Annotated in this window: 62 protein-coding genes (2 of these 62 cut by a window edge); 35 read left to right on the forward strand and 27 right to left on the reverse strand. The window is 58.8% G+C overall.

What is annotated here, in order from left to right; translation table 11 throughout:
- The 5 genes from pyrC to ACR0JE_RS12015 all read right to left on the reverse strand — a co-directional run.
- Positions 1–1,254: the 5' portion of a dihydroorotase gene (gene pyrC, locus ACR0JE_RS11995; RefSeq protein ID WP_480864320.1), read on the reverse strand. It extends 27 nt beyond the left edge of the window; the window shows 1,254 of its 1,281 coding nt (coding positions 1–1,254); its start codon is at positions 1,252–1,254; the stop codon falls past the left edge of the window.
- Positions 1,251–1,637: a hypothetical protein gene (locus ACR0JE_RS12000; protein WP_480827888.1), complete on the reverse strand. Its 387-nt coding sequence runs from the start codon at positions 1,635–1,637 to the stop codon at positions 1,251–1,253. The genes pyrC and ACR0JE_RS12000 overlap by 4 nt, the downstream gene beginning before the upstream one ends.
- Positions 1,622–2,140 carry a hypothetical protein gene (locus ACR0JE_RS12005; RefSeq protein WP_480827889.1) on the reverse strand — a complete coding sequence of 173 codons (519 nt, stop codon included), beginning with the start codon at positions 2,138–2,140 and terminating at the stop codon, positions 1,622–1,624. The genes ACR0JE_RS12000 and ACR0JE_RS12005 overlap by 16 nt, the downstream gene beginning before the upstream one ends.
- Positions 2,137–3,072, reverse strand: coding sequence for an aspartate carbamoyltransferase catalytic subunit (locus ACR0JE_RS12010; RefSeq protein ID WP_480827890.1), 936 nt, complete (start codon positions 3,070–3,072; stop codon positions 2,137–2,139). The genes ACR0JE_RS12005 and ACR0JE_RS12010 overlap by 4 nt, the downstream gene beginning before the upstream one ends.
- A 340-nt stretch (positions 3,073–3,412) precedes the next feature.
- Positions 3,413–3,589, reverse strand: a complete 177-nt coding sequence (locus ACR0JE_RS12015) for a hypothetical protein (RefSeq protein ID WP_480864321.1) — start codon at positions 3,587–3,589, stop codon at positions 3,413–3,415.
- A 241-nt stretch (positions 3,590–3,830) separates the two neighbouring features.
- Between ACR0JE_RS12015 and ACR0JE_RS12020 the strand changes: the two genes are divergently transcribed.
- The 5 genes from ACR0JE_RS12020 to ACR0JE_RS12040 all read left to right on the forward strand — a co-directional run bounded on the left by ACR0JE_RS12020 (position 3,831) and on the right by ACR0JE_RS12040 (position 10,689).
- Complete coding sequence (locus ACR0JE_RS12020; RefSeq protein WP_480864397.1) at positions 3,831–4,595, forward strand: uracil-DNA glycosylase; 765 nt, start codon at positions 3,831–3,833, stop codon at positions 4,593–4,595.
- Positions 4,595–5,191, forward strand: a complete 597-nt coding sequence (locus ACR0JE_RS12025; protein WP_480864322.1) for a metallophosphoesterase family protein — start codon at positions 4,595–4,597, stop codon at positions 5,189–5,191. Before ACR0JE_RS12020 ends, ACR0JE_RS12025 begins: the two co-directional genes overlap by 1 nt.
- Positions 5,192–5,728 carry a molybdenum cofactor biosynthesis protein B gene (moaB, locus tag ACR0JE_RS12030; RefSeq protein WP_480827892.1) on the forward strand — a complete coding sequence of 179 codons (537 nt, stop codon included), beginning with the start codon at positions 5,192–5,194 and terminating at the stop codon, positions 5,726–5,728.
- Positions 5,729–5,833: 105 nt separating this feature from the next.
- Positions 5,834–7,282, forward strand: coding sequence for an efflux RND transporter periplasmic adaptor subunit (locus ACR0JE_RS12035; protein ID WP_480864323.1), 1,449 nt, complete (start codon positions 5,834–5,836; stop codon positions 7,280–7,282).
- A 5-nt stretch (positions 7,283–7,287) separates the two neighbouring features.
- Positions 7,288–10,689, forward strand: coding sequence for an efflux RND transporter permease subunit (locus tag ACR0JE_RS12040; RefSeq protein ID WP_480864324.1), 3,402 nt, complete (start codon positions 7,288–7,290; stop codon positions 10,687–10,689).
- Here ACR0JE_RS12040 and ACR0JE_RS12045 read toward each other — a convergent pair.
- Both ACR0JE_RS12045 and ACR0JE_RS12050 read right to left on the reverse strand, forming a co-directional pair.
- The gene (locus ACR0JE_RS12045) at positions 10,686–11,105 is read right to left on the reverse strand and encodes an NUDIX hydrolase (RefSeq protein WP_480864325.1); all 420 of its coding nucleotides are present in this window, start codon (positions 11,103–11,105) and stop codon (positions 10,686–10,688) included. The genes ACR0JE_RS12040 and ACR0JE_RS12045 overlap by 4 nt on opposite strands.
- 4 nt (positions 11,106–11,109) lie before the next feature.
- Positions 11,110–11,922 (reverse strand): protein-disulfide reductase DsbD domain-containing protein, encoded by an 813-nt coding sequence (locus tag ACR0JE_RS12050; RefSeq protein ID WP_480864326.1) that lies wholly within the window; start codon positions 11,920–11,922, stop codon positions 11,110–11,112.
- 145 nt (positions 11,923–12,067) lie between these two features.
- Here ACR0JE_RS12050 and ACR0JE_RS12055 point away from each other — a divergent pair, with 145 nt between their 5' ends.
- A complete protein-coding gene (locus ACR0JE_RS12055) occupies positions 12,068–12,622 on the forward strand; it encodes a YqgE/AlgH family protein (protein ID WP_480864327.1) in 555 nt (184 codons plus the stop codon).
- Here ACR0JE_RS12055 and ACR0JE_RS12060 read toward each other — a convergent pair whose 3' ends face one another.
- A complete protein-coding gene (locus ACR0JE_RS12060) occupies positions 12,623–13,570 on the reverse strand; it encodes an L-threonylcarbamoyladenylate synthase (protein WP_480864328.1) in 948 nt (315 codons plus the stop codon). It abuts the gene before it with no gap.
- 139 nt (positions 13,571–13,709) lie between these two features.
- Here ACR0JE_RS12060 and ACR0JE_RS12065 point away from each other — a divergent pair, with 139 nt between their 5' ends.
- The 7 genes from ACR0JE_RS12065 (at position 13,710) to ACR0JE_RS12095 (ending at position 20,211) form a co-directional block, all read left to right on the forward strand.
- Positions 13,710–15,413, forward strand: coding sequence for an acyl-CoA dehydrogenase (locus ACR0JE_RS12065; RefSeq protein WP_480864329.1), 1,704 nt, complete (start codon positions 13,710–13,712; stop codon positions 15,411–15,413).
- Between the two features lie 19 nt (positions 15,414–15,432).
- Positions 15,433–16,458 (forward strand): MBL fold metallo-hydrolase, encoded by a 1,026-nt coding sequence (locus tag ACR0JE_RS12070; protein ID WP_480548480.1) that lies wholly within the window; start codon positions 15,433–15,435, stop codon positions 16,456–16,458.
- A 3-nt stretch (positions 16,459–16,461) separates the two neighbouring features.
- On the forward strand, positions 16,462–16,914 hold the full coding sequence (locus ACR0JE_RS12075) for a DUF6173 family protein (RefSeq protein WP_353013580.1): 453 nt from the start codon (positions 16,462–16,464) through the stop codon (positions 16,912–16,914).
- Between the two features lie 56 nt (positions 16,915–16,970).
- Positions 16,971–18,809, forward strand: a complete 1,839-nt coding sequence (locus ACR0JE_RS12080; RefSeq protein ID WP_480864330.1) for a glycerophosphodiester phosphodiesterase family protein — start codon at positions 16,971–16,973, stop codon at positions 18,807–18,809.
- Positions 18,796–19,356: a hypothetical protein gene (locus ACR0JE_RS12085; RefSeq protein ID WP_480864331.1), complete on the forward strand. Its 561-nt coding sequence runs from the start codon at positions 18,796–18,798 to the stop codon at positions 19,354–19,356. Before ACR0JE_RS12080 ends, ACR0JE_RS12085 begins: the two co-directional genes overlap by 14 nt.
- A gap of 67 nt (positions 19,357–19,423) precedes the next feature.
- Positions 19,424–19,558 carry an aa3-type cytochrome c oxidase subunit IV gene (locus ACR0JE_RS12090; RefSeq protein WP_170535738.1) on the forward strand — a complete coding sequence of 45 codons (135 nt, stop codon included), beginning with the start codon at positions 19,424–19,426 and terminating at the stop codon, positions 19,556–19,558.
- 20 nt (positions 19,559–19,578) lie between these two features.
- Positions 19,579–20,211 (forward strand): hypothetical protein, encoded by a 633-nt coding sequence (locus ACR0JE_RS12095; protein ID WP_170535739.1) that lies wholly within the window; start codon positions 19,579–19,581, stop codon positions 20,209–20,211.
- Here ACR0JE_RS12095 and ACR0JE_RS12100 read toward each other — a convergent pair.
- Entirely contained in the window at positions 20,200–20,532 is a 333-nt protein-coding gene (locus ACR0JE_RS12100) for an AzlD domain-containing protein (protein ID WP_480548486.1), read from the reverse strand. The genes ACR0JE_RS12095 and ACR0JE_RS12100 overlap by 12 nt on opposite strands.
- A complete protein-coding gene (locus ACR0JE_RS12105) occupies positions 20,529–21,239 on the reverse strand; it encodes an AzlC family ABC transporter permease (protein ID WP_480548488.1) in 711 nt (236 codons plus the stop codon). Before ACR0JE_RS12105 ends, ACR0JE_RS12100 begins: the two co-directional genes overlap by 4 nt.
- On the opposite strand from ACR0JE_RS12105, the gene ACR0JE_RS12110 reads away from it, so the two are divergent.
- Genes ACR0JE_RS12110 through ACR0JE_RS12130 form a run of 5 tightly spaced genes read left to right on the forward strand, consistent with a single transcriptional unit; the run spans position 21,238 to position 25,964 of the window.
- The gene (locus ACR0JE_RS12110) at positions 21,238–22,176 is read left to right on the forward strand and encodes a formate dehydrogenase accessory sulfurtransferase FdhD (RefSeq protein WP_480548489.1); all 939 of its coding nucleotides are present in this window, start codon (positions 21,238–21,240) and stop codon (positions 22,174–22,176) included. The two genes, ACR0JE_RS12105 and ACR0JE_RS12110, sit on opposite strands and share 2 nt — an antisense overlap.
- Entirely contained in the window at positions 22,173–22,820 is a 648-nt protein-coding gene (gene mobA / locus ACR0JE_RS12115) for a molybdenum cofactor guanylyltransferase MobA (RefSeq protein WP_480864332.1), read from the forward strand. Before ACR0JE_RS12110 ends, mobA begins: the two co-directional genes overlap by 4 nt.
- Complete coding sequence (mobB, locus tag ACR0JE_RS12120; protein ID WP_480864333.1) at positions 22,817–23,308, forward strand: molybdopterin-guanine dinucleotide biosynthesis protein B; 492 nt, start codon at positions 22,817–22,819, stop codon at positions 23,306–23,308. The genes mobA and mobB overlap by 4 nt, the downstream gene beginning before the upstream one ends.
- Before the next feature lie 20 nt (positions 23,309–23,328).
- Complete coding sequence (locus ACR0JE_RS12125) at positions 23,329–25,374, forward strand: molybdopterin-binding protein (RefSeq protein WP_480864398.1); 2,046 nt, start codon at positions 23,329–23,331, stop codon at positions 25,372–25,374.
- Positions 25,375–25,415: 41 nt separating this feature from the next.
- On the forward strand, positions 25,416–25,964 hold the full coding sequence (locus ACR0JE_RS12130; protein WP_480864334.1) for a GNAT family N-acetyltransferase: 549 nt from the start codon (positions 25,416–25,418) through the stop codon (positions 25,962–25,964).
- On the opposite strand, the gene ACR0JE_RS12135 is transcribed toward ACR0JE_RS12130, so the two are convergent.
- From ACR0JE_RS12135 to ACR0JE_RS12145, 3 genes are all read right to left on the reverse strand, one after another.
- Complete coding sequence (locus ACR0JE_RS12135; RefSeq protein ID WP_480548497.1) at positions 25,961–26,956, reverse strand: hypothetical protein; 996 nt, start codon at positions 26,954–26,956, stop codon at positions 25,961–25,963. The two genes, ACR0JE_RS12130 and ACR0JE_RS12135, sit on opposite strands and share 4 nt — an antisense overlap.
- Positions 26,957–26,970: 14 nt before the next feature.
- On the reverse strand, positions 26,971–27,441 hold the full coding sequence (gene greA, locus ACR0JE_RS12140; protein WP_480544391.1) for a transcription elongation factor GreA: 471 nt from the start codon (positions 27,439–27,441) through the stop codon (positions 26,971–26,973).
- Between the two features lie 235 nt (positions 27,442–27,676).
- Positions 27,677–28,057, reverse strand: a complete 381-nt coding sequence (locus ACR0JE_RS12145) for a VOC family protein (RefSeq protein ID WP_480544390.1) — start codon at positions 28,055–28,057, stop codon at positions 27,677–27,679.
- Positions 28,058–28,146: 89 nt separating this feature from the next.
- Between ACR0JE_RS12145 and soxR the strand changes: the two genes are divergently transcribed.
- The 4 genes from soxR (at position 28,147) to ACR0JE_RS12165 (ending at position 33,012) form a co-directional block, all read left to right on the forward strand.
- The gene (gene soxR, locus ACR0JE_RS12150) at positions 28,147–28,602 is read left to right on the forward strand and encodes a redox-sensitive transcriptional activator SoxR (RefSeq protein ID WP_353013598.1); all 456 of its coding nucleotides are present in this window, start codon (positions 28,147–28,149) and stop codon (positions 28,600–28,602) included.
- A 135-nt stretch (positions 28,603–28,737) separates the two neighbouring features.
- Positions 28,738–30,384: an electron transfer flavoprotein-ubiquinone oxidoreductase gene (locus tag ACR0JE_RS12155; RefSeq protein ID WP_480864335.1), complete on the forward strand. Its 1,647-nt coding sequence runs from the start codon at positions 28,738–28,740 to the stop codon at positions 30,382–30,384.
- Positions 30,385–30,500: 116 nt separating this feature from the next.
- Positions 30,501–32,201: a tetratricopeptide repeat protein gene (locus ACR0JE_RS12160; RefSeq protein WP_480864336.1), complete on the forward strand. Its 1,701-nt coding sequence runs from the start codon at positions 30,501–30,503 to the stop codon at positions 32,199–32,201.
- Entirely contained in the window at positions 32,191–33,012 is an 822-nt protein-coding gene (locus ACR0JE_RS12165; RefSeq protein ID WP_480864337.1) for a 4-(cytidine 5'-diphospho)-2-C-methyl-D-erythritol kinase, read from the forward strand. The genes ACR0JE_RS12160 and ACR0JE_RS12165 overlap by 11 nt, the downstream gene beginning before the upstream one ends.
- Here the strand turns inward: ACR0JE_RS12165 and ACR0JE_RS12170 are convergent.
- The gene (locus ACR0JE_RS12170) at positions 33,005–34,003 is read right to left on the reverse strand and encodes a polyprenyl synthetase family protein (protein ID WP_480544386.1); all 999 of its coding nucleotides are present in this window, start codon (positions 34,001–34,003) and stop codon (positions 33,005–33,007) included. The genes ACR0JE_RS12165 and ACR0JE_RS12170 overlap by 8 nt on opposite strands.
- Positions 34,004–34,059: 56 nt before the next feature.
- On the opposite strand from ACR0JE_RS12170, the gene ACR0JE_RS12175 reads away from it, so the two are divergent.
- From ACR0JE_RS12175 to ACR0JE_RS12185, 3 genes are all read left to right on the forward strand, one after another.
- The gene (locus tag ACR0JE_RS12175) at positions 34,060–34,275 is read left to right on the forward strand and encodes a putative signal transducing protein (RefSeq protein WP_037316655.1); all 216 of its coding nucleotides are present in this window, start codon (positions 34,060–34,062) and stop codon (positions 34,273–34,275) included.
- A complete protein-coding gene (locus ACR0JE_RS12180; RefSeq protein ID WP_480864338.1) occupies positions 34,272–35,051 on the forward strand; it encodes a tRNA1(Val) (adenine(37)-N6)-methyltransferase in 780 nt (259 codons plus the stop codon). The genes ACR0JE_RS12175 and ACR0JE_RS12180 overlap by 4 nt, the downstream gene beginning before the upstream one ends.
- Positions 35,052–35,167: 116 nt before the next feature.
- Positions 35,168–35,332: a YdcH family protein gene (locus tag ACR0JE_RS12185; protein WP_083445267.1), complete on the forward strand. Its 165-nt coding sequence runs from the start codon at positions 35,168–35,170 to the stop codon at positions 35,330–35,332.
- Here the strand turns inward: ACR0JE_RS12185 and yddG are convergent.
- The 10 genes from yddG to ACR0JE_RS12235 form a co-directional block, all read right to left on the reverse strand.
- Positions 35,329–36,195, reverse strand: a complete 867-nt coding sequence (gene yddG, locus ACR0JE_RS12190) for an aromatic amino acid exporter YddG (RefSeq protein ID WP_480544384.1) — start codon at positions 36,193–36,195, stop codon at positions 35,329–35,331. The genes ACR0JE_RS12185 and yddG overlap by 4 nt on opposite strands.
- Positions 36,192–37,139, reverse strand: a complete 948-nt coding sequence (locus ACR0JE_RS12195; RefSeq protein WP_480864339.1) for a transcriptional regulator GcvA — start codon at positions 37,137–37,139, stop codon at positions 36,192–36,194. The genes yddG and ACR0JE_RS12195 overlap by 4 nt, the downstream gene beginning before the upstream one ends.
- Before the next feature lie 301 nt (positions 37,140–37,440).
- Entirely contained in the window at positions 37,441–38,163 is a 723-nt protein-coding gene (gene phbB, locus ACR0JE_RS12200; RefSeq protein ID WP_170535772.1) for an acetoacetyl-CoA reductase, read from the reverse strand.
- A 187-nt stretch (positions 38,164–38,350) separates the two neighbouring features.
- Complete coding sequence (locus tag ACR0JE_RS12205) at positions 38,351–39,526, reverse strand: acetyl-CoA C-acetyltransferase (RefSeq protein WP_480544382.1); 1,176 nt, start codon at positions 39,524–39,526, stop codon at positions 38,351–38,353.
- A 193-nt stretch (positions 39,527–39,719) separates the two neighbouring features.
- Positions 39,720–40,553, reverse strand: a complete 834-nt coding sequence (locus ACR0JE_RS12210) for an EAL domain-containing protein (RefSeq protein WP_480864340.1) — start codon at positions 40,551–40,553, stop codon at positions 39,720–39,722.
- An 89-nt stretch (positions 40,554–40,642) separates the two neighbouring features.
- Positions 40,643–40,831 carry a hypothetical protein gene (locus ACR0JE_RS12215; RefSeq protein WP_353012063.1) on the reverse strand — a complete coding sequence of 63 codons (189 nt, stop codon included), beginning with the start codon at positions 40,829–40,831 and terminating at the stop codon, positions 40,643–40,645.
- A 96-nt stretch (positions 40,832–40,927) separates the two neighbouring features.
- Positions 40,928–41,899: a sterol desaturase family protein gene (locus ACR0JE_RS12220; RefSeq protein ID WP_353012061.1), complete on the reverse strand. Its 972-nt coding sequence runs from the start codon at positions 41,897–41,899 to the stop codon at positions 40,928–40,930.
- Positions 41,896–42,282, reverse strand: a complete 387-nt coding sequence (locus tag ACR0JE_RS12225; RefSeq protein WP_480864341.1) for a hypothetical protein — start codon at positions 42,280–42,282, stop codon at positions 41,896–41,898. Before ACR0JE_RS12225 ends, ACR0JE_RS12220 begins: the two co-directional genes overlap by 4 nt.
- 131 nt (positions 42,283–42,413) lie before the next feature.
- Positions 42,414–42,779, reverse strand: a complete 366-nt coding sequence (locus ACR0JE_RS12230; RefSeq protein WP_480864342.1) for a hypothetical protein — start codon at positions 42,777–42,779, stop codon at positions 42,414–42,416.
- Between the two features lie 64 nt (positions 42,780–42,843).
- Complete coding sequence (locus tag ACR0JE_RS12235; protein ID WP_480864343.1) at positions 42,844–43,410, reverse strand: TlpA disulfide reductase family protein; 567 nt, start codon at positions 43,408–43,410, stop codon at positions 42,844–42,846.
- Positions 43,411–43,431: 21 nt separating this feature from the next.
- Here ACR0JE_RS12235 and argH point away from each other — a divergent pair, with 21 nt between their 5' ends.
- From argH to ACR0JE_RS12260, 5 genes are all read left to right on the forward strand, one after another.
- Positions 43,432–44,820 (forward strand): argininosuccinate lyase, encoded by a 1,389-nt coding sequence (gene argH, locus ACR0JE_RS12240; protein WP_480864344.1) that lies wholly within the window; start codon positions 43,432–43,434, stop codon positions 44,818–44,820.
- Positions 44,817–45,002, forward strand: a complete 186-nt coding sequence (locus ACR0JE_RS12245) for an argininosuccinate lyase (protein ID WP_417750407.1) — start codon at positions 44,817–44,819, stop codon at positions 45,000–45,002. The genes argH and ACR0JE_RS12245 overlap by 4 nt, the downstream gene beginning before the upstream one ends.
- 45 nt (positions 45,003–45,047) lie before the next feature.
- The gene (locus ACR0JE_RS12250) at positions 45,048–45,197 is read left to right on the forward strand and encodes a hypothetical protein (RefSeq protein ID WP_170535788.1); all 150 of its coding nucleotides are present in this window, start codon (positions 45,048–45,050) and stop codon (positions 45,195–45,197) included.
- 71 nt (positions 45,198–45,268) lie between these two features.
- Positions 45,269–46,534 carry a diaminopimelate decarboxylase gene (lysA, locus tag ACR0JE_RS12255; protein ID WP_480544375.1) on the forward strand — a complete coding sequence of 422 codons (1,266 nt, stop codon included), beginning with the start codon at positions 45,269–45,271 and terminating at the stop codon, positions 46,532–46,534.
- 36 nt (positions 46,535–46,570) lie between these two features.
- Positions 46,571–49,114: a TIGR02302 family protein gene (locus ACR0JE_RS12260; protein WP_480864345.1), complete on the forward strand. Its 2,544-nt coding sequence runs from the start codon at positions 46,571–46,573 to the stop codon at positions 49,112–49,114.
- Positions 49,115–49,119: 5 nt separating this feature from the next.
- On the opposite strand, the gene ACR0JE_RS12265 is transcribed toward ACR0JE_RS12260, so the two are convergent.
- Positions 49,120–49,869: a zinc-ribbon domain-containing protein gene (locus ACR0JE_RS12265; protein ID WP_480864346.1), complete on the reverse strand. Its 750-nt coding sequence runs from the start codon at positions 49,867–49,869 to the stop codon at positions 49,120–49,122.
- 182 nt (positions 49,870–50,051) lie between these two features.
- On the opposite strand from ACR0JE_RS12265, the gene ACR0JE_RS12270 reads away from it, so the two are divergent.
- The 4 genes from ACR0JE_RS12270 to ACR0JE_RS12285 are packed head-to-tail and all read left to right on the forward strand — an operon-like array spanning position 50,052 to position 52,957.
- A complete protein-coding gene (locus tag ACR0JE_RS12270) occupies positions 50,052–50,729 on the forward strand; it encodes a cell division ATP-binding protein FtsE (RefSeq protein ID WP_170535793.1) in 678 nt (225 codons plus the stop codon).
- Positions 50,726–51,625, forward strand: coding sequence for a cell division protein FtsX (locus ACR0JE_RS12275; RefSeq protein WP_480864347.1), 900 nt, complete (start codon positions 50,726–50,728; stop codon positions 51,623–51,625). The genes ACR0JE_RS12270 and ACR0JE_RS12275 overlap by 4 nt, the downstream gene beginning before the upstream one ends.
- On the forward strand, positions 51,625–52,365 hold the full coding sequence (locus ACR0JE_RS12280; protein WP_480864348.1) for a lysophospholipid acyltransferase family protein: 741 nt from the start codon (positions 51,625–51,627) through the stop codon (positions 52,363–52,365). Before ACR0JE_RS12275 ends, ACR0JE_RS12280 begins: the two co-directional genes overlap by 1 nt.
- Entirely contained in the window at positions 52,352–52,957 is a 606-nt protein-coding gene (locus tag ACR0JE_RS12285; protein ID WP_480864349.1) for a pyridoxamine 5'-phosphate oxidase family protein, read from the forward strand. The genes ACR0JE_RS12280 and ACR0JE_RS12285 overlap by 14 nt, the downstream gene beginning before the upstream one ends.
- Before the next feature lie 9 nt (positions 52,958–52,966).
- Here ACR0JE_RS12285 and ACR0JE_RS12290 read toward each other — a convergent pair whose 3' ends face one another.
- Positions 52,967–53,560, reverse strand: coding sequence for an NAD(P)H-dependent oxidoreductase (locus ACR0JE_RS12290; protein WP_480864350.1), 594 nt, complete (start codon positions 53,558–53,560; stop codon positions 52,967–52,969).
- 103 nt (positions 53,561–53,663) lie between these two features.
- Between ACR0JE_RS12290 and ACR0JE_RS12295 the strand changes: the two genes are divergently transcribed.
- The gene (locus ACR0JE_RS12295; protein WP_480544367.1) at positions 53,664–54,242 is read left to right on the forward strand and encodes a TetR/AcrR family transcriptional regulator; all 579 of its coding nucleotides are present in this window, start codon (positions 53,664–53,666) and stop codon (positions 54,240–54,242) included.
- A gap of 21 nt (positions 54,243–54,263) precedes the next feature.
- On the opposite strand, the gene lpdA is transcribed toward ACR0JE_RS12295, so the two are convergent.
- Positions 54,264–54,601, reverse strand: partial view of a dihydrolipoyl dehydrogenase gene (lpdA, locus tag ACR0JE_RS12300; RefSeq protein ID WP_480864351.1) — the 3' end only. Its footprint extends 1,051 nt past the window's final position; only the last 338 of its 1,389 coding nucleotides appear in the window; its start codon lies beyond the right edge, outside the window; its stop codon occupies positions 54,264–54,266.

The raw sequence follows: 54,601 nt of genomic DNA on the forward strand, positions 1-54,601 counted from the left end.
GGCTACATAGGTCGCAATGACCTTACCCTGCATCCGCTGCCCGTCAAATGGCGTGTTTTGCGATTTGGATCTGAGTGTAAACCGGTCCAGCACAAACGGAATATCAGGATCAAATAAAACGAGGTCGGCTGGCGCATCTTTGGACAAACGACCACTGTTCAGACCCAGACGTTTGGCCGGGTTCAGGGTCATGGCACGGAACAGGGTTGGTAGGTCCAGTTGGCCTGAATGATACAGGCGCAGCGCTGCAGGCAGCAATGTCTCCAACGCAACCGCGCCCGAGGCAGCCTCTTCAAACGGCAGGCGTTTGCTTTCCTCGTCCTGTGGGGTGTGCATCGAACTGATCGTGTCGATCAGGCCGGTCCGCACCGCCTCAATCACCGCCTGCCGGTCATCCTCTGACCGCAGCGGCGGTTTGACTTTGAAGAAGGTGCGATAGTCGGCCACGTCCAACTCATTCAGCGTCAGGTGGTGAATCGAGGTTCCGGCGGTGATGTCCAAACCATTTCGCTTGGCGCGTTCCAATGCGGGCAAGGCGCGAGCCGTCGTGATCTGATCTGCGTGATAGGCCGCGCCAGTCATCTCCAGCAGGGCGATGTCGCGGTCCAGCCCCATCCGTTCCGCTCGGGCTGACACTGCGGGCAGGCCGCGCAACGCGGCGAATTTGCCGCTGGTCGCTGCGGCCCCGGCGCTGAGGCCCGGTTCCTGAGGATGCGCGATCACCAACGCCCCGCAAGACCGTGCATAAGTCAGCGCGCGAGAGAACACCTTGGTGTTGGTCACCACATGATCGCAATCCGTAAATGCCACCGCACCGGCATCCATCAGAAACCCGATCTCGGTCATCTCGCGCCCTTCGCGTCCCTTGGTCAGGGCGGCCATGGGCAGCACGTTGACGGGCGTGTCGGCCTGAGCGCGGCGTGTTGCAAATTCCAGCGTTTCCGGCGTGTCGATGGTGGGTGTGGTATCGGGCCGCGTGACCATCGTGGTCACCCCACCAGCCGCCGCCGCGAGACCTGCGGATTTATAGCTTTCCTTGTGCCGCTCGCCCGGCTCACACACTTTGACACCGATATCGACAATGCCCGGGGCTAGGCATTTGCCATTGCAGTCCACGATCTGCCCGTCCATTGCGGGGGCATCGCCGTTGCCGTTCGCCACGATCCGCCCGTTCGAGATATGCAGCCATCCGGTCGCATCTGTCCCGTTCTCGGGGTCGATCAGGCGCGCGTTGGTAAACAAAACGGTGCTCATGGCAAGGCCCTTTCGATAGCGGCTTTGGTGGCGGCGGAGTTCGCTTGATATTTGATCAGGTGCTTGTCGCCGCTTTTGGTCACAAGCTGGACGAAGCTGCCCATGGTGTTCACGGCCTCAATCTGGGTCAGCGCAACCTTGCGCGGGCCGGGACCCGTCAGCAAAGTATCGGTCATTTCCCATTTGGCGGTCAGCTCTTCCGAAGCCAGATACCATGCGCGCAGGCCGATGGCGGCAAGTCCAGCAGGCGCACCGGTCCAAACATAGGGGTTTCCGATCAACCAGAGTACGGCCATCGCCCCGGCCATTGCCACGGCGGCCAGCCAGGCGTTGGTGCGAATATACGCCCCCTTGTCAGGGGTAAAGATCACAGGATCAGCCACAGCGCACCTCCGATCACCAGCAAGATGAACACGGCCAGCACGGCCGAGCCCATTTGGCGCGGCCTGTCGTCTTGCGCCGGTGTCTGCGGCGCCGAAAACGGCTTGGCGCTTTCGGTTTCGATCCGACCGCCGCTCCAGTTTGTGGCCTCTTCGGTGAACAGGCCAATCAACTGCACGCGCGGATCAAGCGTAAGCACTGCAGGCTGTCCTTTGAACGCGGCGCTGCGCAGAGCCATTACCCAGCCTTCGACCGCATCAAGCGCCGCGCGATCCAATTGATCTTCGGGCACGCCACACCCTTCGTTCAGATAGCCCCAAAGGCCCAGGTCTTCGAGGTCGGACATAGGAAAGATGTCGATCTGTTCAAGGTCCAGATCCGCGACCCCTAAAACCTGATCAACAGCACCCGGTTCGCGCAGGAACTTGGCCTCTTCCGGGCGCATGTTCAGGGCAAACAGGCGGATGACGCCGCGTTCGTGGGGAAGGGCGATCAGTTCGCTCATGCGGCCTCGCGCAGGTTGCGGGCCAGCAGTTCCATGGCGGCCATGCGGACTGCGACGCCCATCTCGACCTGTTCCTGAATGACCGATCGGTTGATGTCATCCGCCAGAGTGCCATCAATCTCGACCCCCCGGTTCATCGGGCCCGGGTGCATGACGATGGCGTTAGGTTTGGCTTGCGCAAGCTTCACTGCATCGAGGCCATAGCGGTGATAGTACTCGCGCTCTGACGGGATGAACCCGCCATCCATCCGCTCTTTCTGAAGGCGCAGCATCATGACCACATCCACATCCCGCAGGCCTTCGGTCATATCGTCATAAATCTCGGCCCCGAACTCGGCGAATTGCGCAGGCACCAGCGTAGGTGGCCCGATCAGACGGATGCGGTTCTCCATCTTGCCCAGCAGGATCAAGTTCGAACGTGCAACGCGGGAATGGGCCACATCGCCGCAAATGGCGATGTTCAGGCGGTGCAAGCGCCCCTTGGCGCGGCGGATGGTCAACGCATCCAACAGCGCCTGTGTCGGATGTTCGTGCCGCCCGTCGCCTGCATTCAGCACAGCGCAATTCACCTTTTGCGCCAGCAGATCGACGGCGCCGGATTGCGGATGCCGCACCACCAGCAGGTCGGGATGCATCGCGTTCAATGTCATCGCTGTATCAATCAGGGTTTCGCCCTTTTTGATCGAACTGGCCTGCATCGCCATATTCATCACATCTGCACCCAGACGCTTGCCCGCGATCTCAAAGCTCGCTTGCGTGCGGGTCGAGTTTTCAAAGAACATATTGATCTGGGTCAGCCCGGACAGCACATCCGAGTGCTTGGTCGACTGACGGTTCAGATCCACATAGGTCTCTGCCAGGTCGAGAATGGCGGTGATATCGGATTGCGACAGATGCTCGATGCCAAGAAGGTGACGATGGGCGAAACGCATGGGCGGGCTCCTGTCTGACAATCGGACCGCTTATAGAAAGCCGCGCCGGGCAAGGCAACCTAAGGTTCTGTGCTGTCGGGCAGTTTCTGGCATCCCCCCTTTGGCAGACATTGTTCGCCCGGTTTGCACCACTTGCCGTACCCGCAATCGATGGCTTTGACAGGGACACAGCCCTGATTTCTGGAGCATTTGAAACCCTGACGACACTGAGACCCGGTTTTTTCGCATAGGTACCATCCGGGACGCGAGCATCCGCCTTGCGGCATGCAGTAAGATCCGCGAGCGCATATCCGGCCATCAGAGCAGGGCTGCGGCAGGTTCAGATCGATATCGGGTCGGATCAGCTCGCATTCACCACGACCATTGCATCGGTTGCCACTGGGGCAATCGAGGCTTGAATTGCAGGCATTTGCACCTTGCGGTGCGCATCGCGTTCCGCCCGCGACACAGCGCTCGAACGGGCCACAGCTGCGCCCACCACCGCAATAGGTACCGCCCGGTGGGATGCAGTGGCCATCAAAGCTGCACCTCTGCCCGCCCGAGCAGCAGCGGCTGCCACAGGCGAATTGACCCCCGCGGCATTGGTCATTGCCGATGGAAAGCTGCGCCTGCAGCGGGCCGGCTGGGGCGTTCAGCAGCAGAGCAATCAGAAGGAATCGCAAGATCGATGGCATAACAGGATCATGGTCGGTGCGACCCAGCGCCGTGGCAAGGTCTATTCGCTTTCCATCGGTCAAAAGCCGGTTAGATTGTGGGATATGGAATCGGGCATGGATTATCACACCGCACGGGCGCTGTTGGACTGGCAGATCGAACTGGGCGTGACCGAGGCGATTGGAGACGTGCCAATCGACCGGTATGCGCTGCCCGATACTGCGCCCAAGTCAAAAAAACCGGCCAGCCCCGAGGCCGCGCCCGAGAAACCCAAGCAGGTTGATCCAGTTGCCATCGCAAAATCCGCAGCACAAAGCGCCGGATCACTGGATGAATTGCGCGCGGCGATGGACGCATTTGAGCATTGTGAGTTAAAGCGCGGTGCGCGGCAGTTGGTGTTTGCCGATGGTACGCCCGGTGCGCGCGTGATGATCATCGGAGAGGCTCCGGGCCGAGATGAAGACCGCGAAGGTAAGCCCTTTGTCGGGCGTGCGGGTCAGTTGCTGGATCGGATGTTGGCGGCGATTGATCTGGATCGCACGCAGAACGCCTACATCACCAACGTGTTGCCCTGGCGCCCCCCGCAGAACCGCGATCCGAAGCCGGAAGAGATCGGCATGATGAAGCCGTTTCTGGAACGCCATGTGGCGCTGGCCAAGCCCGAGGTTTTGGTGGTGATGGGCAATATCAGTTGTCAGGCCGTTCTGGGAAAACGCGGAATCACGCGGCTGCGCGGTACTTGGGAACACGCGTTGGATTTGCCGGTGATCCCGATGTTCCACCCCGCCTACCTACTGCGCCAGCCACAGATGAAACGAGAGGCCTGGGCCGATCTGTTGGAGTTGAAAGCACAGCTGGGGGCAGGGTGATGCGCATTCTGGCCTTTTCAGACCTTCACATGGCGCGCAACCGGGCGGCTGATCTGGTGGAGGCCAGCGCGCAGGCCGATCTGGTGATTGGGGCCGGGGACTACTGCAATATGCGCCAGGGACTGGACGAGGCTATGCAGATGCTGTCGGGTATCTCGGCCCCGCTGGTGCTGGTGCCGGGAAATGCGGAAAGCGCGGATGAGCTGACCGATGCTGCGCCAGATAGCGCCCATGTCCTGCATGGCACCGGAATGACGGTCGATGGAATATACCTGTTCGGGCTGGGCTACGGAGTACCCGCCACGCCGTTTGGCGATTGGTCCTGTGATCTGTCCGAGCCAGAGGCTTCGGAACTGCTGGATCGCTGTGACACTGCCGATATTCTGATCGTGCATTCTCCGCCCAAAGGACACGGGGACGTAACATCGCAAGATTCCTCCGTCGGCTCGGTGGCCGTGCGCGATGCGGTGGAACGGCTTCAGCCCAAGCTGGTCTTCTGTGGTCACATCCATGATAGCTGGGGGTATCGTGGTAGTCTTGGACGAACGCAGATCGCCAATCTGGGGCCCAAAGTGAACTGGTTCGAGGTGCTCTGAATGATCGATCAAGACAAAGATTTTATCCCTGTCCGCATTGCTGTCCTAACAGTTTCGGACACGCGATCGCTTGACGAAGATCGATCCGGCCAAACGTTGGTCGATCGGATCGAAGCGGCGGGCCACGCCGTTGCAGATCGGCAGATCTTACCCGATGAGCGCGCGCAGATCGCGGATCAGCTGCGCGTATGGATCGCGGATCCTCAGATCGATGTTGTGATCTCGACCGGAGGCACGGGCCTGACCGGGCGCGATGTGACTGTCGAAGCGCATCGCGACGTCTATGAGAAAGAGATCGATGCCTTTGGAACCGTCTTCACCATTCTGTCGATGGAGAAGATCGGAACCTCGGCCGTGCAGTCCCGCGCCACAGGCGGTGTTGCTGGCGGCACCTATCTGTTTGCCCTGCCGGGCAGCCCGGGTGCGTGCAAGGATGCCTGGGACGGTATTTTGGAGAAACAATTCGACTACCGTCATCGCCCCTGCAACTTTGTGGAAATAATGCCGCGATTGGACGAACATCTGCGACGGAAGTAGACTGCTCGTACGTTTAACACCTTTTAACCGCATTGTGGCTTGGCATATTTCACGGTCCGGCTACATTTTGCACAAGGCAGCCCATTGCAACCGGGGTAAGTGAGAATGCGTTTTCTAAGGCAGAGTCTTGTCGGTGTCTTTCTGGCGTCGCTGACGTTGGCTTTGCTGTTTGTCGCTGTCCAGATGATCACAGGTGCTGTGCAAGACGTGATTGCGCGCGACACCGCAAAACCCCCGGCGCGCGAGCGTGTTTTCACAGTGTCGGTCAGAACAGCCGAGTTGCAGACCGTAACGCCCTATCTGGAAGCCTTTGGTGAGGTGCAAAGCCGCCGCCGGCTTGAACTGCGCGCGGCGCTGGGTGGTCGCGTGATCTCTCTGGCGGATGACTTCGAGGATGGTGGGACGGTCACAGCGGGTGAGGTGCTGGTCGAGCTGGACCCTGCAGATACGCAATCCGCCTTGGACCGGGCCAAATCCGATCTGCTGGATGCGCAGTTTGAGGAACGCGATGCGGAACGGTCCTTGCTGCTGGCGCAGGATGAGTTGAAGTCCGCAGAAGCGCAGGCAGAGCTGCGCGAACGCGCCCTGCAAAGGCAACGCGACTTGGAATCCCGAGGTGTGGGCGCGACTGCGAGCGTGGAAGAGGCCGAATTGTCGGCCACCTCGGCCCAGCAATCTGTTCTGGCGCGTCGTATCGCCCTGGCGCAGGCTGAATCGCGTGTAGATCAGGCCACCACGCTTTTGGCGCGCGCGCGGATTGCGCTTGAAGCGGCAGAACGCGATCTGGATGATATGACCATTCGGGCCGGGTTCGGCGGCACACTGACCGATGTCACATTGGTCGAAGGACGACTGGTTGCCGCCAACGAAAAACTGGCTGAGCTGGTAGACCCTGATGCATTGGAAGTCGCCTTCCGGGTTTCGACGGCCCAATTTGTCCGCTTGCTGGGTGAGGATGGCAGCCTGATCAACGCACCGGTGACCATATCGCTTGAGGTCACGGGGGCCGACCTGACCGCAACAGGCCAGATCAGTCGCGACAGCGGATCAGCGGGCGAGGGGCAGACAGGTCGTCTGATCTTTGCACGATTGGATAGCGCCTCGGGCTTCAAACCAGGGGATTTTGTGACGGTCACCGTTCAGGAACAGGCGGTCGACGCCGTTGTGCGTTTGCCCTCATCCGTTCTGGATGCGGCGGGCACGGTTTTGGTGCTGGGCGCGGATGATCGTCTGGAAACCCTGCCGGTGCAATTGATCCGACGGCAGGGTGATGAGGTTTTGCTGCGCGGCGATGGCCTGGAAGGCCGCGAGGTTGTGATTGGCCGTACTCCGTTGCTGGGCTCGGGCGTGCGCGTGCGCCCCCTGCGGGTTGAGGAAAGCGCCGACGCGGATATGGTCGAGTTGACGGATACGCAGCGCGCGCAGCTTGTCGCGCAGGTTGAGGCCAGCGAAGGTATGCCTCAGGATGTCAAAACCCGAATGCTGGGTCAGTTGGAAGCGGCGCAAGTGCCTGCCTCGCTGGTTCGTCGTATTGAAAACCGGGCCGGGGGCTAAGCGCTATGATGCGCGAAATCCCAAGCGCGGCGGGCGGCATTCTAAGCTATTTCACCCGACACCGGACGGTCGCCAATCTTCTGTTACTGGTTATGCTCGTTCTCGGGGCGGCAGCGATCCCGAACATGCGCGCGCAGTTCTTTCCCGATGTCATTCTCGAACGGGTCGATGTCAGCGTCGAGTGGGAGGGCGCAGGCCCCGAAGATGTTGATAACGGTATCGTTCAACTGCTGGAGCCCGAACTGCTGGCGGTCGAGGGTGTAGCCAGTACCACAGCTACTTCACGAGAAGGGTCCGCGAACATCCGGCTTGAGTTCGAAGCCAACTGGGATATGTCCCGCGCCGTCGAAGATGTTCGGACCGCCGTTGATAGTGTCACGACCTTGCCTGAAGACGCCGAAGAACCCTCGATCCGGCGGGGGGCGTGGCGCGATCGTGTAACGGATGTTGTGATCACCGGCCCGGTGGCACCTGACCAGCTGGCAAAGTTTACCGATGAACTGATCAACAGGCTGTTCGCTGCGGGTGTTACACGCACCACGATCCGAGGTTTGGCTGCACCGCGCGTGGTGGTCGAGGTTCCAACGGCGCAATTGATCGCCAACGACATTGCCTTGTCTGACATTTCCTCGGCCATTGCGGCCGAGGTTAACGCCAGCCCCGCCGGGGACGTCACGGGCGCCAATGCCCGTATCCGAACAGGTTCGGAGAAGCGCACCCCGGAAGAGATTGAAGGCATCGCGCTGCGCAATTTTGCAGACGGTTCCAAACTGTTCGTGGGTGATGTCGCGCAGATCCGGGTTGAAGGGGTCGACCGCAATCGAAGCTATTTCGTGGGCGAAGATCCGGCCATGTCCATCCGGGTGGATCGTTCTAATCTGGGCGATGCCATCGGCATTCAACATCAGGTCGAAGACGTGGTGGCCGAGATGCAGGCCAGCCTGCCCGAAGGCGTCACGGTCGAGTTGATCCGGACGCGGGCGCAGTCGATTACAGACCGTCTGGACATTCTGATCGACAACGGCCTTGTCGGACTTGGGCTGGTTGTGTGCCTGCTTTTTCTGTTCCTCAATGCGCGGATTGCTTTCTGGGTGGCCGCAGGCATTCCCGTCGCGATGTCAGCCGCCATTGCGCTGATGTACCTAGGCGGACTGTCGATCAACATGGTCTCTTTGTTCGGCCTGATCATCACCCTAGGCATTGTGGTGGACGACGCGATCGTCGTGGGCGAACATGCTGATTTTCGTGCCCGTCGTCTGGGCGAACCACCTATGGTTGCGGCTGAACGCGCCGCCCGGCGGATGGCCATGCCGGTCTTCGCGGCGACTTTGACAACCGTGATCGCATTCTTCGGCCTGACCCTTGTCGGTGGTCGGTTCGGAGAGCTGATCCGGGATATCCCATTCACAGTGATCGCTGTACTTGCGGCCTCTCTGATCGAGTGTTTCTTGATCCTGCCCAACCACATGGCCCATGCCATCGCCCATTCGGCGAAGGAGCACTGGTACGACCTGCCCAACCGGGTGGTCAACCGCGGGTTCCGCTGGGTGCGGGATCGCCTGTTCCGGCCCTTCATCGCCTGGGTGGTCTGGGCACGCTATGTGGTCGTTGCCTTGATGGTTGTCATTCTGGCCAGCCAGATTGCCCTGTTCATCCGGGGCGATGTGAATTGGCGGTTCTTTAACGCGCCCGAGCGCGGTTCGGTTACCGGCAACTTTATCATGGCCGAAGGGGCGACCCGTTCCGATACGTTCGAGATGATGCGCCAGTTGCAGCAAGCCGCCGAAGAACTGGGCGCAATTTACGAGGAACGCCATGGTCGCAATCCCATCGACTATGTTCTTGCCGAAGTTGGCGGCAGCGCCGGGTTTGGCCTGTCCGCCGCCGAAGGCAAGGATGATGATCTGCTGGGCGGCATCTCGATCGAACTGATTGATGCTGACTTGCGCCCATATTCCAGTTTTGAGTTTGTGGGCGAGCTTCAGGATTTCGTGCCCCGCCATCCCAAGGTCGAGCTGATCAGCTTCCGAGGCTGGCGGTCCGGCCCCGGTGGCGATGCCATTGATGTGCAGTTCTACGGTTCAGATGTGAACACGCTCAAGGCTGCGTCTGAGGACCTTCAGACTGAACTGTCGAAATACCCCGAGGTTTCGGCGCTTGAGGACAATCTTGCCTACGACAAGGAAGAGTACATTCTGGATCTGACCGCGCAGGGGCAGGCTTTGGGCTTCCGCATCGAAACTCTGGGGCGCGTATTGCGCAACAGGTTGAACGGGATCGAGGCTGCGACCTTCCCGGATGGGCCACGCAGCGCTGAAATCAGGGTGGAACTGCCCGAGGGCGAGCTGACGGCTGACTTTCTGGAACGCACTCTGATGCGCACACCCGATGGGGTGTATGTGCCGCTAGCCGATATTGTCTCGGTCGAGCGGAAATCCGGCTTCTCAACTGTGCGGCGCGAGAATGGGCTGCGGGTGATCTCGGTGAATGGCGACATTTCCGAGGATGATCCGACCCGCGCCGCAGAGATTGAACGCGCGCTGAATGAAGAGATTCTGCCCAATATCGCTGCTGAACGACAGGTCGAATGGCGCATGGCAGGGCTGAGCGAGCAGGAAAACGAGTTCCTCTCCGAGGCGCGCACGGGTCTGATCCTGTGTTTGACCGGGATCTATCTGGTGCTGGCCTGGGTCTTTGCCAGTTGGTCCAGACCTCTGGTGGTGATGGCCATTATCCCGTTTGGCTTGGTGGGTGCGATCTGGGGGCATTATATTTGGGATGTGCCGCTGAGCATGTTCACGGTTGTTGGTCTGCTGGGCATGACCGGGATTATTATTAACGATTCAATCGTTTTGGTGACAACCATAGATGGCTATCAGCAGGAACGCGGTCTGGTGCCATCGATTGTCGAAGGCACGGCTGACCGGTTGCGCCCGGTGATGCTGACGACGCTGACGACAGTGCTGGGTCTGACACCGTTGCTGTATGAAGGTTCTCAGCAAGCACAATTTTTGAAGCCGACCGTTATCACTCTGGTCTACGGCTTGGGTTTCGGCATGTTGCTGGTTTTGGTCCTGGTTCCTGCCTTGCTGGCTATTCTGAATGACGTCTCCCGTCCGATGACTGCCATGCGCCGCGCCATGCGCGCACCAGATCGGGTGATGCAGGGCGCTGTCGCGGCCACCGGGGTCGTGCTGATGCTGTGGTTTGCAGTGACTATGGTGTGGCCTGCAGTTGCTGGTGCACCGATGGGCATTCTCTCTGCGCTCTACCCGGATGAGGGCGGCGCGGGTGTCTTGGATATGGGGCTGGGTGCGTTTTTGGCCGGAGCACTCCCGATACTGGCGCTCAGCTTTGCCGCGTCGGGATTGCTTTATGTGCGGTTGAAAGGCCGGGTCGGCACTTAGCCCACGCGCAGGGCCCGTTCCAAAAGCTGGGGCACGCGCGCGCTCATCTGTAAATCACCCTGTCGTATCTGTTCAAACGGAAACCAGCGCGCGTCCAGCGCGTCATCGCCGGCTTTGGGTTCGCCCGACTGATAGCGGCAGGCCACGCCGACGAGTAAGTAGTGTGAGATGACTTCTCCTGCCTCATCCCGTCGCAGCAGATCCAGATTGTCCAGATAGTGCAGCGGTTCCGCGGCGACCGAGGTTTCTTCGAACAGCTCCCGCTGCGCCGCCTCCAGAACGGTTTCGCCCCATTCCACATGGCCGCCCGGAAAGCCCCAAAGCCCACGGTCGGGCTGTTTGCTGCGTTGCACCAGCAGGACCTGACCCTGATGCAGAACAACGGCCAGCGCACCGATTTTTGGGGTTTGGCTCATGTGATCAGCCTGCGCTGCAGCCCTGAATATCGACCGCGTGGTTTGCGCCCAGAACCGTGATCCGAATTTCGGACCGATCCAGCGCGAAGGGCGCGCCCGAGGCGTTGATAACTTCCGCCGTTGCAATCAGCGTGCCGCCCTGACGCACTGTTTCAGGCTGCGAGGCCCAAAGCACCGGATTGCCCGGTTCGATCACTGCTATTTCCTGCCCGCCAGCCGAGGGCATGGTCACGCGCGCTTCGATCTGCACGCCGTCTGCCGTAGGTGTCAGGCTGCATCGTGCGGCTGAAACATTGGCTTCGCCAGCGGAAAACGGGCGTTGAGCCAGTGCTGCGGCAATGGCCGGGTTGCGGTCGGCCTTGGCGCTCAGCGTGTGGTCGAAATCCAGCCGCTCGGGAACGCAGACATCCTTGCAGACGCCCAAATCCATCTCGCCGCGCAGGCGAACAGGCTTGGCAGGGTTTTTCGGCGTGATCTCGACCGGCAAAACCAATTGATCCTCGTACCCGATGGATTGCAGCCCATTTTGGTCAAACACATCCGGGGCAGGCCATGTGATCGACACATCGCCAACATTGCGCGACCCGGTCCAGTCAAATTGCGGCGGAATCCCCGCATCCCCCGGCGCGCGCCAATAGGTTTTCCAGCCATCCTGCAAGGTCAGGCGCAATGCCCCCAGATAGGTGCCGTTGGTGGTCCGACCCCCATCCAGAACGTCCAGTTGGACGACATCATCCAGCTGCTGCGCCGGGGCAGGCGAGACGGCACATAGGCAAGTCGCAACAGCGGCGGCTATGGGTTTCTTGAACGCGATCATGCCCTATACATGCGTGGTATGCGGATGAAATCCAAGTCACGTTCGGGTCACCGGACTGAAATCTGCCAAAAACCTCAGTGCCATCTTGCCAATCCCTGCGCTGCGAGGCCATTGTTGAGGTGCCATTTGAAAGAGACCCCGCCTCATGGACCTGACCGGAAAACTGTTGATTGCGATGCCCGGCATGGGTGATCCGCGTTTCGACCATTCGGTTGTTTATATGTGCAGTCATGGTGATGACGGCGCGATGGGCTTGATCGTGAACAAACCCTCAGACCTGCGGATCAAAGCCTTGTTAGGGCAACTGAACATAGCCTGTCGTATTCCGGTGGTGGGGGAACGGCTAGTGCATTTTGGTGGCCCGGTCGAGATGTCGCGCGGCTTTGTCCTGCACAGCGCCGACTACGATGCCAATCTGCACTCGCTGCAAATCTCGGATGATTTTAGCATGACCGCAACGCTTGACGTGCTCGAAGATCTGGCATCGGGCCGGGGTCCGCTGAACTCGATGGTCACGTTGGGGTATTCCGGTTGGGGGCCCGGTCAGCTGGAGGATGAGATCGCCATGAATGGCTGGCTGACGGCTGAGGCGAGCCCGCAACTGGTGTTCGATGTCCCCGATGACGACAAGTGGGAGGCCGCGCTGGCCACGCTGGGTGTCGATCCGCTGACCCTATCGGCCAGCGCCGGGCGTGCGTAGTCAGCTGTCGCGCGGTGCCGCAGCACGGCGTAGGCGGTCATTGATGGCAGACCCCAGATCGTGATCGGGTATCGGGGACACAGCAATAGGTCGGCCCGTTTCATTCAACCTGTGCAAAGCGGCAAACAAATTGGCGGCGGCTTCGATCAGGTTTCCACTCTCAGAAAGGTTCAGGTCGCACTCGACCGGACCAAAGCCCAGCAAAACCTCCTCGCCCTGCTTCGACAAAGCGTTCAGGCGGACGGGGGCGTCCGGGGCGTAGTGGGATTGCAGTTGTCCCGGTGCGGTCAGGTTATCCCCGGCTTGGTGCAGGTGCAGGCGTGTGTTGAGGGCGGTTTCGATATCCTCAAGCGCGATACCGCCGGGGCGCAACAAGGTGGGCTCCCCGGCCAGCCCAACAATGGTCGATTCCAGCCCGACACCACAGGGGCCGTCATCCAGAATGGCAGAAATCCGGCCGCCAAGCCCTGCGCGCACATGATCAGCGGTGGTGGGGCTGATCTGGCCAGATGGATTGGCAGATGGGGCTGCCACTGGGCCGTCAAAGGCAGCCAGCAGGTCCCGGGCGGTTTGGTGGGCGGGGACGCGCACAGCCAGTGTTTCCAACCCTGCCGTGACCAGCGGAGAGATACCGTGACCATCACGCAAGGGCAGAACCAGTGTCAGCGGTCCGGGCCAGAACGCATTGGCAAGCGTTTCTGCATGGACTGACCAGTCGACAAATCGCCGGGCTGCCTCGACCGAGGCGACATGGGCGATCAGCGGGTTAAAGCTGGGTCGTCCCTTGGCCTCATAGATCGCGGCGACCGCCTCGCCGTTCCGGGCGTCGCCACCAAGGCCATAGACGGTTTCGGTCGCAAAGGCGACCAGCAAGCCCTGCCGCAAAAGGTCTGCGGCCCGTGCGATGCCGCTTGGGTCCGCTGTCAGATCGAGAGTCGTTGGGATCATGTCTGGTGACGCCGCGTTTCGGTTGCTCGGAACATAGGGAACGTTAGGTAATGCTTCCAAGCCTTGATGCATACCGGTGCAGTGTCGGAAATCCAAGCCCGCCTGCAAACAGCCGATCAGACAGCTCCTGAGGGAAACAATGCCATACCGCGCGCCGCTTTCAGATTATCAGTTCCTGTTCGAAAACGTTGTGGGGTTCGATCAGATCGCCGCGACAGATCGCTTTGCGGATGCCAGCCCCGATGTTGTCAGCGCGATCCTGTCTGAGGCGGGCAAGATGTGCGAAGAGGTTTTGGCCCCGCTTCAGCGGCCCGGTGACCTGACGCCCGCACGTCTGGAAAACGGTGTTCTGCGCAGCTCGCCCGGGTATACCGATGGCTGGACCGCGATTGCCGAAGGCGGTTGGATTGGCATCAGTGGCGATCCGGAATATGGCGGCATGGGCCTGCCAATGACCATCACCACCGCAGTGAACGAGATGATGAGCGCAGCCTGCCTGTCGCTGCAACTGGCCCCGCTGATGACACAGGGACAGATCGAGGCGTTGGAGCATCATGCCAGTGACGATCTCAAAGCGCTGTACCTGCCCAAGATGATGGCGGGTGAATGGTCTGGCACAATGAACCTTACGGAACCGCAGGCGGGGTCTGATGTTGGCGCGTTGACCTCGAAAGCTGAACCCAACGGGGACGGCACCTACGCAATCACGGGGCAGAAAATCTATATCTCATGGGGTGACAACGACTTTGCGGGGAATGTCTGCCATTTGGTTTTGGCGCGTCTCCCGGATGGGGTTCCCGGCACCAAAGGGATATCGCTGTTTCTGGTGCCCAAGTTCATTCCGGATGCCGAGGGCAATCCGGCCGTTGCCAATGATCTGAAGGTCGTCTCGCTTGAACACAAGCTTGGCCTGCACGGCTCACCGACCTGCGTGATGCAGTATGACGGTGCAACCGGCTGGCTTGTTGGCAAAGAGCATGGCGGTATGGCGGCTATGTTCACAATGATGAACAACGCGCGTTTGGGCGTAGGCGGTCAGGGCGTGGGCGTGGCCGAGGCTGCATATCAACACGCGCTGGCCTATGCGATGGATCGCAAACAGGGCAAAACGCCCTCGGGCACCATCATAGATCATGCCGATGTACGCCGGATGTTGGCAGAGATGCGCGCCGACACCTTTGCCGCGCGTGCGATCATGCTGGCGAATGCGGTGGCCATTGATATGGCGCAGGCCACTGGGGATGCCGATTGGGCTGCGCGTGCCGCGCTGTTGACCCCCATTTGCAAAGCCTTTGGATCACAGACCGGGATGCGCGTCTCGGAAACAAGTGTTCAGGTGCATGGTGGCATGGGCGTGATCGAAGAAACCGGGGCGGCTCAATACTATCGTGATGTCCGCGTGGCGGCGATATATGAAGGCACGAATGGCATTCAGGCCATGGACCTTGTTGCCCGCAAGATGATGGATGGGGGCGAAGCCGCCTCGCGCCTGTTGGATGAGATCGAAGACCATGCCGAACAGGCCCGTGCCACGTTGCCTGATCTTGCCGGTCCAGTCTGGGAAGCAACCGAGTCCTTGCGTGAAGCAACCGAATGGATGGTCAGCCAAGGGGATATGAACAACCGATTTGCCGGGGCGCATGCCTATCTGAGTGCTTTTGCCCGCGTTCTGGGCGGGCATTACCACCTCAAGGCGGCATTGGCCGATCCGGAAGGCGCGCGGGGCAAGCTGGCGCGGTTCTACATCAACGGGTTGCTGCCGCAGTATTCCGGTCTTTTGGCGCAGGCGCAAAACGGGGCCGAGGACCTTTTCGCGCTCAGTGCAGATGATCTGGCGGCTTAAAAGCTGAATGGCGGTGTCGATGATCGAATATCCCTGGCCCGAACCGCCCGCACCGGGTGAGGCGATTGAGATTGCCGAAGGTGTCTTGTGGATGCGCTTGCCGCTGCCCATGGCGCTGGATCACGTCAATGTCTATGCGCTGGACGATGGGGATGGCTGGACCTTTGTGGATACCGGGATTTCATCCGGGAAAACACGCGCGATCTGGCAGCAGTTGATGTCCGGTCCGCTTGCGGGCAAACCCGTCCGCCGCGTGCTGGCGACCCATCATCATCCTGATCATGTCGGGAATGTGGGTTGGTTTCAGTCTGAACATGGCGCCGAACTTCTGACCAGCCGAACCGCCTGGTTGTTTGCGCGTATGCTGACATTGGATGTTCAGGAAAGCTGGCCCCAGGAAACGCTGGACTTCTACCAAAGCGCGGGCATGTCTGCCGAGGTTCTGAACAAGCGCAAGGCTGACCGGCCCTTCAACTTCGCCGACACGGTATATCCGATGCCATTGGGGTTCACGCGGGTGAAACAGGGCGATGTTCTGCGCGCAGGTGGGCGCGATTGGGATGTGCATATGGGCAACGGCCACGCGCCGGAACATGTCACACTCTGGAGCCGAGATGACAATCTGGTGCTAAGCGGCGATCAGATCCTCAGCTCGATCAGTCCAAATCTGGGTGTCTATGCTACCGAACCCATAGCTGATCCAGTCTCAGGTTGGTTAGAGGCGTGTGAACGGCTGGAAGGGCTTGCGCGGGCCGATCATCTGGTTCTGGGGGGGCATAAGCTGCCCTTTACCGGTTTGCCCCTGCGTATGCGTCAACTGATCGACAACCATCATGGTGCGCTAAAGCGCCTGTTGGATGATCTGGACACACCCAAAGCTGCGGCGGATTGCTTTGCACCGCTGTTCAAACGGACCATTCGTGAGGGGGAATATGGCCTCGCGCTGGTCGAAGCGGTTGCACATATGAACCATCTTTACCACATTGGGTCCGTCACCCGGACGCGCCGCGCAGACGGAGCCTGGGTCTACCAACGCAAAGGGTAAAGAATGCAGGACGAGATCGAGACCTCAGCCGAGGCAGCCGAAGCGGCGGCGCTGCCGCGCTGCTATGAGGTGCACGCCAATTCCGAAGCCGAGTCTGGGTCGAAGCCTTTGCCGGAACCATTGCAGAAACCGGTTGAAACCAAAAGCCCGGCGCAATGGGCTTATGAACGACTGATCCTATACATCCAGAACTTCGAAAAGACACTGGATGGCGATCATGAGGTCGCGATGGGCTTCACTGGCGGAGACGCGGGTGTGCTGCGGATCGAAGGCATGGGCTATTTTGATCCTGATATCATCACCTTCTACGGCTCGGACGGGGCCGGTGGCCGTACCCAGCTGGTGCAGCATGTCAGCCAACTGAATGTGATGTTGCGCGCCTTGCCGAAATCGGTCGAAGACAAACCAGCCAATCGTATCGGGTTCCGGCTGGCCGCCGATCTGGAAGAAAGCTGACTTGCAATTCACGGCTACGCGGCCTTGAATGATCCCATCATTCAGGAGGCCACGACGTGTCATATGTCTCAGTCATAGTTCGGGCCTATTCTGGTGCCTGGGCCCGGCGGCAGACCTTTGTTCCCATCTACATTGCAGTGCGCCTGCTGCTGATCGCACTCATTGCGCCGGCTATCGCCGCAGCGATCAATCTGGCAGTTTCTCTGTCTGATCAGTCGGCGTTGACGGATCAGGATATCGCCACCTTCATCCTATCGCCCGCAGGGTTCATCGCGGCCCTGGTCGTGCTGAGCCTGTTTCTGATGGCTGAGGTTTTCGTCTTTGCCGTCATGGCAGGCTCTCTACGCATGGATGAACCTAACCCGTGGCGGGCGGGCAGTTCCGCCATCCGGCTGGTGGTGTCGCGCCTGCCAGCCCTGTTTGGGTTTGCTTGGCGTTTTATTCTGCGCGTTCTGATTCTGGCACTGCCCTTTCTGGCCATCTCAGGCCTGATCGCGTGGTGGGCGCTGACGGAATACGACATCAACTACTACCTGACCTTCCACCCGCCCGCCTTTTGGATTGCCGTTCTGCTGATCGGTGCGCTTGCACTGGTGATGGCTTGGGTTCTGATCCGCAGATTGTCGGCATGGGCGCTGTCGCTGCATCTTGTGCTGTTCGAAAATGTCCACCCGGCGCATGTGTTTGGGGTCAGCGCGATACGGATGGAGGGCCGTCAGGGACGATTGAAGTTGTCTTTGGTTGCCTGGCTCGGCCTGCGCCTTGTGATCGCTGCGGCAATTGCGGCGATTGCCGGATTTCTGTTTGCGCTGGTTCCATTGCAAGGCAGCGATCACCTTCGGATGGCATTGATCTATAGCCTTGTGATCGCGGGGCTTTGGTCATTGTCGGGGTTGGTTCTGGCGGCAACGGCTCTGGGCGCGCTTGCGTTGCTGTTGGACGGGTTCTTTGAACCTCAGGTCGCGGATATCCCGCATCCTGAACCGCGTCGTCTCCGCCTGTCTCTGATCGGCGCCGTGGGCCTTTCGGTGATTGCGCTGCTGGTCGGCAGCTGGTTTGGCCATCGCCTTCTGGAGCAGGTACAGGCGCCCGATCGGGCTGAGGTGATCGGTCATCGTGGTGCTGCAGCGTTGCGGCCCGAAAACACGATGTCCTCGGTTCTAAAGGCGATCGAGGATGGCGCGGATTGGGTTGAGATCGATGTGCAGGAAACCGCGGATAATGAGGTGATTGTTGCGCATGACAGTGACTTCATGAAACTGGCGCAGGTCGATCTGAAGGTCTGGGATGCCACGATGGAAGACGTGGCAGAGATCGACATCGGCAGTTGGTTCGGCCCCGAATATGCGGATCAGCGCACCCCAACGCTGCGCGAAGTTCTAGAAGCCGCAAAGGGCAAAGCCAAGGTTATCATCGAACTGAAATACTATGATCATGACATCGATCTGGAAAACCGGGTGATCACTCTGGTCGAAGAGTTCGAGATGCAGGATCAGATCGCAACGATGTCTCTGAAGTATCCTGCAGTACAAAAGATGAAATCTTTACGTCCCGATTGGCGCGCGGGTGTTTTGGCCGCAACGGCAGTGGGGGATTTATCTGGTCTTGAAGGCGATTTTGTCGCCGTGAATGCGGCGTCGGTCTCTCCGGGGTTGATCCGTTCCGTGCACGACGCGGGCAAGGATATCTATGTCTGGACGGTGAACGATCCACTGCAGATGTCTGCCATGGCGTCGATGGGCGTTGACGGGTTGATCACCGATCGCCCGGCAATGGCGCGAGAGGTTCTACGGATCCGGGCCGAGATGGGCCCGGCTGAACGCCTTCTGCTGTGGCTCGCCACCACCTTTGGTATGCAGGTCGACACCCAGGCGATGCGCGATGCAAGCCCGTAAGGTAGCGGTGTTGCTGATCTGCCTATCCGGCGCTGCGGCGGCTCAGGATTTGATACGCAGCGTAGAGATGCCTGCACACCGCGCTTTGATTGCGCAACGGGGCACTGTGCCTTTGACACCGTTTGAAACAGATGGCTGTTCAGGCGGCCTGTCGACCAGTTGGCGCTGGGTAGCAGACACTTTCCCGCAGATCGGCGACCTATTTGAGGCCCACCCCCCGTGGGAGGAATGCTGCGTGATCCACGACCGGGCCTATCACAATGCGGGCGCAGCCTTGCTGCCCGAGGACAGCTACGACGCGCGCCTGTCTGCAGATCAGACCCTGCGCGCCTGCGTCAAGGATCATGGGGACACACATGCCGAGGATTATGCCCAGCGTTATGACATGACGCCGGATCAAGTGCGCAACGTTCATGCGCTGACGGCAGATGCAATGTATGGTGCCGTTCGGTTCGGCGGCGGACCTTGCAGCGGGCTGCCGTGGCGCTGGGGGTTTGGGTACCCGGGGTGTTCTGTTTTTGGAGATCGCACCCCTGCGCGCGAATGACGTCGTGACAGCCCCTGCCTTTTCGATTATCCAACATGAAAACACGCGAATTGGGATTCTGAGACTCATGGCTGACCACAAGCACGGCGAAATGGACATCACCGTTCAAACCAAAACCTTCAACGGCTTTATCAAAGCCACAACCTGGTGTGTCATTGCGATCGCCTTCCTCTGCCTATTCCTGGCGGTTTTCGCAGCGTAACGCGTAGCGAGGGCTGCCCCGTGTTCCGGATTTTGATTGCCTGCCTACTGGCAGCAACCGTTGCAGGCTGCGCAGGCTCGCAGCGCCCTCAAGCTGATCCGTCAGAGATCGTATCCCGGTCTTACCGTGATCCGGGGCCGTCAACACTGACGCTCTATACAATGATCAACACGCGCACTGGGTCCGGGGCGCATACGTCGCTGATGATCGGTGGCAGTGAACGGGTGATTTTTGATCCAGCGGGGTCTTTCCGGGCCGATGTCGTGCCGGTCAAGGACGATGTTCTCTATGGCATTACCCCGGCAGTCGAGCAGGCCTATCGCAGCTCGCATGCCCGCGAGTCGCATTATGCGCGTGTTCAGACCATTCAAGTCTCACCCCAGCAGGCGGAAATTGCCTTGCAGTTGGCCAAACAGAGCGGCCCGGTCGCGGGTGCGTTCTGTGCGAACTCAACAGCGCGATTGCTGCAACAGGTGCCCGGATTCGAGCAGATCGATGTGACCTTCTATCCTGTGAAACTCTCGGATCAATTTGGTCAATTGCCCGGTGTGGTGACTGAAGACTATCGTGAAAACGATGATGCCGATCTGCAAAAAGGTCTGGCGGCGAACAATGCGCGTCTCAATCAGTTGGACGCGGCCCTAGCCGAGTAGATAGAGCAAACCATAAAGCGTCGCAGCCCCCGAAAAGATCGCGGCGAGGACGTTTTTGGTAAGCACCCCGACGCCCAGTGCCATTGCTGCCGCCGCCATACGTGCAATATCGGGCTGGCCTTCGGTGGCCGCGGGCCAGACAACCAGCGGCGCGATCAACGCGGGTAGGATCGCCACAGCCGTATAACGCAGATGGCGCAGCAGCCATGGCGGCATCGGGCGGTCTCCGACCAGACCGATAAAGGTAAAGCGCAGGGCAAAACTGCCAATCGCCAGCCCGATTATGACAGTCCACATGGTGACAGGATCAATCTGGGTCATGTCTTCCTCCGCTCCAGCATCACTTCGGACTGTGCACCTGCGATCATTCCCGCCGTTCCTGCGATCAACAGGCCCAGGTTGAACGGGACAGAGACGGTCAGGAGGGCGACGATGATTGCGACAAAGGCTGCGATCACATGGGGAAGCGTGCGCATCATCGGCCCGATCATGGCCAGAAAGGTGATCGGAAGCGCAAAATCCAGCGCCCAGCTTTCTGGAATGCGCGCACCTAGCACGGCGCCCAGATAAGTGGCCAAAATCCAAAGCGGCGTGATCGGTGTGACCGAACCAAAGAAATACGCCATCCTCTGTGGTAGCGTCATCTTCGGTTCTTTTTCGAACTGCACAATGCTGCAGGCATAGGATTGGTCGACCGTTAGATACGCCGCGAAAGCCCTCTGCCACATCGGGGCCGCGCCCAGAAACGGTGTCAGAGACGCCGAATACATCGCCACCCGCAGGTTCACCGCCAATGCCGAGGCCAGCACGATTACCGTTGGTGCGTTTTCCTGCATCAGCTGCAACGCGGTGAATTGCGCCGCGCCAGCGAAGACCGTGGCGGAAAAGGCGACCACCTGCACAACGTTCAAACCCGCCTCGGTCGCAAAGACGCCGAACAGGGTGCCAAACGGAATGGCAACAAATATGAACGGCGTCCCGTCGCGAAAACCCTTCCAGAAGTATGACTTGGATGTGGCGTCTGCCATGGCGAAATCCTATGGTGATCGCAGCAGCAGTAGCGATCTTGAGAGAGGGTTGCAATTGGCCACGAAACCGAACGTCTCGGACTACATCATCGCACCTGATCCGGGTGCGCCCCGGTTGACCCGTGCCGTCGAAGGTGTGGATCAGAATGGTGAGGTCAGCCAGATCTCGGTGGTCGAAGAACGCCCGCTGACGATTTTTCTGAATTCACAGGAAATCGTGACGGCGATGACGATTGGCGACTATCCAGAATACCTGGCGCTGGGCTTTCTGCGCAATCAGGGGATGTTGCTGCCTGATGATCAGATCACACGTGTCGAATATGATGATGATCTGGAAACGGTTGTGGTCCGCACGGCGCGTGAGACTTCCTATGAGGACAAGCTGAAGAAGAAGACCCGCACCAGCGGCTGCGCTGTGGGCACTGTTTTTGGTGACATGATGGACGGGTTGGAGGATGTGCGCCTGCCTCAGGTCTCGGTGCGCACCTCGTGGCTGTATGATCTGGCTGCCAAGATCAATCGCACACCGTCTTTGTACCTTGAGGCAGGCGCGATCCACGGAACGGTCCTGTGCCGCCAGAACCGGCCGCTGGTCTATATGGAAGACGTGGGCCGCCATAACGCGGTCGACAAGATCGCAGGCTGGATGCTGTCTGAAGGTGAGGCCGCCGATGACAAGATCCTCTACACCACAGGCCGCCTGACATCCGAGATGGTAATCAAAACGGCGATGATGGGCATCCCGGTTTTGGCCTCGCGATCGGGGTTCACTGCTTGGGGCGTCGAGATCGCACGCGAGGTTGGATTGACCCTGATTGGCCGGATGCGGGGTCAGCGGTTTGTATGTTTGTCGGGCGAGGATCGGTTGCTGCGGGACATTGATCCGGCGAGTGTGGCGGTTGAGGACAAGAAGCATAGACGGAAGAGTGCGGGATGAACGAGACACCCCTCGGCATCATCCTCGCAGGCGGGCTTGCGACCCGAATGGGAGGCGGCGACAAGGGCCTCTTGCAGATTGGCGGGCAGAGCCTATTGAACCACGTGATCGACCGTTTGTCCCCACAGGTGAGTGGTCTGGCTCTGAACGCAAATGGTGATCCGGAACGGTTCGCCGACATGAACCTGCCCGTCATACCGGATACAATCGAAGGGTTCGCGGGTCCTTTGGCGGGTGTTTTGGCAGGGCTCGACTGGGCGGCAGAGCAAGGGGCGGACAGTATTGTCACGGCAGCCGCGGATACGCCGTTCCTGCCACGTGATCTTGTCGCGCGCCTGACTACCGCAGCCGAAGGTCAGACCTATCCGCTGGTTCTGGCGACCACTCCGCGCACCGGCGATGAGGCGTTGAAATCGGGCGGCAGCAGACGGGTCAACCGGCACCCGACCTTTGGCCTCTGGCCCGTCGCTTTGCGCGATGATCTGAGGGCAGCACTGAACGACGGGTTGCGCAAGGTGGTGCTGTGGACCGACCAGCATGGCGGTCGCGAGGCGCTATTCCCGGCTGATCCCTTTGATCCCTTTTTCAACGTCAACACGCCGGATGATCTGGCGTTGGCCGAAAAGCTGTTGGAACAGGCATGAAGATCTACGGCGTCACCGGCTGGAAAAACGCGGGCAAAACCGGGTTGATGGAGCGGCTGGTGGCCGAGATCACCGGGCGGGGCTTCTCGGTCTCGACCGTCAAACACGCGCATCACTCTTTCGATGTTGATCAGCCGGGGCGTGACAGCCATCGCCACCGAATGGCGGGCGCCAGTGAGGTTCTGCTGGCCTCGGGGCAGCGGGTGGCGTTGATGCAGGAATTGCGGGGTGCTCCGGAACCGGCGCTTAAGGATTTGCTGGCCCGCCTGTCACCGGTCGATCTGGTGCTGATCGAGGGGTATAAGCGCGAACCTCACCCCAAAGTCGAAGCGTTTCGTGCCGAGCCGGGCAATCAATTGATCGCCAAGGGCGACCCCACGATCCGTGCGGTTGCCAGTGACACGCCGCTGACGCTGGATCGCCCTGTTTTCGATCTGAATGATACGGTTGCGATTGCGGATTTCATTCTGGCCGAGGTCGGTTTGTGAGCCTGTTTGACAGCTTTGCGATGGTGGACTGGTCAGGTGGTAACGATACCGGGCCGACCCCGCGCAAAGATGCGATCTGGGCTTGCGTTGTGCGTGATGGCAAAGTGCAGGCGCTTGACTATCTGCGCAATCGTGTGGTGGCGGAAACCTGGCTGCGTGAGCTGATCGAGACCGAACTGGTCGCGGGTCAACGCCTGTTTCTGGGGTTCGATTTCCCGTTTGGCTACCCTCAAGGATTTGCCGAAGCCATGACAGGCTACGGTGATCCGTTGGCGTTGTGGGATTGGCTAGAGGCACAAGTCGAGGATTCACCCAACGCCAATAATCGCTTCGATCTGGCGGGGCTGATCAATAGCCGGTTTGGTGGCAAGGGCCCGTTCTGGATGAATGCGCTGCGCCGCGATATCGACGGGTTGCCGCGCACGAAAAAGGACTATCACAACCCGTTCCCCGACCGCCGTGCAGTCGAATTGTTGGCGAAGGGCAGCTTTACCTGTTGGCAAATGGCCGGGGCCGGGTCTGTCGGGGGGCAGGTGATGATGGGCCTGCCGGTGCTCAGCCGATTGCGGCATGCCTTCGACGGAAAGGTCGCCGTCTGGCCGTTTCAGCCGCTGGACAAACCGGTCGCGTTTGTCGAGATCTGGCCCTCGCTCAATCTAGGGTCCGCCCCGCCGGATCGGATCAAGGATGCCTGGCAGATGGAACAGGTCGCCTTGACTTTGTCCCGGCTTAGCGATCAGGAATTGACAGAACAGTTGGATGTTTCAGCCCCCGAGGAGGGGTGGATTTTGGGTGTACCTCAAGACAGACCGAACATAGCGCCGCCGCGATTGCGAAACGATTGTTTTGCCTTGCCTGCGGGAGTGAACTGGACGCCGGTGGATGAGGCCTTGGCTTTGCTTCAGAGCCGGTTACATCCCGTGACCGGGATTGAAACTGTTCCGTTGGCGCGATCCGTGGGCCGGGTTTTGGCCGAAGACGTGGTGGCAAAACGCTCGAACCCGCCGCAACCCAACACGGCCGTTGATGGCTATGGCTTTGCAGGCCCTGCCGCAGATGGTGCACAGGTGATGCCTTTGACTGAAGGTCGCGCAGCGGCAGGCATTCCATTTGATGGCCAGGTCCCGCCCGGCCATGCGCTGCGCATCCTGACCGGGGCGACCTTGCCCAAAGGCGTGGATACGGTGATCCTTGAAGAGGATGTGACGCGGAAGGATGGTCACATCGCGTTCCGAGGGCCGTTGAAAAAAGGTGCAAACACGCGCCGCGCGGGTGAGGATTTGGTGGAGGGTGACACAGCCCTTTCAGCCAGGCGAAAGCTGACCCCCGCGGATATGGCCTTGTTGTCGGCTGTCGGTGTTGCTGAGGTGCCGGTTCACCAAGCCCTGCGCGTGGCGGTTTTGTCGACCGGGGATGAACTAGTCGAGCCGGGCGATGTTGCAGGCGCGGGGCAAATCTTCGATGCCAATCGTCCGATGTTACTGTCTTTGATTGGACGGATGGGATTTGTGCCCGTTGATATGGGCCGAGTCGAGGACAACCGGGACGCGCTTCGCCAACGACTGGATGAGGCCGCCGCAAAGGCGGATGTTATCCTGACTAGCGGAGGGGCCTCAGCAGGGGATGAGGATCATGTGTCGGCCCTTCTGCATGACGCAGGTGCCATGCAGGAATGGCGGATTGCGCTGAAACCCGGGCGACCTTTGGCGCTGGGCATGTGGTCGGGCACGCCTGTCTTTGGCCTGCCCGGCAATCCTGTGGCCGCCATGGTGTGTACCCTGATCTTCGCACGACCTGCCCTGTGCTTGATGTCCGGCGGAGGATGGGTTGAACCACAAGGGTTTGAAGTGCCTGCCGCCTTCGAGAAGCGCAAGAAACCCGGTCGCCGTGAATATCTGCGCGCACGTGTGCGCGATGGAAGGGCAGAAGTGTTTCACTCGGAAGGGTCTGGTCGGATCAGCGGGCTTAGTTGGGCCGAAGGGCTGGTCGAAATCGAAGACGGTGCGCGGCATATTCAGCCGGGCGATCCGGTACGGTTCATTCCATACGGCAGTTTCGGGCTATGAGTGTCACCGTCTCGAAAGGGTTTAGTGCAGATGAGCGGCCGATGGCTGCTGCACTGTTTTGGCAGGCTTTCGCAGCGAAATTGCACAAAGTGATGGGCCCGGAAGAACAGGGTTTGGCCTTTTTCGAGCAGGCTCTTAATCCCAATTTCGCATTGGTTGCAAGCGACTCGTCCGGTCGGATGTTGGGCCTTGCCGGTTTCAAGACCAACGAGGGTGGTCTGGCCGGAGGCAGCTTGTCTGACCTTGCGCGTGTCTATGGATGGTTCGGGGCACTGTGGCGCGGCACGGTGCTGAGCGTGTTGGAGCGAGACCTGAAACCCGGTGTGTTCCAAATGGATGGTATCTTTGTCGCAGCTGAGGCGCGCGGGAAGGGCGTCGGGACGACATTGCTGAGCGCGATCAAGGATGAGGCGCGCAGCCGTGGCATGACCGAAGTGCAATTGGATGTGATCGATACAAACCCGCGCGCGCAGGCTTTGTATGAACGCGAAGGATTCAAACCGGTAGGTTATGAAGAGACGGGGCCATTCGGGTATGTGTTTGGGTTCAGCAGTGCAACCAAGATGAGTTGGGCCGTTACACCCGTCTAATCGAACGTCCCGGCAACACGTCCCACCAGCATAAAGGCGCGCGCCGTTCTGGTGTCACCCAGCGCAGCCAGTTCGGCATCGCTGGCGTCAGGTTCAAACTCGACAATCATGTTGTCGAACCGTCGCAGGAAATGATGCGCCGCATCCCGGAAAATTGGGTCTTGCTTCATCCGCGCCGCCGTCAGCGCCAGTGACGATCGATCCCGAATTCCACCCAAAGCCGCCACGGCACGCCCACGAGCACCTTGAGCGAATTGCCGCCAGATCTCAGGCCGTGCCATGTCGGGGCGTAGGTCATCCATATAGATGCCTTCCTGGCTGAGCAGGGTCAGCACATCCTGCGAAGCCTGTACCAGCTTGGCGACCTTTCGGTCCTTCAGTGCCATCCGCAGCGCATTGAAGCCTTCGGTATCTTTATCGGTCTCGGGAAAATTCAGGGCGCGGATGAAGATATCGGTTGTCAGTGGTGGCGTGATCTCTTCGGCCGTGGTGCCCAGTGCCAGCGAGGTTTGATCTCCGGCAACCGGGGCTGACTGAAGGGTCTGAACAGGCTCGCGGCGTTTGGTCGAGAATGTGGCCAAGGCATCCTCGGCCTTTTTGGTTGCTGCGGCGATCTCGTCCAGCTTTTTGCTCACCGTCGGTTCGTAAGAGCTGGCAGCGCGCTGCTGTTGCACGACATAGGCCTGACGGATCGCATCGATGGCCGTCTGGAGCCGGGCACTTTCCTCTCGCATTATGCGGCTGGCACGCATGGCGGTGGCCGCGACCCAGATCATCGCGACCGGCATGAACACCGCAAGAAAGGTCACAATGATCCCACTACCTTCGGCCTGATCGGGCAGCACAAGAAACACGACCGATATCACCAGCCAGACGACACTCAGCACAGCGGCGGCGATTTCGATCGAGGTTACAGGTGTCCGGTCCGGGCGATCATAGATCCCCAGCGAGGTCGGCCGTTCGGTTTCTTGGTCAGGTTCGTTCCCCGACATGTCAGATGCTCCGGTCAGGCGTATTCGATGCTCAGAACTTCATAGGATCGCACACCGCCGGGTGTGCGCACTTCGACGCTGTCGCCTTCATCCTTGCCGATCAAAGCACGGGCCATGGGCGATTTGATGTTCAGCAGGCCGTTTTCGATATTGGCCTCATACTCTCCGACGATCTGCCAGGTCTTTTCCTCGTCGGTATCCTCATCGACCAATGTGACCTTTGCGCCGAATTTGATCGCGCCAGACAGTTTGGCGGGATCGATCACATCGGCCAGAGACAGGATGCCTTCCAGTTCCTTGATGCGGCCTTCGATAAAGCCCTGCTTTTCGCGGGCAGAATGATATTCGGCGTTTTCCTTCAAATCACCCAGTTCTCGGGCCGTTGCGATCGCTTCGATGATCGCTGGGCGCTCGACGGATTTGAGGTTTTTCAGCTCTGCTGCCAGCGCGGCATTGCCCGCAGGCGTCATTGGAATCTTTTCCATAGTCTTGTTGTCCACGCATAAATTGAGCCGCCCCGCCGCAGGGAAAGCGTCGGGGCGAATGATGGGTCGTTCAGTACCTGACCTAAATGGGGCGTGAATTGCAAGAGGCCAAGGGGCAGCCCGCGTTCAATTCGCGGCTTAGCGCCGTTCGGACGGGACAGGCGCGCGCCTGTGGCGGTGATCGGGGGGCTTGTCCCGGCGCCAGCGGCGCGAATGGGTGCATAGCCACAGCATCTCAATCATATTGGACCACTTCGAATTCTATGCCGTTGTCATCGTCGAAATAGAACCTTTTGCCTGGTTCGTAATCCGCATGGTTATGGGGTGTGAAACCGGCGTCGCGTACTTTGGCTTCGGTGGCGTCGATATCTTCGACCAGAACGCCAACATGGTTCAAGCCGCCGACGATGTCATAGCTGCTTTCACCTGCGGGTTTGGGATCACTGGGCGCATAAAGCGCCAGGTAGGTATGCGCGCTGCCCACATGCACAGTGTAGCCACCCGCAATGGCCGGGCCTTCCCAGCGGGTCTTCCAGCCAAAGACCTTTTGCATCCAAGCCGCCGAGGCCTGCGGGTCGCGGACGGTGAAATTGGTGTGTTCAAGCGTCGCCATCATGGTTTCTCCTTTGCGAATTTGTTGCTTGTCACGACTCACCGTAATTTCTAAACCTAACTTTAGGTCAAGGTATTTTTTACGAGGGTCTAATGGCTGCATCTGAAGGGCTGGCAATCGGCGCACTGGCCCGGCGCACCGGTTTGGCGGTATCGGCCATTCGGTATTATGAGGCTCAGGGCCTGATTTCGCCGTGGCGCAACGCGGGCGGGCAGCGGCGGTATCAGCGGGCCGATATCCGACGGCTGAGCTTTGTGATGATCGCACAGCAGTTCGGCTTGACCCTGCCGGAAATCCGCGAGGTTCTGTCGGGCCTTCCGGGCAACCGCACCCCGACACCGCAAGATTGGAAGGATATCAGTGTAACGCTGCGGGCGCATTTAGATCAGCGAATCGACACATTGGTACGGCTACGCGACAATCTGGATGGCTGCATTGGCTGTGGGTGCTTAAGCCTGCCGAAATGTGCACTGTACAATCCAGATGATCGCGCCAAATCAAATGGGAGCGGTCCCAGATACCTGATGGGCGACTCTCCAGAGGCTTAACTGCCGCATTGCAGCAATGTTACGCCGTGTTTTGATTGACCAAGGTCTTTCCGACCATGTAATCAGCCGTGAAACAAAATTGCGCCGACTGCACGAGAAAAGCGCCAATTCGGAAAGTTAGCTAAGGAGCCCGCGATGGCCGATATTGAACGCGAAGCGATGGAATATGACGTGGTGATCGTGGGCGCAGGTCCTGCGGGCCTGTCGGCGGCCATCCGTCTAAAACAGCTGGATGCGGATCTGAACGTTGTGGTTCTGGAAAAGGGGTCCGAAGTCGGCGCGCATATCCTGTCAGGCGCGGTGCTTGATCCCTGTGGTCTGGATGCGCTGATCCCCGATTGGAAGGAAAAAGGCGCGCCGCTGAACACACCGGTCAACGAAGACAACTTCTATATGCTGGGAGAGGCGGGTCAGATCCGTATCCCCAACTTCCCAATGCCGCCGCTGATGAACAACCACGGCAACTACATTGTCTCGATGGGCAATGTCTGCCGCTGGATGGCCGAGCAGGCTGAAGAGCTGGGCGTGGAAGTCTTCCCTGGCATGGCATGTTCGGAGCTTGTCTATGGCGAGAACGGCGAAGTCAAAGGCGTGGTCGCAGGTGTCTTTGGCCTGGAAGCCGATGGCTCTTACGGTCCAAACACCGAGCCTGGCATGGAATTGCATGGCAAATATGTCTTCTTGTCGGAAGGTGTGCGCGGGTCGCTGTCCAAGGAAGTGATCGCCAAATACGACCTGTCTGCTGGCAAAGAGCCGCAGAAATACGGCGTTGGCATGAAGGAGATTTGGGAGGTCGATCCTTCCAAGCACAAGGAAGGAAGTGTCACGCACACCATGGGCTGGCCGCTGGGTAGCAACGCGGGCGGTGGATCGTTCATCTATCACCTTGAAAACAATCAGGTCTATGTCGGCTTTGTGGTTCACCTGAACTATAAAAACCCACATCTGTACCCCTACATGGAATTCCAGCGCTTCAAACATCACCCGGTCGTTGCTGACCTGCTGAAAGGCGGCAAGCGCGTGGCATATGGCGCACGGGCAATCACTGAAGGCGGGTTCCAGTCGATGCCGAAGCTGGTCGCGCCGGGTGTGGCGCTTCTGGGCTGCTCGGCAGGCATGGTCAACGTGCCGCGCATCAAGGGCAACCATAACGCCATGCTGTCGGGTAAGGCCGCAGCCGAGGCTGCCTATGAAGCCATCAAGGCCGAGCGGTCTGGTGATGAGCTGACAGATTATGAGACCGAAGTGCGCAGCGGCCCCATCGGCAGCGACCTCAAGAAGGTTCGCAACGTCAAGCCGATCTGGTCGAAATGGGGCCTGACCGCCTCTCTGATGCTGGGTGGTTTGGACATGTGGACCAATACGCTGGGCTTTTCCCTGTTCGGCACCATCGGTCACGGTAAAAACGATGCTGAGGCGACCGAGGATGCCAGCAAGCACGAGCCGATTGACTATCCCAAACCCGACGGTGTGCTGTCTTTTGATCGTCTGACCAACGTGTCATTCGCGATGACCAATCACGAGGAAAGTCAACCCTGCCATTTGCACCTGTCTGATCCAGAGGTTCCGGTAAAGGTCAACCTGCCTCAGTTCGGCGAACCGGCGCAGCGCTACTGCCCGGCAGGTGTGTATGAGGTGGTCGAAGACGAAAACGGCCCGCGATTCGTGATCAACTTTCAGAACTGCGTCCACTGCAAAACCTGTGATATCAAGGACCCCAGCCAGAACATCACCTGGACCACACCGCAGGGTGGGGATGGCCCGAACTATCCCAATATGTAGGCGAAAACCGGTGCACTGGCAGGGTCGTGAAGGCTCTGCCATTGCCTCTTGCCAGCCAAGGCCCTAGCTTATCGGTCAGTCTATGTTAGCAGGGCAGGATTTAGGTGATTTCCCTTGTGCATCGCGCGGTATTGGCCGCGCTGCTTTTTTCGACGGTCAGTGTGCCAGTGTCTGCGGATACAGGGGCAGGGGCCTATCTGGCTGGTCGTCAGGCGATTTATGAAAGCGACTATACAGCAGCCGAGCAATACTATGCGCAGGCGCTGAAGTTTGACCCTCAGAACGCACTTTTGTTGGAAAGTGTTGTGGTGGCACGACTGGCGCTGGGAGAGATCGAGCGCGCCTTGCCCATCGCACAAACGATTGAAGAGGCTGAACTACCCAGCCAGGCCGCCAGAATGGTGGTCGCCGCCAATCTGATTGCGAATGACAAACTGGCAGAGCTTTTGGCGCGCGACCCCGAAACAAAGGGTGTTGGCCCGCTGGTAGACGGGCTGATGATCGCCTGGGCCCATCTTGGTCAGGGTGAATTGACCAAAGCGATCGAGCAGTTCGACACAGTATCTACCCAGGATGGGCTGCGCGAATTTGCGCGGTATCACAAAGCCATGGCGCTGGCCTCGATTGGTGACTTTGAGGGGGCCGAGGCGATCTTTGCGGAAAATGATGGTGCGATTGCCCAATTCTCGCGCCGCGCAGCGATGGCGCGGACTGAGGTTCTGTCGCAGCTTGACCGAAACGCCGATGCGCTGGCGTTCTTGGAAACCGTCTTTGCGGCGGGCAGTGACCCTTCGATTGAAGATTATGTCAGCCAGTTGAATGCTGGTGAAACACTGCCCTTTACCCATGTTCGATCCGCTCAGGATGGCATGGCCGAGATCTTTTTCTCGGTCGCTGCGGTGCTGAACACCGAAGCGTCGCCTGACTATGTACTGCTGTACACTCGCGTCGCAAGCTTCCTGCGCCCCGATCATGTAGATGCAATCTTGCTGAGCGCAGAACTTCTGGATGAATTGAAGCAATATGATCTGGCCGTCGATACCTATCGAAAGGTTCCAGCTGACAGCAATGATCACCATGCCGCTGAGCTGGGTCGGGCCGAGGTGCTCAGCCGGTCGGGCAAAACAGATGCCGCTATCGAAGTGCTACAGAATCTTTCGGCAAAGAAACCCAATCTGCCCAGCGTTCACGTGGCACTTGCGGATATCCAGCGGCAACAGGAAAACTATGCGGCCGCAGCAGCGTCCTATGACAGCGCAATCGCCCTGACAGACGCCGCGTCAAGCGGGAACTGGTTCCTGCATTACGCACGCGGCATCTCGCATGAGCGGTTGAAGAACTGGGATCAGGCCGAAGCGGATTTTCGGCGAGCGCTGGAGTTGAACCCGGATCAGCCACAAGTTCTGAATTATCTGGGCTATTCGCTTGTCGAACGCCGCGAAAAACTGGATGAGGCGTTGGATATGATCGAACGCGCCGTCGCCGCGCGCCCGGACAGCGGTTACATTGTCGACAGCCTGGGTTGGGTCCTGTTCCGCCTTGGGCGCTATGACGAAGCCGTGGATCATATGGAACGCGCTGTTGCGCTGATGCCGGTTGATCCAGTGGTCAATGACCATCTGGGCGATGTCTATTGGGCCGTTGGCCGGGATCGTGAGGCTGAGTTCCAGTGGAAACGCGCATTGTCCTTTATTGACCCGGAAGAGATTGATGGCGAAGCTGACCCTGAGCGCATCCGCCGCAAGCTCGAGGTGGGTCTGGATGCAGTATTGGCCGAGGAAGGCTCCGATCCTTTGAAGGTTGCCAATGGCAACTAAGGGCTTCGCACCCGCCAAGATAAACCTCACACTGCATGTTACCGGCCAACGGGAGGACGGGTATCACCTGTTGGATTCGCTCGTGGCGTTTGCAGATGTCGGGGATCAACTGGAGTTTGCGCCGGGGCCCGATCTGTCGATTTCCGTTAGCGGAGAGCACGCGGCTGGCGTTCCCTCAGATGCGCGCAACCTTGTCTGGAAGGCGGCGGAAGCCACTGGTTGGACCGGACATATCGATCTGAACAAGGCACTACCACACGGTGCTGGCATTGGCGGCGGATCGTCTGATGCTGCTGCGATGTTACGCCATTCGCAAGATCAGGACATTGATATTCCACCCGATCTCCCCGTCTCTCTGGGGGCGGACATCCCGGTTTGCATAATGGCCAAGGCTGCGCGGATGCGAGGGATTGGTGAGCAGGTGACTGCGATGACCTTGCCTGAGTTGCCTGCCCTTTTGGTAAATCCCGGCGTTGAAGTGCCCACAGGGGCTGTGTTCAAAGTCATGGAATCGCGTCAAAACCCACAGATGCCAGATGATATTCCGATTTTTGAGGGCGTTGCTGACTGTGCCTTCTGGTTGTCCAATCAGCGAAACGACCTGCAAAGCCCTGCTATTAGCATCGCCCCAATGATTGGGCGTGTTCTGGACGAATTGACCGGGACTCGGGAGGTGTTACTGGCGCGGATGTCAGGTTCAGGGTCAACCTGCTTTGCGCTTTATCCATCAATGAAAGCCGCGCATTTCGCAGCCTATGAGATTGGTGCGGCGCATCCCGATTGGTGGTGCCGCGCGACTCAGCTTAGTTGAGCCGGGACACTACGTAATCAGCCAGATCTCGCAGCAGGGTCCGCAGCTCGTGATCTGGCAGCACCTCCAGTGCTACTTTGGCTTTGTTGGCCCATCCCAGCGCATCCTGACGTGTGGTTTCAAGCGTCTGATACTTCGCCATCAAGCTCAGCGCATGATCCAGATCGCCATCTTGCTGTCGGCCTTTCTCAATCGTGCGTTCCCAGAACACGCGCTCGTCAGGCGTGGCCTGCGCCACGGCCTTGATCACCGGCAGGGTCAGCTTCCGTTCGCGGAAATCATCGCCGATATTCTTGCCGGTCGCTTTGCTATCCCCCTGATAATCCAGCAGATCGTCGGCAATCTGGAAGGCAATACCCAGCGCATCGCCATAGTCGAACAGGGCCTCGACCTGTGGTTCCGCCGCACCGGCGATCACACCGCCCACTTCGGTCGCTGCCGAGAACAACGCCGCTGTCTTGCCGCGCACGACTTGCAGGTAGACGGCCTCATCCGTGCCCAGATCGGTGGCGGCGGTCATTTGCAGTACCTCGCCCTCGGCGATCGTGGCCGAGGCATTGGCCAGAATATCCAGAACACGGAGCGATCCGGTTTCCACCATCAACTGAAAGCTACGGGAAAACAGATAGTCGCCCACCAGCACGCTGGATTTGTTGTCCCACAAAAGGTTCGCCGTGGGCCGCCCACGCCGCTGGGCGCTTTCGTCGACCACGTCGTCATGCAGCAGGGTCGCAGTGTGAATAAATTCAACCGTCGCGGCCAGACGCACATGATGCTCGCCCGTGTAGCCGAACAGCCGCGCCGCCGCCAAAGTCAGCATCGGGCGCAGACGTTTGCCACCCGCTTCGACCAGATGTGCGGTCACCTCAGGGATGCGCGGTGCGTGCTCAGACGCCATCCGGGTTCGGATCAGCGTATTCACCGCCTCCATTTCGCCGGTCAGAATTTCAGCGAGCCGCTCATGCGGTTTCGAGATTGTGCTGACGTCCATCACACTCCTGATACAAGGCTCGACTTCTGTCCTGCCTTGCCCTTACATCCATCCCCATGAAAGAACTATTGCGCAGCACCGATCCGACAATCCTGGCCTTTGCATCCGCTCTTCTTGAAGGCGAGGATATAGACTGCTTTCAGATGGACGTAAATATGAGCATCCTCGAAGGCGGCATTGGAATCTTCCCTCGTCGCCTGATGGTTCGGGCGGATGACCTGACCCGTGCCGAACGCGTGATGCGCGACAATGAGATCCCGCTGGGGCGATGACCCGTTTCGAGGATCAAGACCTAAGCCAAAATGCGTTTTTGGGCGGCAAGCTGCACTTGTGGCAGCCTGTCAAAGGGTATCGCGCCGGGGTAGACCCTGTTTTGCTTGCCGCGTCGGTTCCGGCCACCAGCGGCCAATCCGTGCTAGAGCTTGGATGCGGGGCCGGGGCGGCCATTCTTTGTCTCGCTGCACGTGTACAAGGGTTGCAGCTCAACGGGGTTGAGCTGCAACCGGCTTACGCGGATCTGGCACGTCGCAATGCCGCGAATAACGCCATCGCGCTGGAGGTTGTAACCGCCGATCTGACCGCACTTCCGCCAGAACTAAAACAACGTCAGTTTGATCATGTGATCGCAAACCCGCCCTACTACCGTGCTGACGCTCATAGTCCGGCCCATGATTCAGGGCGCAGTATTGCCTTGGGTGAACAGACCCCATTGGCCAATTGGATCGATGTGGCCATCAAACGCCTTGCGCCGCGCGGGTATCTACACATGGTCCAAAAAGCCGACCGCCTGCCAGACATGCTGATGGCTTGCCAGGGCCAGTTGGGCTCGGTCGAAGCGCTGCCCTTGGCGGCGCGGTCAGGGCGTGAGGCCGAGTTGGTGATTCTACGCGCCCGCAAGGGTGGACGCGCTGCGTTCCGTTTGCATGCGCCGGTGATTCTGCATCAGGGGGACCGGCATGAACAGGATGGCGAAAGCTACACGCCCGAGATTTCGGCCGTGCTGCGGGATGGCGCAGCCATGGGTCCGTTTCACAGCACTCGGCGATGACCAGCCGAATTTGTCGGATTTATTGCAGATTCTGTGCGTCTGCAGCGTGACAGGGTGGAAACGATGTGCTCAACTTCTTACGTGACATTTAGACACGTAAACCAAGGAGGATCGCCATGAGCGTGAGCGCACATCTGACGGAACTGAAGAAGAAGCACGAATCTCTCGGTCTCGAAGTGGAACAAGCCCAACGCTCGCCAGGCATCGATGATCTCCATATCGCCCAGCTGAAAAAGCAGAAACTTAAGCTCAAGGAAGAGATCGAACGCCTGTCAGCTTAACCAGTCAGGCTGGCGCGCGCCGCAATTACAGCGCCGCCGGTGATCAGTACCGCCGCGATCGCCAATGTCCATGTCGGCATGGCGATCCCGGCACCAACTAGAACAACAGTAGACAGCAAAGGTGCCGCATAAGAGCTGGTTCCCAGCATCTGTATGTCGCCCTGTTTGACCCCGATATCCCACACATAAAACGCCAGCCCTACAGGCCCCAGGCCCAAAGCAAAGGTTGAGGCCCAACTGAGCGCAGTATCGGGCCAGACGGTGGTTTCGAGTGCGAAATGCAGTACCCACGAGGCGATGGCAGTCAGCACGCAGAACACAGCAACAGTGCTTGTGGGCGTTTCGCCCAGTTTACGGGACAGTACCGAATACCCCGACCATGTCAGAGCACAGAGGAAGGCCAGCGCGTATCCCGGCAGGTGATCGACCTGAAAACCTGCGCTGCCACCACCGGTGATGATCAGTGCGGCCCCAGTAAAGCCGAGGCAGGCCCCGAACAAATGGCCCGGCCTCAGTTGCTCGCCGGGTAGAAGTCCTGAAAACAGGACAATCAGGAGGGGCCAGAGATAGGCAATCAGCCCAGCCTCTGCCGCCGGAGCCATGCGCAGGGCAGAGAAATAAAGCGCGTGGTATCCAAACAGACCAACAGTGCCGAATGCATAGATTTTCCAACTGATACTGCGCAGTTTGGAAAACCCACCGGATTGCCATGTCCAGATCAAACCCAGAGAACCGCCGATACTGAAACATATGGCATTGAGCAAAAGGGGCGGTGTCGGGGCCGAGCCGACGGTGAATAGCGCCAGCAAGGCCCACAGCAGAACAGCGATGAATCCGGTGGCAGTGGCGCGGTTTCTAGTCATTTGGCTAAGACGTCTTCTACGGGAATGATAGTGAACTCATCCGAGATATGGGCGGTCTTTTCAATCTCGGTCGCGAACCAATCGCGGAACGCGGCGACCTGTGGCCGGTTTTCCGCACCTGGCAGGCACAGAAACCGAAACCGCCCCTTTGTTTCGATGGCGGTTTTGAACGGGGCGATCAATCGCCCCTCGGTCATGTCTTTGATGATCATCGCGCGCCGCCCCAAGGCGACACCAACCCCGGCCACCGCAGCATCAATCGCGTGATCCGCGTTCGAGAAATGCGCGCCATGTGTTGGCGTGAACTCCATCCCAACGGCCTTGAACCAGGTCGGCCAATCGGCTGGTGGTTTGAGAAACGCGATTGAATCATCATGGATCAAGGGCGCATCACGCAAGCTTTCGGGGGTGGAAAACTGCTCTGCCAGCTCGGGTGTCATGACCGGCGTCAGCCATTCCTTGCGCACCGGCAGGCAATACAGCCCCTCATCCTGGCCAGAGCCAAAGCGGATCGCAACATCCACGTCGTCCTGTTCCAAATCCATATTGCGCAGGGTGGCCGAAAACCGAAGATCGATTTCCGGATGGGCGCGCGCAAATTCATAGAGGCGCGGGGCCAGCCATTTTGCCGTGAGCGCCGGCCCTGCAGTGACAGTCAGCGTTGTGTTGTCCTGCAATCTGCGCGTCGCGGCCCAGGCGGATTTGAGCGCAGCAAAACCGTCTGCTGTACCGGGGGCCAGTGCTTTTCCGGCTTCGGTTAGTTCCACCGCGCGGTTCAAGCGCCGAAACAGGGGATGACCCAGATGCTCCTCAAGTGACTTGATCTGAAAAGACAGCGCAGCGGGCGTCACGTTCAGCTCATCAGCCGCTTTCGCAAATGACATATGGCGCGCGGCGGCATCAAAGGCGCGCAATGCGGTCAGAGGGGGCAGTCGGTCGGACATATCAGTTAAGATTTTCTTGTCTGAAGAGTCGAAAACTCTCGTTTGTACAATCTAAAATCAAACGCCATCTTGGGAGCAAGTCAAGTTCAGCTTTAGCCAAGAGGATATGCCATGATCGAGATGACGACCAACCCGTCTGTTCAAGATGCGATCTGTCGCGCCCATGAAGAACGCAGCAAAGTCATTCACCAACTTTGGGCGTGGTTAACCGGTTCCCGCTGATCACAGCGCGCGTGATCTTACGGGATAAAGAAGGGCCGGTCCAAAAGGACCGGCCCGTTTTTGTTGCTACTGAGTCTGATCAGACGAAGAACTGAGCACCGTTGGCCGAGATGGTCGAGCCATTGATGAACTGAGAATCGTCCGAGGCCAGGAATGCGACACAGCGTGCGATTTCCTCTGGTTCGCCCAAGCGGCCCGCCGGGATCTGGCCGATGATGGATTCACGAACTTTCTCTGGCACGGCCATAACCATTTCGGTGGCAATGTAGCCGGGGCAGATCGCGTTGGCGGTGATGCCCGCACGGGCGCCTTCCTGAGCCAGCGATTTTACGATGCCCAGATCACCCGCCTTGGTTGCAGCATAGTTCACCTGTGCAAACTGACCCTTCTGACCATTGATCGAGCTGATGACGATCACGCGGCCAAACTTGCGCTCGCGCATGCCGGGCCAGACAGGGTGGACCGTGTTGAACACGCCGGTCAGGTTGGTGTCGATCACTTGATGCCATTGCTCGGGCGTCATCTTGTGAAACGGTGCGTCTTTGGTGATGCCAGCGTTGGCCACAACGATATCGATCGGGCCAACTTCGGCTTCGACTTTTTCGATTCCAGCTTTGGACTCGTCATAGTCGGCCACGTTCCACTTATAGGTGGCGATACCGGTTTCCGCGGTGAATTTTGCGGCGGCTTCATCATTTCCTGCATAGGTGGCCGCAACATTGTACCCTTCGGCCTTGAGCGCCTTGGAAATTGCTGCGCCGATGCCGCGAGAGCCGCCGGTTACGAGTGCTGTACGTGCCATTTAGGAATCCTCCAAATTTAGTCGTCTTGGTAATTCTGTTACTCTGAGAGATGTTGTTGCGCAATATCGTTTCGTAGAGATTTAGGGCTTTCTGTCTGGCGATATTGTCGCATGTGTCGGATATGCATAGATTGTAACAAAAAAGGGCGCCGGTGGGACGCCCTTTTCTATTTGGTTGTCAAAGCACTTAGTCGCGCTCCACACACAGGGCAACGCCCATGCCGCCACCGATGCACAGGGTCGCCAGACCCTTCTTGGCATCGCGACGTTTCATTTCGAACAGTAACGTGTTCAGAACGCGGCAGCCCGAGGCGCCGATCGGGTGGCCGATGGCGATCGCACCGCCATTGACGTTCACAATGGACGGGTCCCAACCCATGTCCTTGTTCACAGCACAGGCCTGCGCGGCAAAGGCTTCGTTAGCTTCAACCAGATCCAGATCGTCAACCGACCAACCAGCTTTTTCCAGCGCTTTGCGCGAGGCGTAGATCGGGCCAACGCCCATGATCGACGGGTCCAGACCGGCGGTTGCGTAGGATGCGATCCGCGCCAGAGGCTCAATCCCGCGTTTCTCGGCGTTCTCGGCCGACATCAGCAGAGTCGCGGCCGCGCCGTCGTTCAGGCCCGAGGCGTTGGCGGCGGTGACCGAACCGTCTTTGGTGAAAGCTGGGCGCAGTTTTGCCATCGCTTCCATGGTGGCGCCGTGGCGGATGTACTCATCCTTATCCATCACGATGTCACCCTTGCGGGTCTTGATAGTGAAGGGCACGATCTCATCCGCAAACTTGCCGGCGTTTTGCGCAGCTTCCGCCTTGTTCTGCGAGGCAACAGCAAATTCGTCCTGCATGTCGCGGCTGATCTGCCATTTCTCGGCGACATTTTCGGCGGTCTGCCCCATGTGGTAGCCGTTGAAGGCATCCCACAGACCGTCGCGGATCATCGTGTCGATATATTTCATGTCGCCCATCTTGTGACCGGCGCGCAGAGCGGCGGCGTGGGGCGACAGGGTCATGTTTTCCTGGCCACCGGCGGCGACGATGTCCGCATCACCCAGCTGAATGTGCTGCGCACCCAGAGCCACAGCGCGCAGGCCCGAGCCGCACACCTGGTTGATGCCCCAAGCTGCGCTTTCCTGCGGCAGGCCCGCATTGATATGTGCTTGGCGGGCGGGGTTCTGGCCTTGTGCGGCGGTCAGAACCTGACCCATGATGGTTTCGCTTACTTCGCCTTTTTCTACTCCGGCGCGTTCTACGACTGCTTCCAGGACGGCAGCGCCGAGATCATGTGCAGGGGTGTTCGCAAACGAACCGCTAAAGCTGCCGACGCCCGTGCGTGCGGCGGATGCGATTACTACGTTGGTCATATAGTCAGTCCTTTACCGTCAAGGTCCTTTGGGAAATCTGACGGCGCAGGTGGCAGAGAGCATCTCTGACAAAACAAGAGCGCCCCAAGTTCCCCGCTCCAGCACTTCATGGCATATCGCAATGCTGCATATGCAGCAACGGGCAGCTTGTCTCAGCGACCGATACAATCTTTGCGCGAGCGCGGATTACCGCCTAAGAGCCTGTTTTGGATTTCTTTTCCTGTTTCCACGGCGGAGTGACTGAGGGCGCGCCAAACAGAAAACCTTGCAAACAGTCGACGCCGCTATTGCGCAGAAACTCGGCGTCAGCCTGATTTTCAACCGATTCGGCGGTCACCAGTATTTCGAATTCCTGCGCGATCGAGATCAATGCGCGCACCAGAGCCTGATTGTCCGGCTGTTCGCTGACACCTCGGATAAACTGACCATCGATCTTTGCCGCATCGAACAGGAACTCACGGAAATGGCGAATGCCAAAGTCGCTGGCGCCAAAATCGTCCAGTGCAAAGGCAATGCCGCGTTCCTGCAGGCGATCCATCAGGTCGATCACGAGCTCGGGTACCTGCATGGCGGATTGTTCCGAAATTTCAAGGATCAGCCGCTCTCCTATACTTTCGTCGCGTTTCAGAAACCGATCCAGCACCTTTGTCCAGCGCGCAAACCCGATCGAGCGGGCAGACATGTTAATCGACAATCGTATGCCGGGGTTTCGCACCAGTGTCTGCAATCCAAGTTCCAGCGCGATGCAATCAAGTTCTCGCCCCAAAGGTGTATTTTCGACCTGTGGCATGAACTCTCGCGCCGGGATCACGCGCCCGGTTTCGTCCAATACGCGGATGTAGCCTTCATAGAAAGCAATGCCGCCGGGCGCGTGCGCCTGCACAACCGGCTGAAAGGCCAGCTTGCACTGTTTGTGCTTCACCGCTTCGGTCGCCATGTTCACAACGGATCGATCCCGCGCCGAGATGGCCGAGCTTAACGGGTTGTCCGATCCTTCAGGTAGATCCGCAAGTTTCTTGTCCCGCATAAGCGCCAGTTCCCTGCACATGTCCGAATAGAGTTTCGGTCCCAGTGTCAGGGCAAACAGGTGAATCTGCGGTTAAAACGGGTGAATTTTCAGCGGGCAGAGTGTTGGGCGCGCGCCAAAGAGGCGGCTGCTCCGATCACTGCTCCGGTAAAGCCCAAAAGCATCATCAGAAAGCCCAACGCGATCAAACCGGCCAAAGCGCTGGCAATCGCAGCGACCATAGCCAACATCAGACCCAGCAAACCGACCAATGTCGAAAGGGTAGTCAAGCGGGTCATTTGCGGGTCTCCGGTCACTCGTTATCTCAAACCATGGACCCCATATGGCACCCGCAACCGATATTTCAAGCTGAGACAGGCATGGTAACGCGCAGTTCAGAATTGTTTTGCCTTCAGATTGGGCAATTCATCGCCAAGATGCTGGAAACCGGGCGTTCCGCGATCTTCGGGGTGCCGTGCCAGATGCTTTTGTTTGATCTGGTCTGAACTGTCGCGGCTGCCATCATGGCTGTAGCCGGGTGGTGCAAAACAATAGGCCAGCCTTTGGCGCAAAGTCAGGCCGGGTTGTGTGGCGTCGCGCCAGATGCCGACCCATTCATGAAAGGCCACGCGCAACGGGTTGAAGGTGCCGATGTTGTGGACCAGCCCGTAGTCGACGCGATCGTCGTCCTGCTCGGGCACAAAGGTTCCGAACATCTTGTCCCAGATGATGAAAACGCCGGCATAGTTACAATCCAGATAACGGGCGTTGCGACCGTGATGGGCCCGGTGGTGACTGGGGGTGTTCATCACCGCCTCGAACCAGCGGGGCATTTTGCCGATGGCTTCGGTATGGATCCAGAACTGGTAGATCAGGTTCAACCCGCCGACAAACAGGACCATGGCCGGGTGAAAGCCCAGCAGGATCAGTGGTGCGCGAACGACCATCATGAAGGTAAAAGTGTAGGTCCATGTCTGCCGCAATGCAGTGGTCAGGTTGTAGTGCTGTGAACTGTGGTGGTTCACATGGCTGGCCCAGACCCAGCGGATACGATGACCGAACCGGTGCACCCAGTAGTACCGCAGGTCATCCAGCACAAAGCACAGGATGATCACCGGGATCGAGGTACCCAGATCGAGCGGCGTGATCTGCCACAGCCACATAAAGAACGCATAGGCGATGAACCCCAGCAGAAATCCCGAGGCGATGTTTCCGGCCCCCATAATCAATGAGGTCACCGCGTCCCGTGTCTCATATCGGCCACCCCGGCCTTTGACAGCGATCCAAAGGAATTCGGCCAGAATCGCGGCGATGAAAAAGGGAACGGCCCATTGGACGGCGTCGGGAAAGGTAATCTGGTCTGTCATGTGGGTTCCATCAGGTTACGCCAATGGCTGCGTTCGAATTCGTCCAGACGAACAAGGCATCTGGGTGTGGCAAAGTCGTGAAACTGGAATTCGAACCCGTCGGGATGGTCCAGCAGGTCATAATCCAGTAGGTGCCGCGCGACGGTATCCGCGCCAAAGGACCAGATCAGACCAGGGCCGTTTGTGGTTCGGATCAGGGCAGAGTGGCCATCATGAGCGATTGTCAAATCGATCACCTCATCGTCCGGGAAATGGCGCAGCCATTCCTGGCCTGTGTTTTCCTGTGTCAGCACGCGCAATTGCGATCGGCCTGTCAGGTGCAGCAACAGCGTGACACCGGCAATTCCTCCGACCACCAGCACCAGAAGAATATCCAGCGGCATTCTGTCCTCCCACGGCCAGAGTGCAGCCGGCCTTTGCAGCTGTCAAAGGTGGCGTGGCGTAAGGCGGAATAGCGAAGGGGCGCAGCCGCGGTGGTTGCGCCCCTTAAGAACTCGATCGGGTCAAAATTACATCAGTTACTGATCGTGTAAGTCCCGCCAGAATCACCCTTGCCTTTGTTGCGGGTGAACGTCACCTGATTGCCGTCCAGCGAAACGGTCTGGCAATCTTGCGGCAGCGTATCGCTTCCAACCACCAGATTGCGGCACCAGAACCGTTTGTTCCAAACCCAGGCCCCGGCAACGTTTCGACCGTCATCTAGCTTACCAGACAGTTTTCCGTCGGCCGAGATGACCAGGGTGGCGCCGTTTCCGGTCAGCGTTTTGCCAGCAACCGTATCCAGGAATTGCTTCTGCTTTTTGATGTCCTTAGCGTCGGCTGCCACCGCCGCACCCAGTGCAATAAAGGTAGCAGCGGCAAGTGTTACGATACTCTTCATAAAATACTCTCCTGATTAAACGGCAAGAGAGTATCATGATTCTAACGGTTTAGAGCAGAATTTCTCAGCTTTCAGCGTTGACGAGAGCCGAGATAATCGCCTTCGCGCTATCCGAGTTCCATTCGGCATCGCCAATCAGTCGCGCGATCTCATTGCCATCCGGATCAAGGATCACGGTGATCGGCAGGCCAATCACGCCCATCTCACGCGCCACGGCCTGTTTGGGGTCCTGATGGCGCGGCAGATTGTCGATCCCGTTCTCGTCAAAGAACTTTTTGATCCCGGCGGGGGAGTTGCGCCCGGTGGCCAATGTCAGCACCTCGAATCTGTCGCCGCCGAACTCTTCTTGAAGTTCAGCGATCTGGGGCATCTCCTTGCGGCACGGGGCACACCAGGTGGCCCAGAAGTTCAGCAGGATGTATTTGCCCTTATAGTCCTCCAGAGACGCCGTGCCGCCATTATCTTCCAATTCGAATTCAACCGCTTCAACCGGTTTAGGCTCTTTGTGCAGGATCAGCCGCTTCAGGCTGTCCTCGCGCAGCGGCCCCAATGTCTCGGCATCGGTCGCCAAAGCGGCGTTTGCACCCAGCGCTAGGGCCATATAAAGGGGGATCAGACGTAACAGGCGCATATCAACTCCGGGTTTTCTTTCATGACCGATCAATCCTCGAACCAGATGTGGGGCGGCCGCTTCGCCGCCGGTCCAGACGCGATCATGGAGGCAATCAATGCCTCGATCGGGTTCGATCAGCGGATGGCAGCCCAGGACATCGCAGGCTCGCGCGCCCATGCCGCCATGTTGGCCGTCACAGGCGTTATTAGTGATAGTGACGCGCAGGCTATTCGGGAAGGGCTGCTCACCGTTTTGTCAGAAATCCAAAACGGAGACTTTCAGTTCTCGACCGCGCTGGAAGACATCCACATGAATGTCGAAGCGCGCCTGAAAGAGGTGATCGGTGAACCCGCAGGCCGTCTGCACACGGGTCGGTCGCGCAATGATCAGGTGGCGACCGATTTCAAACTCTGGGTCCGCGATCAGTTGGATGCGGCAGAAACCGGCATTCTGGCTCTGATCCGCGCGCTTTTGGCGCAGGCCGAGGCCGGGGCGGATTGGGTCATGCCGGGCTTTACCCATTTGCAAACCGCGCAGCCGGTAACATGGGGCCACCACATGATGGCCTATGTCGAGATGTTTGGTCGCGACCTGTCCCGCGTGCGTGACGCGCGCGCCCGGATGAACGAATCCCCGCTGGGGGCCGCTGCGCTGGCCGGGACATCTTTCCCAATCGACCGGTACATGACGGCCGAAGCGCTAGGCTTTGACCGCCCTGCCGCGAACTCGCTGGATGCGGTCAGCGACCGCGACTTCGCGCTAGAGTTCCTGTCCACTGCCTCGATCTGCGCCGTTCACCTGTCGCGCTTTGCCGAAGAACTGGTGATCTGGTCCTCGGCCCAATTCCGGTTTGTGACGCTGTCCGACCGATTCTCGACCGGCTCGTCGATCATGCCGCAGAAGAAAAACCCCGACGCGGCGGAGCTGATCCGCGCCAAAGTTGGCCGCATCTTTGGTGCGAACACTGCGCTGATGATGGTGATGAAGGGCCTGCCGCTGGCCTATTCCAAGGACATGCAGGAAGACAAGGAACAGGTCTTTGACGCCGCCGACAACTGGATGCTCGCGCTGGCCGCGATGGAAGGCATGGTCAAGGATATGAACGCCAACCGCGATAGCCTTGCTGCCGCTGCGGGGTCTGGTTTTTCGACCGCGACCGATCTAGCCGACTGGCTGGTACGGGTCCTCGGCCTGCCGTTCCGCGATGCGCACCATGTGACTGGATCACTGGTTGCTTTGGCCGAAACCAAGGGTTGCGACCTGCCTGACCTAACACTTGAGGATATGAATTCGGTGCACGCGGATATCACCGATGACGTCTATTCTGTCCTCACCGTTGAAAACTCGGTAAACTCGCGCCAATCTTATGGAGGGACTGCGCCTGATCAGGTGCGGGCTCAGATCAAACGATGGAAGGCGTTGGTATGATGCGTATGTTTCGGGTCATTCTGCTGATCTTGACCGGTTTTGCCTTGGCAGCCTGTGGTGCCGATGGCGAACCTGTTCAGCCGACCGCCAGCCTGGGTGTTGGCGTCGGATCCAGTGGGACACATGTTGGCGGAGGCGTTGGCCTACGCAAAGGCGGCCTCGGCCTTTATCTGGGTGTCTGATCCGAAACCCAACACCGTTAGCACCGAGCCTAAGGAGAACGGCATATGCGAACCATCGGCCTAGTTCTAACGCTTGCCGTTTTGGCGGCGTGCGAATCCACATCTGCGTCGCGCCCTGATCCTAAGCCAGAGCCAAAACAGTCCGGCATTTCTGTATCCGGCTATGCACGTGCCGGGGTCTCGACCGAGTTCTAAATAGCTGCGTGGGGCTCTTGAGCGCCCGAATCCATTGAACCGGGGGGCCGTTTTGGTCTAAGCGCGCAGATATGGATCACTTTCTCTACCGCGACGGCGCGCTTTTCGCCGAGGATGTCCCTGTCTCCGAAATCGCTGCCGCGGTCGGAACCCCGTTCTATGTCTACTCAACAGCCACCTTGCTGCGTCATTTCAAGCTGTTTGATGATGCGCTTGAGGGAACCGATCACCTTGTTTGCTACGCGATGAAAGCGGCCAGCAATCAGGCCATCCTGAAGACATTGGCACAGGCAGGCGCTGGGATGGATGTTGTTTCGGGCGGTGAGTACTTGCGCGCCAAAGCAGCAGGTGTTCCGGGTGACAAGATCGTGTTTTCGGGCGTCGGCAAAACGGCAGATGAGATCCGGACTGCCCTGACCGGCGGTATCCGTCAGTTCAACGTGGAATCCGAACCCGAGCTGAAGGTGATCAGCGCGGTTGCGGCAGAGCTGGGGATGGTTGCGCCGATCACAATCCGGGTGAACCCGGATGTGGATGCGAAGACTCATGCCAAGATTGCGACAGGTAAGTCCGAAAATAAATTTGGCATTCCGATCTCGCGCGCATCCGAGGTTTATGCGCTGGCCGCCAGCCTACCGGGGCTCGAGGTGATTGGGATTGACGTTCATATCGGATCACAATTGACCGAACTGGAGCCGTTTGAGCTTGCCTATACCAAGGTCGCTGAACTGACCGAACAGTTGCGGGCCGAAGGGCACAATATCCGCCGCCTCGATTTGGGGGGCGGTTTGGGCATTCCATATGCGCGCTCGAACGATGCGCCGCCGCTGCCTGTCGAATATGGTGCGCTGATCAAGAAGACGCTGGGACATTTGGATTGTGAAATCGAGATCGAACCTGGCCGTCTGATCGCGGGCAATGCCGGGTTGATGGTCAGTAAGGTTATCTATGTGAAGTCTGGCGAGGGTCGAGATTTTCTGATCCTTGATGGCGCAATGAATGATCTTATCCGCCCGGCAATGTACGAGGCGTATCACGACATTATTGCTGTTCAGGAACCTGTGCCTGGCGTTGAACAACAACCCTATGACATCGTGGGCCCGGTCTGCGAAAGCGGCGATACTTTTGCCAAACAGCGCAACATGCCGCCGCTCGATGCGGGTGATCTGGTGGCGTTCCGCAGTGCCGGTGCTTATGGCGCGGTGATGTCTAGTGAATACAACACGCGGCCGTTGATCCCCGAGGTTCTGGTGCATGAGGATCAATTTGCAGTTATTCGTGAACGCCCAAGCTTTGACGAAATCATAAACCGCGATACCATACCTACGTGGCTTTGACGCAATCAGCGTAAGGGCCCGATCAGGAGGCCCGCATTGCGCGATAAAGTGAAACTGCCGATACCAAAACGTTCGCTCTGGCTGACCCATGCAGGAATGCTGGCCGAGCAGGTTTTGCGCGCATTCTGGCCGTTTTTCTCGATTTTGATGGCTGTTCTGGCTGCTTTGATGCTGGGACTTCAGGATCAGGTGCGCGTTGAATTTGTCTGGGCCGCAGGTGCAGTTAGCCTGATCGCGCTGAGTGTGGCTGCGGCTGTTGGGATTCGGCGATTCCATCGGCCGACGCTTACTGAGGCGCTTGTGCGCTTGGATGAGGCATTGCCCGGACGCCCTATTCAGGCGTTGATCGATGACCAGGCCATTGGGGCGACGGATGCGGATTCAGTTGCTTTGTGGCAGGCACACAAGGCACGGATGGCGCAGCGCGTCTCTCAGGCCGAGGCAGTGAAACCTGATCTGCGCCTTGCTTCGCGCGATCCATACGCCCTGCGCTATGCCGCTCTATTGGCATTGGTTGTCGCCATGCTGTTCGGATCGCTATGGCGCATTGGCTCCGTCGCCGAGATGACGCCGGGAACGGCGGTCGCGGGGCAGGGACCAACCTGGGAGGGCTGGGTTGAGCCACCGCGCTATACCGGCCTGCCAACACTCTATCTTGCCGATCAATCGGGGCCCGCTCTGTCCGTGCCTGCGGGCAGTAGTGTGACCTTGAGGTTTTATGGTGAGGTCGGTGCGCACAGCCTGACCGAAACAAGTTCGGTCACTGGAACCGAAGCTGCCACTGAACCAGAACAGGATTTTGTTGTCACGCAATCGGGGCAATTGCGGATCGAAGGACCTGCAGGCCGGGATTGGGTTGTTGACGTGATTGGCGATGCCCCTCCGACTATTGACGTGGCAGGTCGGGCCGAGGCCGAAGCAGGCGGACAGATGAAACTGCCGTTTCAATCCAGTGACGACTATGGCGTTGTTTCTGGCTCTGCCCTGATTGAACTTGATCTGGGCGCCGTAGATCGCCGGTATGGTTTGACCACCGAACCTGAGCCGCGCGAGGTGATCGAGATTGAACTGCCCATGCCCATCACCGGCGACCGGGCTGATTTTACCGAAGACCTGATTGAAGACTTCTCGCAGCATCCATGGGCGCATCTGCCGGTGCGTATAACGCTGATTGCGCGCGATGCGGCGGATCAGGAATCGGAATCGCAACCCTATCTGACCCCCTTGCCTGCGCGCCGGTTCTTTGATCCGCTTGCGGCTGCTGTGATCGAACAACGGCGCGATCTGCTTTGGTCGCGCGAGAACGGCGCACGGGTCGCTCAGGTGTTGCGGGCAGTTTCGCATCAGCCCGAGGGTCTGTTCCGCTCGGATACGGCCTATCTGCGACTGCGCGTGTTATTGCGTCGGTTGGAGACCTTTAATCAATACGGGTTGAAGCAGCCTCAGCAGGAAGAAATCGCGCAAGCCCTGTGGGATCTGGCGGTGCTGATCGAAGACGGCACTCTGGCCGATGCACTTGAGCGGATGCGCCGCGCGCAGGAACGCCTAAGCGAGGCGATGCAAAATGGTGCGAGCGAAGAAGAGATTGCAGAGTTGATGCAGGAGCTGCGCGAGGCGACGCAGGACTATCTGCAACAGTTGCAGCGTCTGGCGCAACAGAATGGCGAAGATGGTGAACGTCAGTCTGGGCAAAATGGCGAGTCGCTGCAGATGTCGCAGGATGATCTGCAGGCCATGATGGACCGCATTCAAGAACTGATGGAACAGGGCCGCATGGCCGAAGCCCAGCAGGCGCTGGAAGAGTTTCAGCAGATGATGGAAAACATGCGTGTCACCCAAGGTCAGGGTCAAGGTGGCCAGTCCGAGGGGCAACAAGCCATGGAAGGTCTGGCCGAGACACTGCGCGAACAACAGGGTCTGAGCGATCAGGCCTTCCGCGATCTGCAGGAACAATTCAACCCGGGCGGCCAGGCTGGTGAAAGCCAGGGCAACGAAGGTCGAAATGGTGGTCAGGGTCGGGGTCAAAGCCACGAAGGGCAGGGCGGTCAGGGGCAGGATTCGGATCAGGCTGGTGAAGGTCAATCCGGTCAGGGCAGCCTGGCGGATCGTCAACAGGCGCTGCGCGATGAATTGCGGCGTCAGGAACAGGGCCTACCGGGTGCCGGCACGCAGGAAGGCGAAGCCGCCCGCGATGCGCTGGGCCGTGCGGGTCGGGCCATGGATGAGGCCGAACAGGCCCTGCGCGGCGATGATTTGGCCGAGGCGATAGATCGTCAATCCGAAGCGATGGAAGCCCTGCGCGAAGGCATGCGCTCACTTGGTGAGGCGTTGGCCGAGAACCAGCAAAACCAATCCGGTCAAGGTGCGCAGGAAGGCGAGGCCCAAGCGAATAACCGTGATCCACTGGGTCGAAACCCCGGCGCTGCGGGGTCGATCTCGACAGATGACAATCTGTTGCAAGGCGAAGATGTTTACCGCCGCGCGCGTGAGCTGCTGGATGAAATCCGCCGCCGGACCGGAGAAACCGACCGGCCTACGATTGAACTGGAATACCTGAAACGGCTGCTGGAACGGTTCTGAGCCCGTCAGTTCTGTGACGCACCTGATCCGGCCTGTGCCTCAAGCCAGATACGCGCCTGATCGATCAGCGATACGTAGGGTTTCAGCACTGGATCGGCCTGTGGGACGACTTCGCTGATTTGCTGCGCATTGCCGTAGATCAGATATAGGATCACCGCGATGATCAGAACCAATGCAAACCCGCGCACAAAGCCACCGGATTTGCGTGCTGGTTGCGCGGCATCCGGGTCTTCGGCCAACATGCTGGAATTGATCGTCTCGACATCCGGCAACGCCTCCTTCTGACCGGCATCTTGGGATGTTTCTGATGCGGTTGGTGTTTTGGGTTCGACCTTCGGAATTGGTGCGACATCCAATGCGAGATCAGGCTGCGTTTCAAGGCTGCTGCCTTCCTGCGCCCTGAGTTCGGATTCTCGTGCGGCCTCTTCCTGAAGAATATCGGCAACTGAAGGATCGATGTTTCCGGACGTCTTGGTTTCAGCCTTGGCCACTTCCGTCTCTTGGTCGGAAAAGGCTTCCTCGACCGGAGACCTGTCACTGCCTGTGTCGTCTTCTTCCTCAGGTGTTGACGTCTCGAGCTCAGACAGCTTGGCTTTCAGTTCGGTGGTTTCCACCCCAGCTGCTTCATCGGCGGGGTATTTCGCCTGAAACCATGTCTGATCACAGGCCGAACACTGTACATCGCGGCCTTCTTCGGGGATGACCTCGTCTGGCACCTCATATTGGGCACTGCAATTCGGACATGTAAGACGCATGCTGCCTCCCCGGCCGGCAATTCGGCGGATAATAGTTTTTTCAGGCATATTATTCCGTTAAGACCCAACAGCAAAGCGCGATTTCGGTTTCAGGGTCCAAGTGTCACCAATTGGACTCGGTACAGGCATTGAAACCACATTCGCGCTCGGGCAAGAAGAGCAGCATAATAAAGGGGACACGTGTGATCGAGCTGGAGAATGTCAGCTACACCTATGGTGGCGGCGAATTGCTGAGCGACGTCTCGGTGCAATTGCAGCCGGGCTCGTTTCATTTTCTGACGGGTCCATCCGGGGCGGGCAAAACCACTTTTCTAAAGCTGTGCTATGGTGCGTTGTTGCCAACGTCGGGCCGTCTGAGCGCCTTTGAGCAGGATGTTTCAGCCTTAGACCGCGATGAGATGGCATTGCTGCGCCGTCGGATCGGTGTTGTACATCAGGACTGTCAGTTCCTTGATCACATGACGCTGGCAGAAAACGTGGCTTTGCCACTTATGGTTTCGGGCCGCGCCGAGGCCGAGGAACAAAGCAACCTGTCAGAACTGCTGGGATGGGTCGGTTTAGGTTCGCGGCTAGAAGCACATCCGCCCGAACTGTCGGGAGGTGAACGCCAACGTGCCGCACTGGCGCGTGCCCTGATCCTGTCACCCGATGTCGTATTGGCGGACGAACCCACGGGAAACGTGGATTGGGAGATGTCGCAGCGTCTGTTGCGCTTGCTGGTCGAGTTGAACAAAATGGGCAAAACCGTCCTGATCGCCACCCATGATCTAAGCCTGATCCGCGCCGCAAAAAGCCAGGTTCAGGCCCGCGTGCTGCGAATTTCGCAACGCCGGTTGCAACTGGCGGGGGCCGATCTATGAGCAAGGGTGACATCCGAAACCTGCTGCGCCGCGACAGCCGCGCCGATCGGGTGGTGCCACCCACTGGGTATACCGCTCATCTGACGTTGTTCGTTTCTGGCGCGATGGCCTTTCTAACGGTTTTTGCGTTGGCCTTGTCTCTGGCCTCGGGCCGGATCGCCGACCGCTGGGCCTCGGAACTGGCCGGGGCAGCAACGCTGCGGATTAACGCGCCTGCTGAACAACTGGCTGCCCAGACCAAGGCCGCTCTGACCGTTCTGAACCAGACACCGGGCGTGGCATCAGCCCGTGCGCTGACTGTTGAAGAACAGGCGGCGTTGCTGTCGCCCTGGTTTGGACCGGACTTGCCGCTGGATACGTTGCCCATACCGCAGCTGATCGAGATTGTCGAAGGTGAACCGGGTTTGGATGTTACTGGCCTGCGCCTGCGTTTGGGGGCCGAAGTGCCGGGTGCTGTACTGGACGACCACACACGATGGCGCGAACCTTTGGTGGACGCGGCCATGTCACTGCGACGGCTTGGGTGGATTTCGATCCTGCTGATCGGAGGCGCAACAGCTGCCATGATCACGTTGGCGGCCAATGCCTCGCTGGCGGCGAATGCGCAGATCATCGAGGTGTTGCGTCAGGTCGGTGCGCGCGACCGATTCATCGCGGGCGCCTTTGTGCGTCGGTTCACCTATCGCGCGCTGTTCGGTGCGGCGGTCGGCACAATGCTGGGCATGATCGGTGTTCTGCTATTGCCCGAAGCCTCGGATGCCGGAGGGTTCTTGTCCGGCGTCGGATTTCAGGGGACGGATTGGGCGCTGCCGGTGGTGATCCCAATTCTGGGTGCCATTGTCGCTTTCTTCGCGACCTGGACCGCTGCGCGCCGCAAGTTGAAGGAGCTTTCCTGATGTCCAAGGCTGTTCAATGGGTCCGCTCGTTGGTCTTTATGTTCGTGATCTACTTTTGGATGCTGATCCTCGGCATCGTATTTTTGCCCTATGCGATTTTTTTAAAACAGGGGGCATCAAGGGCCTGCAAAACCTATGCGCGCAGCACATTGTGGCTGGCGCGCTGGATGGTGGGTATTCGCAGCGAAGTACGCGGAACACCGCCGACAGGTGAGGTTGTAATCGGTGCCAAGCATCAATCCTTTCTCGATATCATCATGATCTTCAACGCTATCCCGCATGGCAAGTTCATCATGAAGCGAGAGCTGTTGTGGACCCCGATCATCGGGATGTATGCGCGCCGTTTGGGCTGTATTCCCGTGAACCGGGGCAAGAAGGGCGCCGCAGTGGCCAAGATGGTCAAGGACGTCGCTAAAGAATTCACCGAACCCGGTCAGCTGGTCATCTATCCGCAAGGCACCCGCGTCGCACCGGGGGCCAAGAAACCTTACAAAGTTGGCACTGCCGTTTTGTACGAAGGGTTGGGTTTTCCCTGTGTCCCTGTGGCGACAAATGCGGGCGTGTTTTGGCCGCGTACGGGTCTCATGCGCAAGCCGGGCCTTGCGATTGTAGACTTCCTTGAACCCATTGAGCCCGGTGTAGAACGCGAAGAATTTCTGGAACGTCTAGAAAACGTAATCGAAACACGTTCTGACGCGCTGATGCAAGAAGTGGGGTTTGATCCGGATGCAGTTCATTGACGATCTGAGCACGTTAGAAGGGCTCTACGGCACACCGGGCGCGCCATCTTTGCGTAAGGTGGTGCGACAGCTTACGCCGCTTTATCGTAAGTGGATTATGGCGTCCCGACTATGCGTTCTGAGTACGGTTGGCCCGGAAGGCGTGGATGGCAGCCCGCGCGGTGACGATGGCCCGGTGGTTCTGGAACTGGATCCCGCTACGCTGGCCCTGCCGGATTGGCGAGGAAACAACCGCTTGGATTCGCTGCGCAATATCGTGCGCGACCCGCGCGTGTCATTGATGTTTTTTGTGCCGGGTTCGAACAATGTGGTACGTTTGAACGGGTCGGCACGGCTGACGGCTGATGACGATTTGCGCGCGCGCTTCGAAAAGCACGGAAAACGCCCAGCGACCGTTATCGTGATTGACATCCAGGAAGTCTACACGCAATGCGCCCGTGCGCTGATGCGGGCTAAAACCTGGTCAAGCGATGATGAATCCCAAGGTCTCCCAACGGTGGGAGAGATCATTGCCGAAGCGTCGGACGGTGAGGAAGGCGGCGCACATTATGATCAGGAATGGGCTCCGCGCGCCGCCAAAACGATGTGGTAGGCATAGCGATCAAACCGCCGCCGTCCCAATTTTTTCAACCTTCGAGATCCAGCGCTCGACGCTGCCGGCTTTTGGATAGCTGGCACCGGCGAAGTGAGTGAACTTCGTTGGTTTGAAACCGACAAACCCCAATATCTGATCACGCACCTGACGGATGAGCGCTTGGCGATAGATCAGGCGCATGAACCAGCCGGGCGTGTCTGAGGTCAGGATTACGCGCGCAGTGCGCCCGGTCAGCATCGGGGCTGGAAAACCGAGTTTCGTCGTGTTGCGCGTGTCGAAAGTGCGCCCCGGGATGAACATCCGGTCGATCAGCCCTTTTAGTTTCGCAGGCAATCCACCCCACCACATAGGCGCAGTCAGGACCAGATGATTGCTCCACTCAATATCTTGCAGAACCTGTTCCAGTTCGGGTTCGAGGGGTTTGAAATCATGGTAATTGCCCTGACCGAAATCCAGGTCAAACTGAAGATCGCTTAGGTGAACGACGCGCACGTCATGACCATTCTGGCGTGCCGCGTCGCCATATGTCTGCGCAAAGGTGCGTGACAGGCTGTTTTTACCAGGGTGCCCGTCCAGGATCAGAATTTTCTTCGGTTGCATTGGGTTTCTCCTAAAAAGTGACCGCGGTCATCTTATAGCATCAAAAAGTGACCACGCTCAATAACAAATTAGACCACGGTCAAAAAATATGCAATCTGGGCTTATGCAAAAGACAGTTCAAAAACGCACACTGAAAACCCGCGCCCGCCTGATGGCAGCATCGGAAGAGTTGATTCAGAAAAACGGATACGAGGCCTTAAGGGTCGAGGAGGTGGTGCAACTGGCTGGCGTTGCCAAAGGCACGTTCTTCGCCCATTTCCGCGACAAAGATGCGTTGATGGAGATCATGATCGCGGACAAATTGAATGCCTGTCTGGATCAGGCTGACAACGGGCCAAAGCCAGGAACCGTCGCCGAGATCATCACCGCCCTTGAACCGGTTCACAGTTTCATGACGTCCGAGAGGTATGTCTTCGATCTTTTGATCCGATATTCAGGTGCAACCGCTATCGCTGAAATCGGGCCCATCGCCTATTGCTTTGAGCGGTATTTCCGCGTGGTGATGATGTGGCTTGATGCCACCGAGATGCGCAAGGATGTGCCATCAGAGCTATTGGCCGAGGGCGTGCAGGCTTTTGCGATTCAGGCCATGTCTCTGAGATTCTGCGCGCTGCATTCTGCGACGACATTTACAGATCGGCTGGAAACATATCTGGAGGCGTGGCTGACCCCAGCGCGCTGATCGCGGCCGGGGTCATGAGCGTTAGCTGTGGATTGGTCCGTCACCGCAGGCCAGTGCGGCCTCTCGCACGGCTTCGGAATAGGTCGGGTGGGCGTGGCAGGTCAGGGCGAGGTCCTCGGCAGAGGCACCAAACTCCATCGCCACGCAGACCTCATGGATCAGATCACCTGCGGCCGGGCCGATGATATGTGCGCCGAGAATACGATCAGTTTCCTTATCGGCCAGAATCTTGACGAACCCATCGGCGGCAAAGTTCGCCTTGGCGCGACCGTTGCCCATGAACATGAACTTGCCAACTTTGTAGGCACGGCCCTGTTCTTTCAGCGTCTCTTCGGTCTCGCCAACATTGGCGACCTCGG

The sequence above is a fragment of the Ruegeria sp. H3 genome (assembly GCF_056533095.1).

Coding starts and splice junctions, on each gene's coding strand:
- ACR0JE_RS12005 (WP_480827889.1), bottom strand. CDS start 2,140: ATGAGCGAACTGATCGCCCTTCCCCACGAACGCGGCGTCATCCGCCTG.
- ACR0JE_RS12010 (WP_480827890.1), bottom strand. CDS start 3,072: ATGCGTTTCGCCCATCGTCACCTTCTTGGCATCGAGCATCTGTCGCAA.
- ACR0JE_RS12015 (WP_480864321.1), bottom strand. CDS start 3,589: ATGGCCACTGCATCCCACCGGGCGGTACCTATTGCGGTGGTGGGCGCA.
- ACR0JE_RS12020 (WP_480864397.1), top strand. CDS start 3,831: ATGGAATCGGGCATGGATTATCACACCGCACGGGCGCTGTTGGACTGG.
- ACR0JE_RS12025 (WP_480864322.1), top strand. CDS start 4,595: ATGCGCATTCTGGCCTTTTCAGACCTTCACATGGCGCGCAACCGGGCG.
- moaB (WP_480827892.1), top strand. CDS start 5,192: ATGATCGATCAAGACAAAGATTTTATCCCTGTCCGCATTGCTGTCCTA.
- ACR0JE_RS12035 (WP_480864323.1), top strand. CDS start 5,834: ATGCGTTTTCTAAGGCAGAGTCTTGTCGGTGTCTTTCTGGCGTCGCTG.
- ACR0JE_RS12040 (WP_480864324.1), top strand. CDS start 7,288: ATGATGCGCGAAATCCCAAGCGCGGCGGGCGGCATTCTAAGCTATTTC.
- ACR0JE_RS12045 (WP_480864325.1), bottom strand. CDS start 11,105: ATGAGCCAAACCCCAAAAATCGGTGCGCTGGCCGTTGTTCTGCATCAG.
- ACR0JE_RS12050 (WP_480864326.1), bottom strand. CDS start 11,922: ATGATCGCGTTCAAGAAACCCATAGCCGCCGCTGTTGCGACTTGCCTA.
- ACR0JE_RS12055 (WP_480864327.1), top strand. CDS start 12,068: ATGGACCTGACCGGAAAACTGTTGATTGCGATGCCCGGCATGGGTGAT.
- ACR0JE_RS12060 (WP_480864328.1), bottom strand. CDS start 13,570: ATGATCCCAACGACTCTCGATCTGACAGCGGACCCAAGCGGCATCGCA.
- ACR0JE_RS12065 (WP_480864329.1), top strand. CDS start 13,710: ATGCCATACCGCGCGCCGCTTTCAGATTATCAGTTCCTGTTCGAAAAC.
- ACR0JE_RS12070 (WP_480548480.1), top strand. CDS start 15,433: ATGATCGAATATCCCTGGCCCGAACCGCCCGCACCGGGTGAGGCGATT.
- ACR0JE_RS12075 (WP_353013580.1), top strand. CDS start 16,462: ATGCAGGACGAGATCGAGACCTCAGCCGAGGCAGCCGAAGCGGCGGCG.
- ACR0JE_RS12085 (WP_480864331.1), top strand. CDS start 18,796: ATGCAAGCCCGTAAGGTAGCGGTGTTGCTGATCTGCCTATCCGGCGCT.
- ACR0JE_RS12090 (WP_170535738.1), top strand. CDS start 19,424: ATGGCTGACCACAAGCACGGCGAAATGGACATCACCGTTCAAACCAAA.
- ACR0JE_RS12100 (WP_480548486.1), bottom strand. CDS start 20,532: ATGACCCAGATTGATCCTGTCACCATGTGGACTGTCATAATCGGGCTG.
- ACR0JE_RS12110 (WP_480548489.1), top strand. CDS start 21,238: ATGGCGAAATCCTATGGTGATCGCAGCAGCAGTAGCGATCTTGAGAGA.
- ACR0JE_RS12105 (WP_480548488.1), bottom strand. CDS start 21,239: ATGGCAGACGCCACATCCAAGTCATACTTCTGGAAGGGTTTTCGCGAC.
- mobA (WP_480864332.1), top strand. CDS start 22,173: ATGAACGAGACACCCCTCGGCATCATCCTCGCAGGCGGGCTTGCGACC.
- mobB (WP_480864333.1), top strand. CDS start 22,817: ATGAAGATCTACGGCGTCACCGGCTGGAAAAACGCGGGCAAAACCGGG.
- ACR0JE_RS12125 (WP_480864398.1), top strand. CDS start 23,329: ATGGTGGACTGGTCAGGTGGTAACGATACCGGGCCGACCCCGCGCAAA.
- ACR0JE_RS12130 (WP_480864334.1), top strand. CDS start 25,416: ATGGCTGCTGCACTGTTTTGGCAGGCTTTCGCAGCGAAATTGCACAAA.
- ACR0JE_RS12135 (WP_480548497.1), bottom strand. CDS start 26,956: ATGTCGGGGAACGAACCTGACCAAGAAACCGAACGGCCGACCTCGCTG.
- greA (WP_480544391.1), bottom strand. CDS start 27,441: ATGGAAAAGATTCCAATGACGCCTGCGGGCAATGCCGCGCTGGCAGCA.
- ACR0JE_RS12145 (WP_480544390.1), bottom strand. CDS start 28,057: ATGATGGCGACGCTTGAACACACCAATTTCACCGTCCGCGACCCGCAG.
- soxR (WP_353013598.1), top strand. CDS start 28,147: ATGGCTGCATCTGAAGGGCTGGCAATCGGCGCACTGGCCCGGCGCACC.
- ACR0JE_RS12155 (WP_480864335.1), top strand. CDS start 28,738: ATGGCCGATATTGAACGCGAAGCGATGGAATATGACGTGGTGATCGTG.
- ACR0JE_RS12165 (WP_480864337.1), top strand. CDS start 32,191: ATGGCAACTAAGGGCTTCGCACCCGCCAAGATAAACCTCACACTGCAT.
- ACR0JE_RS12170 (WP_480544386.1), bottom strand. CDS start 34,003: ATGGACGTCAGCACAATCTCGAAACCGCATGAGCGGCTCGCTGAAATT.
- ACR0JE_RS12175 (WP_037316655.1), top strand. CDS start 34,060: ATGAAAGAACTATTGCGCAGCACCGATCCGACAATCCTGGCCTTTGCA.
- ACR0JE_RS12180 (WP_480864338.1), top strand. CDS start 34,272: ATGACCCGTTTCGAGGATCAAGACCTAAGCCAAAATGCGTTTTTGGGC.
- ACR0JE_RS12185 (WP_083445267.1), top strand. CDS start 35,168: ATGAGCGTGAGCGCACATCTGACGGAACTGAAGAAGAAGCACGAATCT.
- yddG (WP_480544384.1), bottom strand. CDS start 36,195: ATGACTAGAAACCGCGCCACTGCCACCGGATTCATCGCTGTTCTGCTG.
- ACR0JE_RS12195 (WP_480864339.1), bottom strand. CDS start 37,139: ATGTCCGACCGACTGCCCCCTCTGACCGCATTGCGCGCCTTTGATGCC.
- phbB (WP_170535772.1), bottom strand. CDS start 38,163: ATGGCACGTACAGCACTCGTAACCGGCGGCTCTCGCGGCATCGGCGCA.
- ACR0JE_RS12205 (WP_480544382.1), bottom strand. CDS start 39,526: ATGACCAACGTAGTAATCGCATCCGCCGCACGCACGGGCGTCGGCAGC.
- ACR0JE_RS12210 (WP_480864340.1), bottom strand. CDS start 40,553: ATGCGGGACAAGAAACTTGCGGATCTACCTGAAGGATCGGACAACCCG.
- ACR0JE_RS12215 (WP_353012063.1), bottom strand. CDS start 40,831: ATGACCCGCTTGACTACCCTTTCGACATTGGTCGGTTTGCTGGGTCTG.
- ACR0JE_RS12220 (WP_353012061.1), bottom strand. CDS start 41,899: ATGACAGACCAGATTACCTTTCCCGACGCCGTCCAATGGGCCGTTCCC.
- ACR0JE_RS12225 (WP_480864341.1), bottom strand. CDS start 42,282: ATGCCGCTGGATATTCTTCTGGTGCTGGTGGTCGGAGGAATTGCCGGT.
- ACR0JE_RS12230 (WP_480864342.1), bottom strand. CDS start 42,779: ATGAAGAGTATCGTAACACTTGCCGCTGCTACCTTTATTGCACTGGGT.
- ACR0JE_RS12235 (WP_480864343.1), bottom strand. CDS start 43,410: ATGCGCCTGTTACGTCTGATCCCCCTTTATATGGCCCTAGCGCTGGGT.
- argH (WP_480864344.1), top strand. CDS start 43,432: ATGACCGATCAATCCTCGAACCAGATGTGGGGCGGCCGCTTCGCCGCC.
- ACR0JE_RS12245 (WP_417750407.1), top strand. CDS start 44,817: ATGATGCGTATGTTTCGGGTCATTCTGCTGATCTTGACCGGTTTTGCC.
- ACR0JE_RS12250 (WP_170535788.1), top strand. CDS start 45,048: ATGCGAACCATCGGCCTAGTTCTAACGCTTGCCGTTTTGGCGGCGTGC.
- lysA (WP_480544375.1), top strand. CDS start 45,269: ATGGATCACTTTCTCTACCGCGACGGCGCGCTTTTCGCCGAGGATGTC.
- ACR0JE_RS12265 (WP_480864346.1), bottom strand. CDS start 49,869: ATGCGTCTTACATGTCCGAATTGCAGTGCCCAATATGAGGTGCCAGAC.
- ACR0JE_RS12275 (WP_480864347.1), top strand. CDS start 50,726: ATGAGCAAGGGTGACATCCGAAACCTGCTGCGCCGCGACAGCCGCGCC.
- ACR0JE_RS12280 (WP_480864348.1), top strand. CDS start 51,625: ATGTCCAAGGCTGTTCAATGGGTCCGCTCGTTGGTCTTTATGTTCGTG.
- ACR0JE_RS12285 (WP_480864349.1), top strand. CDS start 52,352: ATGCAGTTCATTGACGATCTGAGCACGTTAGAAGGGCTCTACGGCACA.
- ACR0JE_RS12290 (WP_480864350.1), bottom strand. CDS start 53,560: ATGCAACCGAAGAAAATTCTGATCCTGGACGGGCACCCTGGTAAAAAC.
- ACR0JE_RS12295 (WP_480544367.1), top strand. CDS start 53,664: ATGCAAAAGACAGTTCAAAAACGCACACTGAAAACCCGCGCCCGCCTG.